Here is a 57671-nt window from a genome sequence, read left to right on the forward strand (position 1 = left end):
ATCATGATAACTGACGCATTTTTGGAGTATGAAAACCAATCACAATATCTTGTTTATCTATACCCATTTCCATCAGTTCTAAAGCAATATCCGCCTCCGTTGTATTTTGTTGAATCCAAATTTTATTATTCTTGATATCTATGTGCATTATTGGCCCATAAATCCGCTTTTGATTGTTCCATCCAACGCTAATAATTTGATAATGGTCATGTTCTGTATCAAAAATTTGTTCGACTTCTACATCTCCGTAACTAGGCTTAAACTGGAGATATTTAGTTAACAGTTGCCTAACTTTTGTCCTATATTCATTTAATTTATCCATTGTTCTATTCCCTCCGTTTCCACATTGTAAATAATCCTGCTCAACGCTTAGAGCGGTGTCATTGGTCAGTAAAACATTTAAACATAGATTTAAAGTTGGTTTGGTACTGACTATCGACTCCAGCACATAAACCTTTTAAATCTAGAGTTTGCTTAGATTATCCGTCTAACTACAAAACAATACAATACTACAATACAAAATAGCGATCGCTTGTATAAAGGTGATTACAAAATTAGCGATAGTGACACACTCCACACACTGACAGCCGTACAGGTACAGTGTGGGCTTCTCAACCAATCCGGCTATTGCTTAGGAGGCGTTGAGCTTTAAGAACCGCGTGACCGTCGGCTCTATTCTTTATATTCACGGCTGCATTATGATCACGGTCAAGACTGCATTTACAATTAGGGCAGTCGTGCCATCTTTCATGCAATTTTTTAGGAACTTTCACCCCGCAACTGGAACAATCTTGTGACGTACCTGATGGATTCACTGCAATTACCAACAACCCAGCATTTTCGGCTTTGGTGCTTAGAATTGACAGAAAGCTTGACCATCCAGCATCATGCACAGATTTTGCTAGCATCGAACGAGAAAGTCCTTTAATGTTTAAATCTTCGTGAACTACAACATCATATTTTTTCAGTAGACTATTAGCAGTTTTAAAGTGAAAGTCTTTGCGTTTATCAGCTACTTTTTTGTGCTGCTTGGCGACTTGCTTGATAGCTTTTTTACGCCGATTACTTCCTTTTTTGCGGCGTGAAACACGCTTTTGGACAACACGTAATCGCTTCTGAGATTTACGATAGTGTTGAGGGATTAGGACAACATCACCCTCGGAAGTTGTCAAAAAATCTTTTAAACCGAGGTCAATACCTGTAATTGAATCTGGATTAAAATCAGGTTTAACAGATGGAATTGTTGTATCTTCAAGGCTTAAAGTTAAATAATAACCATCAGCTTTTTTTGTCACTGATGCGGTTTTAATTTTAAATCCGTCAGGTATTGGGCGATGTAAAATGACTTTAACTATGCCGAACATTGGTAGAGTTATTAAATTACCTTGCAGACACCCATCTTTTATCTGTGGATAAGTAAACGTGCGGTAACGGTCACGAGCCTTAAATCTAGGCTTGCCACTACGTTTGCCATTGCTATCACCTTTAACAAAACGGTCAAACGTAACCTTAACTCGCTTGACTACATCTTGTAAAACTTGTGAATAAATTTTACTGTACCAAGGGTGAGTCTTTTTAAGCTGTGGTAGCGTTTTCTTTTGTGAATAATAGTCTGGGTTATCCCGCAATTCTGGTATATGGCAAACAAGAGAACAGGCATTAATAGGTGAACGATTACGCTCGTACCAATCAAATCTATCAGCCAACAAAAAATTATACTGAGCGCATAGCATAGACAGCCATCTGTCTATCTCTATGGCTTGCTTTGCTGTTGGTCGTAGCTTGTATTGGTACGCTGTCCTCACTCCGTGACGCTCCAACGCGAGTACAAATGTATCCTCACAATTAAAAGTATTGTACCATATTGGGTACACATTGGGTACACAACATGAAAGATTCTCGATTAAGTGTAAGGATGTCAGAACGCCGATTAAATAAGCTTCGTTCTTATGCTCTAATGAAAGATAAAACAGTCACGCAGATAGTGGAAGACTGGGTTGATAGATTACCAAACATAGAGAGTGTTAAAAATAACGCTGACCCCTTTCCTATTAAGCCTACGGCTTAAATCGGTCAGAGGTCGCGTTATTTTTAACCGCCTTATATCTCACCACTGAACGGAGTACCGTTTCAGTGGGAGGCTTACGGCGTAATAGCTAATTCTTAATTCCCGTCGCAGCAATACCCTGAATAAACTGACGCTGACCGATGAGAAATAATACCATCACTGGAACTGTCGCTATAGTCACCGCCGCCATCATCAAAGGCCAATTATTTGTAAATTGCTCCTGAAACTCAGCCAACGCCAGTTGCACCGTCCTTAATTCTGGTCGCGTCGTAAACACCAGAGGCTTAAACAAATCATTCCACTCACCGATGAAGGTGAACAGAAACAGCGTCACCAACGCCGGACGGGCTAAAGGTAACATCACCCGCCACAAAATTTGCAGTCGGTTCGCCCCATCTATGGCTGCGGCTTCTTCTAACTCCACCGGAATTGTCTGGAAATACTGACGTAACAAGAAAATTCCAAATCCGTTGACAGCAGTGGGTAAAATCAGCGCCCCATAAGTATTTATCAGGTGTCCCCACTTCAAAACCAAAAAGATGGGAATCACCAATAACTGAAAGGGAATCACTAAAGTCGCTAAAACGACCAATAGCAGTGCTTGGCGTCCCCGAAACTTCAGCCGTGCTAGGGCGTAACCCGCCAAAGCGGAAGTGACAATCTGAAACGCCGTCACAGCGATCGCTACCAAGGTAGAATTAGCAAACGCCAGCAAAAATTTTCCCTGTTGCCATGCAACCCGGTAATTAGCTAAAGACCAGCTATTTTTAGACAAATTTTCCGGGCTGGTGGCCGTCGGTGCAAAGGAGGTGAGAAAGACCACAAACAGAGGTAGTAGAACGATAAATGCCCCTAGCAGTAACACTACTAGGCTCAAAAAATCGCCAGATTTCAGATTCGCGTTTGGTTTAAACATAACTTGAGCTGCAAAGCATTTGTTTCGCTAGTACTACATCTCACCCAGCAACAGTTAATCTATAAACATAGTTACTTGTTAAGTTAAATTAAATCACAGTGATTATTACCCTCAGTTCATGGGGTAAATTGAATCCTGGTGTCAAATAATCAGGTTTACAGGAGTAAAGATACCATGCAGCAGCTTACAGACGAATCTAAAGAATTAGATTTCAAGAGCGAAACATACAAAGATGCTTATAGCCGGATTAATGCGATCGTGATTGAAGGGGAACAAGAAGCCCATGAGAATTACATCACACTAGCCCAACTGCTGCCAGAATCTCATGATGAATTGATTCGCCTATCCAAGATGGAAAGCCGCCATAAGAAAGGATTTGAAGCTTGTGGGCGCAATTTGCAAGTAACCCCAGATTTGCAATTTGCCAAGGAATTTTTCTCTGGACTACACCAAAATTTCCAAACCGCCGCGGCATCCGGAAAGGTTGTTACTTGCTTGTTGATTCAGTCTTTGATTATTGAATGTTTTGCGATCGCAGCATATAACATTTACATCCCCGTTGCCGATGATTTTGCCCGCAAAATCACTGAGGGAGTAGTAAAAGAAGAATATAGCCACCTCAACTTTGGAGAAGTTTGGTTGAAAGAACATTTTACAGAAGCCAAAGCTGAACTTGAACTTGCAAATCGCCAAAACCTACCCATCGTCTGGAAAATGCTCAACCAAGTAGAGGGTGATGCCCACACAATGGCAATGGAAAAAGATGCTTTAGTAGAAGACTTTATGATTCAGTACGGTGAAGCATTAAGTAACATAGGTTTTACGACTCGCGATATTATGCGCTTGTCAGCCTACGGACTCATAGCCGCTTAAAAAAAGTTAGGAGCAAAGCCGGAGACGCTTTGCCTCCGGTGAGAAATGATCACTGAGAAATTATGAGTCGTACTCCTAACTCCTGTACAGACGCGATTAATCGCCTCTCTCCTGTACAGACGCGATTAATCGCGTCTCTTCCAACTCTACTAAATTCCACCCTTTCGAGACAGCATAAGCCTAATAATCACTACATGTTTGGTCTAATTGGACATCTGACTAGTTTGGAACACGCTCAATCGGTAGCTCAAGAATTGGGCTACCCAGAATATGCCGATCAAGGGCTAGACTTTTGGTGTAGCGCCCCACCGCAAATTGTTGATAGTATTATTGTCACCAGTGTAACTGGGCAACAAATTGAAGGAAGGTATGTAGAATCTTGCTTTTTGCCAGAGATGCTAGCTAGTCGCCGCATCAAAGCCGCAACGCGGAAAATCCTCAACGCCATGGCCCATGCACAGAAGCACGGCATTAACATCACAGCTTTAGGCGGATTTTCCTCAATTATTTTTGAAAACTTTAAGTTAGAGCAGTTTAGCCAAGTCCGCAACATTAAACTAGAGTTTGAACGGTTCACCACAGGAAATACTCATACTGCCTACATTATTTGTAAGCAGGTGGAAGAAGCGTCCAAACAACTGGGAATTGATTTATCAAAAGCAACTGTTGCTATATGTGGAGCAACTGGGGATATTGGTAGTGCAGTTACACGCTGGCTAGATGCGAAAACAGATGTTCAAGAACTTCTGCTGATAGCTCGTGATCAAGAACGTCTCAAAGAGTTGCAAGGCGAACTGGGGCGAGGAAAAATTATGGGTTTGACAGAAGCACTGCCCCTAGCTGATGTTGTAGTCTGGGTTGCTAGTATGCCCAGAGGAGTGGAAATTGACCCCACCACTTTGAAACAACCCTGTTTGTTGATTGATGGTGGTTATCCTAAAAACTTAGCAACGAAAATTCAGTATCCTGGTGTACATGTGTTAAATGGTGGAATTGTAGAGCATTCCCTGGATATTGACTGGAAAATTATGAAAATCGTCAATATGGACGTGCCAGCCCGCCAGTTGTTTGCTTGTTTTGCCGAATCAATGCTGCTGGAATTTGAGAAGTTATACACGAACTTTTCGTGGGGACGGAATCAGATTACCGTAGATAAAATGGAACAGATTGGTCGGGTATCAGTAAAACATGGATTTAGACCACTACTGGTTTAAGAGTTAGTCATTTGTCCTTGGTCATTAGTCATTTGTTATTTGCAAAGGACAAAGGACAAAGGACAAAGGACAAAAGACAAAGGATAAATAACTTATAACTCGTAATTGATAACCCCTACGATGGCAACTACCGAGCGTAAACCGCTACTGTTAGATTTTGAAAAGCCCTTAGCAGAACTAGCAACCCGAATTGATCAAATTCGGCAACTTGCAGAAGAAAATGGTGTCGATGTTTCTGGTCAAATTCGTCAACTAGAAGCACGCGCTATGCAACTGCGTGAGGAAATTTTCAGTAGTCTATCCCCGTCTCAGCGACTGCAAGTCGCTCGTCATCCGCGTCGCCCTAGTACTCTCGATTACATTCAGGCTATTAGTGATGAATGGATGGAATTACATGGCGATCGCTGTGGTGGTGACGATCCGGCTTTAGTTGGTGGTGTCGGTCGTCTGTGTGGGCAACCTGTGGTGATGTTAGGTCATCAAAAAGGTCGTGATACCAAAGACAATATTGCCCGTAACTTTGGAATGCCTTACCCTGGCGGCTACCGCAAAGCGATGCGGTTGATGGAACACGCCAACAAGTTTAGTATGCCAATACTAACTTTTATCGATACGCCAGGAGCTTGGTCTGGAGTAGAAGCAGAACACCAAGGTCAAGGAGAAGCGATCGCCTACAACTTGCGGGAAATGTTTTGCTTAGATGTACCAATTATCTGCACAGTCATCGGTGAAGGCGGTTCCGGTGGCGCACTCGGTATTGGTGTAGGCGATCGCCTACTCATGTTTGAACACTCAGTTTATACCGTCGCCACTCCCGAAGCCTGCGCCGCCATTCTGTGGAAAGATGCTGGCAAAGCTCCCCAAGCAGCTGTTGCCCTAAAAATTATTTCCCACGACCTGAAAAAGTTGGGAATTATCGACCAAATACTGCCTGAACCCACTGGTGGCGCTCATTCCGACCCTTTAAAAGCAGCTACCATTCTCAAGCAAGTGCTGTTGGAAAATTTAGACGAACTCAATCGTTTAACGGCTCCAGAACGCCGTCAACTGCGCTATGAAAAATTCCGCAAAATTGGCGTTTTTACAGAAGTTGCCCACTAACAGCGCTGCATAATGATTGATTAGCAGAGCAAAATGCTATAATTGCCTATGTGCTTAAAGATTTTTAACAATCTAGCCATAGGCATTTGCATGTTTGGTAAATCTACTCAATTTGATTGAGTAACTTTTGTATTATTAAGTAATCTAATTTGAGTGTACGGCGTGGTTTTCCAGGCGATGATTTGTTGTCTTCACTGGTAAAACCCACAATATACCGACTATTGCAGTGCATCATAGCAGTTACTTAATGAAAATCATCAGATTTTTAGATTCCTTTAATATATCCAAACCGAGAAGTGTGAATAATTGGATGGTAATAGGCTTTGGGAATTGCCAAAAAATTGGGAGACACCATGAGTGTTGAGCAAAAACGACGTGCCCTGATTACAGGGGCAAGTAGTGGAATTGGGAAAGCAACGGCTTTAGCTTTTGCCAAAGCCGGAATAGATGTCGCCTTAGTCAGCCGCTCTTTCGATAAGTTGGAGGCGGTAAGAGAAGCAGTCGAGCATACTGGGGTGGAAGCGAAAGCTTACGCTGTAGATTTAGCGCGGATCTCCGAAGTAAAAGAAAAGATCCAAGCGATCGCCCTTGACTTTGGTGATATAGACATTCTGGTAAACAGTGCGGGCCTTGCCTATACAGGCACCTTAACCGAAACCCTCCTAGAGGGCTGGCAGCAGGTAATTGACTTAAATCTTACCAGCGTGTTTCAGTGCATTGTGGGGATTTTGCCTTCAATGCGCGATCGGGGCACAGGCACAATTATCAACATCGCCTCCATTGCCGCCAAGCAACCCTTTCCCGGCTGGGGAGCATACAGCGTCAGCAAAGCTGGTTTGATAGCCCTCTCTCAAACCCTGGCACAAGAAGAACGCGCCCACGGTATTCGTGTCACAGCTATTTGTCCTGGCGCAGTCAATACCGAACTTTGGGACACAGAAACAGTTCATGCCAACTTAGACCGTTCCAAAATGTTAACCCCGGAAATTGTCGCTCAATCAATTCTCCACACAGTTCTGTTACCACAACAGGCAGTTATTGATGAATTAACCCTGATGCCCAGCGCTGGCGCACTCTAATTGCAAAGTTAGGAGTTAAAAGTTAGGAATTAGAATTTTTAACTCATAACTCGTGTACAGACGCGATTAATCGCGTCTCTACTCATAACTCGTGTACAGACGCGATTAATCGCGTCTCTACTCATAACTCGTGTACAGACGCGATTAATCGCGTCTCTACTCATAACTAAATTCAAACCATAACCAAGACTCAATCATGACTATTGCTTCCAACGGTTCCAATTCCTCTCAATCGCCTCTGATTCCCGATTTGGCAGAAGCGATAACTCCTAGACCCGATCGCAACACCCACAACGGGCGACAAGCCGATGTGTCCGCGCCCAAAGAGGAACATCTGCAGGAAATGAAGGACGCCGTGCGGACACTGATATTGGGAGTTGGCGAAGACCCCGAACGCGAAGGACTCCTCAAAACACCCAAGCGAGTGGCCGAGGCAATGCGATTTCTTACCAGTGGCTACACCCAATCCCTTGAAGAACTCGTTAACGATGCCATCTTTGATGAAGGGCATAGCGAGATGGTACTAGTCCGAGATATTAATTTCTTTAGTTTGTGCGAACACCATATGCTGCCATTTATGGGTAGAGCACACGTTGCTTATATCCCCAACCAAAAAGTTGTGGGACTAAGTAAGCTGGCCCGCATTGTTGAGATGTATTCTCGTCGCTTGCAAGTCCAGGAGAGGTTAACCCGCCAAATTGCCGAAGCAATCCAGACCATTCTGGAACCTCAAGGGGTAGCCGTTGTGATGGAAGCTAGCCACATGTGTATGGTGATGCGGGGTGTCCAGAAACCAGGTTCTTGGACTGTCACTAGCGCAATGGTTGGTGCATTCCAAGAGGAACACAAAACCCGCGAAGAATTTTTTAGCTTAATTCGCCATCAATCAGCGTTCTTTTAGGGAATGGGGAATGGGGAGTGGGGAGTGGGGAATGGGGGATGGGGCATTAGTTATTCTTTCTCCCCTGTTTCCCCTGCTTCCCCTGCTTCCCCTGCTCCCTCATTCCCTACTCCCTACTCTCCAATTTCTCAAACAACTTGGCTACTTTATCTAAATCTTTATCTCCAGGTGCGCGTTCTACACCACTAGATAAATCAACGCCACTAGGATTAACCTGACTTAAAGCTTCCACAATATTATCTGCTGTTAGTCCCCCAGCTAAAAACCAAGGGCAATTGGGGTTAAATTGCTCTAGCATTGTCCAATCTAAGGTTTTGCCTGTACCACCAAGTTGTTCGGGATGGTAAGCATCAAGTAGTAAAGTATCTACGTAATTTGTGTAATTAGCTGCTGTGTCAAGATGCTCAAGACTCCGAACTCTCAATGCTTTAATAATTTCGACATTGGGTAAAGCTTGACGTAATTGGTAGCAAAAATCTGGTAATTCATCTCCGTGTAACTGGACACCAGTCAACCCAGAATCAACAACTATCTGACTGATTTCGGGGATACTAGCGTTGGCAAAAACACCAATTGTGTCAATATTAGCCGGGAGTTTTGCTACTGCTGCCCGAATTTGGAATGTAGTTACGTAGCGAGGTGAGGTTGGCACACAAATAAATCCTAGTGCCGTTGCGCCCAGAGAGGCGATCGCTATAGACTGCTGTGGTTGAGTGATGCCGCAAATTTTAACGCGCATGAAAATTTAACAAATTTAAAATAATCATCAAGAAAGTCTAAACTATCCGAAAAACTTTTGTGCCTTGGTAATTTTATAATTTTGTAGGTCTACATTTATTTTGTAGGTCTACATTTTAGGAGACAAAAGCTTGATTTCATCTATTTTACTAGCAGCAGCTGCAACTGTTCCCGCAACACCTGCGTGGAATCCTACAGTAGGCATCATCATCAGCATCAGTAGCTTAGTAATTCTTTTGCTAAGTACTAGGATTGAAAAACCCCTAGTTGGCCCCAAGTTCCCTATCCTGCCCGTCAGTATTCCAACATTCGTTGCAGCGATGGCTTTTGGTCATATTATCGGCATTGGCATCGTTTTAGGACTGACTAATATCGGTCGTCTGTAGTTTTGCGATGATCGTGGCGTTATAAATAATGCCGCGATCAATACAAAATTCCTAAAAACGATTTTGGTTCTTTCTCTAGCAAAATAACTCATGAGCATTAGCCAGTCAGCCTCCGTGTAGTCACTCTAACTGAGGTGGGAAATATTAACCTTCCCCTTGAGGGACGATAGCTACTTCATCAACGGAGGATTTATATGGCTTTAGAAACGGGATTAATCCTTTCTGTAAGGCTTATGTAAGTTAATTTATGCAAGAGAAAGAACCATGATGTCATCAATGTTATCGAAAGAGAATACATGCGTCAGTCGTCAGAATTCAGTTGGGTATTCTCTACGACTGGCGGATGAATAAGCGGCGTTTTTGCACCCCCACTAAATCAAAGATGGCGACAAGGAGACAAGAGGTGAGAACTTGCAACAAGTCTTTCCCCTTGTCCCCAATGCCCCATTCCCCATTCCCCATTCCCCACTTCAGAGCTTTGCTCACAGGCATTAATTGTCTATCTTAGAAATAAGAGCATTTCGTAACTCGACACTATCGAATTGATGCTCAGAAATATATGTATAAGTATATACGCGAATATTGCAGTATAGGAACTACTGGCGATATCTAGTTTTAGGACAATGTAATGCAAACAAATTGGAAAATTGGCTCTTTATTTGGAATTCCCCTGTTTCTAGACCCGTTATGGTTTGTGATTTTAGGGTTGGCAACTCTCAACTTTGGGGTAGCTTATCAGGAATGGGGGCCTGTTATAGCTTGGAGTGCTGGAATAGTTATGGCACTGTTGCTATTTGGTTCGGTGTTGCTACATGAGTTGGGTCACAGCTTGGTAGCCCGATCGCAAGGCATTAAAGTTAATTCAATTACCCTATTTCTGTTTGGCGGGATTGCTGCTATTGAAGAAGAATCTAAAACTCCTTTCAAAGCTTTTCAAGTAGCGATCGCTGGCCCTTTGGTGAGTATCATACTATTTGTCCTACTGCGTCTGGGAGCTATTGTGATACCTGATACTAGTCCACTCAGTGTCATGGTCGGAGATTTGGCGAGAATTAACTTGGTGGTGGCTCTATTTAACCTGATTCCTGGCTTACCTCTAGATGGAGGGCAAGTGTTAAAAGCAGCACTATGGAAAATTACAGGTAATCGTTTTCAAGCCGTACACTGGGCTGCAAAGGCTGGGCAAATTTTGGGTTATGGTGCGATCGCTTTGGGATTTGTTGTAGATTTCTTGACAAGAGAGTTAGTAGCTGGTTTGTGGATTGCGCTATTAGGTTGGTTTGCTGTCCGCAACGCTAACAGCTATGACAACATGACTACATTGCAAGAAAGCCTACTTAAAGTTGTGGCGGCTGATGCGATGACTCGTGACTTTCGGGTAATTGATGCTGATCAGACATTGCGATCCTTTGCCGATTTATACCTATTGGAAACCGTTCCCTCACAGATTTATTTTGCTGCTTCTGATGGACGTTACCGGGGTCTAGTTTCCATTGACGATTTTCGTTTAATTGAAAGGAGTGAATGGGAAACCCAAACCTTACACAGCATTGTGCATTCCTTGACAGAAATACCCACTGTTGCTGAAGCAACAACGATAGCTGAGGTAATTAACAAACTAGAAAATGAGCAGTTACCTCGAATTACCGTACTTTCTCCGGCTGGTGCTGTAGCTGGTGTAATTGACCGGGGTGATATTGTGCGGACGTTGGCACAAAAGTTAAATTTGCGGATAACTGATGCTGAAATTAAGCGCATCAAAGAAGAAGGTAGCTATCCGCCTGGGTTGCAACTGGGAGTCATAGCGAAATCCACTGCAAATTAAGCGTCACAAGTTTGTCATAGTTTTGCAATAGATACTTAACTCATCCCCCGGCTTCAAGCCGGGGGATTTCGAGTCATTAGTCATTAGTTATTAGTCATTAGTAATTATACCCAATTTATCGTGCTAAACAATACTAATGACTAATGACCACTGACTAATGACTAAGACGGCGAACGGCGATTCATCCCATCTCTAGAAGAAATGGGCTTTCTCGCCGTCTTTCTGTAACGTGAAACTAGAGTGAGTTACGCTTTCGCTGATGTTGGCAACGAATGTTTCAACGTTGGTAACAAAAACTTCGATGCTAGCAACAAATGCTTAAACGTTTGTAACAAATGCTTCAATGCAGGCAACAAATGTTCAAATATTTCCCACAAATGCTTAAACATTCGCAATAAATGTTTAAGCATTTGCAACAAATGCTTCGATGTTAGTAACAAATATTTCAACGTTTATAGTACTTACGCAAATTTCCCGGATTTTCGTCATTGCAAGCGGAGCGATCGCACAGGTGTTGCGACTACACTTAGTAACATTCGGTGCAGTAAACAACGATTTAGGACAAAAGCAAAAAGCACTCGATTACATCAACCAAGCTTTGCCCCTTTTGCATCCTGTAGGCGATCGCTTCTGTGCCAACTTACTTGTCAAGATTTGCAGGGGTTGATGGTACATTGTTACAGAGATGGCGATCGCTCTCCACATTAGGGTTATTCTGCAAATAGTCACCAAGGCGATCGCAAGCCCCTTGTATCAGCTCGTCGAATGATTCAATGTGCCACAGTCCAGCGATCCCATCTTCGCCTGCGGTAGCTAGGAACTTGCCATCGGGGCTAAAACTAACACTCTCAACTTCAGAGTTTCGATGCCCTATCCAAGCTGCAAACTTTTCACCTTGTAAATTCCACAACTGTACTGTACCTTTCTCTCCGCTAACGGCAATCATCTTGCCATCGGGGCTAAACGCCACTGCTTTGAGTTGGATGCCAGATACCTGGAATGGCTGCTGGGTTGGTTTACCTTGCAAGTTCCATAAGCGGATAGTACCATCTTCTCCGACGCTGGCTATTTGCTGACCATCACGACTGAACGCTGTAGCATAAACAGGGCCTAGATGACCTTGAAATGGCTTTGCTAACTGTTGTCCTTGCAAGTTCCACAAGCGGACAGTACCATCATCTCCGGCGCTGGCTATGTGCCGACCATCTGGACTAAAACTGACGCTGTAGACTTTGCCTTGATGACCTTGAAATGTTTGAGGATTTGGTTGTCCTTGCAAGTTCCACAAGCGGACAGTACCATCATCTCCGGCGCTGGCTAGACGCTGACCATCCGGACTAAAACTGACGCTGCGGACTTTGCCTCGATGACCTTGAAATGGCTGTGCTAACTGTTGAGCTTGTAAGTTCCATAAGCGGATAGTGCCATCATCTCCGGCGCTGGCTAGGCGCTGACCACTCGGACTAAAACTGACACTGTTGACATTGCCTTGATGACCTTGAAATGGCTGTGCTAACTGTTGAGCTTGTAAGTTCCATAAGAGGACAATACCATCATTTCCGGCGCTAGCTATTTGCTTACCATCACGACTAAAACTGACGCTACGGACTGGGTATTGATGCTGTGTGAATTGTACCTGTTCGTCTTTTAAGTTCCACACACGCATAGTCCCATCATCGCCAGCACTAACTAATAGCTGGTTATCTTTGCTGATGCTGACGCTTCTGACTGGCCCTTGATGCCCTATAAATTTATCTAACCGCTTGCCTTTTAAGTTCCACACAAGGGTAGTCCCATCTCCAGCAACGCTAGCTACTTGCTGACCGTTGTGGCTGAATTCTACATCCCAGACCCTGCCTTGATGCTCTTTAAATGGCTCTGCCAATGGTTTACCTTCCAAGTCCCAGAGGCGAACAGTAGTATCTTGTCCCCCTGTTACTAGTCGCTGACCATCCGGGCTAAATTTGATGCTGCTGATATTGTCTTTATCTCCTTTCCATTGTTTCAACAGCTTACCTTGCGGGTTCCACAAGCTAACAAGACCGTCATCGCCAGCGCTAGCGATGATTTTATCGTCCGGGCTGAATGCTACGTCCCAAACCATCTTTTGTTCTTGTTTTTGAAGCACAGTCTTTTTGAAAGGTTGCCCAATGGGGTTGCCTTGCAAATCCCACAAGCGCACAGTACCGTTTGCCCCAGCAGTAGCTAAAAGCTGACCATTGGAGCTAAAACTGAGATTTTTGACAAAGCCTTGCTGTGCTGACCATTCTTTGACAAGACGACCTTGTAAATCCCACAGGCGGACGGTATCATTTTGACCGCCAGTAGCTATTAGTTGGCCGTTTGGACTAAAAGTAAGATTATGGACAAAGCTTTGCTGTGCTTGCCATTCTTTGACAAGACGACCTTTTAAATCCCACAGGCGGATAGTGTCGTCATCGCCAGCACTAGCCAAACGCTGATTATCTGGGCTAAGAAAGCTCCTAACTGTGCCTTTATGCTTTTCCATGCGGATGTCTTCTCGGACTGAATAAACCGCTTCTTGCAGTGTGCCTCTGACTTGATTTTGTAGCTGCTCGTCGGGAGGAAATAATTGTAAAAGTGGATGTTGCAGTAACCTTGCGGCTTGGAGGCTATAAAGTGACGCATCTAATCCTCGCTGCTGTAGCCTGGCTTCTGCTGTTTCTCTAGAAGCACCGGAGAAATTTCTAATTGCACTTCTTTGATTAAACAACGCTGCAATAGTCAACCCGCTTAAACCTAAGATAACCGCGATCGCAATCCGCCATCGCCAACTAATATTCCGGCGTTTCTGTAAAACACTTTGTTGGACAAATTCTGTTTCTAACTTATTAAACCAATTGTCATGAGACTGGAGTTCCCAATTCAATACATCAAGATAAGGATTACTATTCCAAAGAAACTGTATAGGTTTCTCTCTCAAATCCTCTTGTTGATGCTGTCTTTGCTGTAATCCTTGAACAAGCCGAGTCGGGATTTTGCTAAATAAGTTTTCAGCAACGTTTAATCTACGATCTAACCAATCAATTACAGTTTCAGCTTTGGCTTGGAAGTCTGATGGCTGTTTTTTGCTGGCGACACTTTCCCACTCTTCGGCAGCTGCTGTTAGCCGCCGTTGTAAAATTATATCTTCTTCTTTTTTCCACTTGAGTAATTTATCCCATCCCTCCACTAAAGCATCATGGGCTGGCTCTACATAGGGTTCGCCTTGAGAATTAGAACCTTCAATGATTAAGCGGGCTTCAGAAAAACGTTTGATGACTGTTTGCACGCGATCGCTTTCTTTCTTGTCAGAGTAAATTAGTTCAGACTTGGGAACCTGTCGCCTTGCTAATTCACCGCCTTGCAATGAAATCATCCGCAGCATCACCAGACGTATTGTATGTTCATAAGCAGGATCTTTTGCAACTAGTTGATCGTATTCTTGGTTAGCACGTTTGGTCAAAGAACCAACAACTCTTCCCAACTCTTCGTAATCTTCCTTTTTTAAGGCGCGGTTGTCCCTTCGTTCCTCTAAATATTTCAGGTACAATTCGCTGAGGGTGAAAGAAAGCAAGGGTAAACCACCTGGCATTTGTACGACTTCGTTAATTAATTCATCCACCAAGCTGGGAGGGTCGAAATATACGACTTTTTCTGATGCTGGTTTCTCAATTGCTTCCCGGAATTCATCCTGGGTCATTGGTGGGACGACAAATCGGGTATCATCATTCCAAAAGTCTTTGAGTATAGAGTTTTGAAACTGCGCTTCAAAGTCGAGTCGCAAGGTGATAACTACATGGATTTTGTCGGGATATTTAGCGATCGCATTCTTGATCAATTTCTGAAATTGCTCTCGTTGTTCGTCACTCTTACACAGGGTAATCAACTCTTCAAACTGATCAACTGCCAGCAATAGTTTAATCTGGGGATTAGTCTGGCTCCAACGTTCAATGATGTTTGCTAAAGCTTGCTCGTCTTTTGCTAATTCTGCAACAGTAATTGTAGTTGCAATTGGTAAACACACCTGTGCTAAAGCCTGCAAAGGACTTTCCCCTGGACGCATGGGATCTAAAATCTGAAACTTATGCTCCTGAGAATCACGCAGACGCTTCAACAACCCGGCTTTCATTAAGCTGGATTTACCTGTTCCAGAAGCACCTAGTACCACTGTCAACGTTTGTTTATTGGAAACGACTTGCTGATAAAGCTGTTTGATTAGGTTTTCTCTACCAAAAAACAAGTTACTATCTTTTTCGTCATAAGATTGCAATCCTCGATAAGGATTATTTTCTAAGTTAAGTGGTGGTGCATCCTCCAATTTATCTCGGTCAAAATTAGGTAACAGAAAGATGAATTCCCCTTTGTCATGTTTTCTCAAGGGACATAGACTTGGAGTTTGCCGCTTGTAATTCTTTTCTGTGACAACTTCAATTTGCTCTCGCAAATATGAGTACAGTTCAGTTGCCGTAACGATGCCATCATCATTCGAGTCAGCTTTTTTGTCAGTTCCACATAGGGCATCAAAAAGCGCTTTGGCAAAGGGAGAGTGAACCTCGTTACCTTCTTTTACTTCCCCGCGCACACCCAAAGAATCCAAGGCTTTTTGATCATCTGCTGCAGAAGTAATTACTTGCCAAGCTGCATCGCTGATAAAGCGATCGTAGCGTTCTTTATAGACTGTGACTTTGGGCTGAATCTCTCGCTTAAGACTTGCCCAACGAAAAGCGCCTGCAAAACAGCAATCTAAAATTGCTAACATGTGCCGACAAGGGAGTGCATTTAGGGCATCATGTAACTCCTGCATCGGCAAGTAGGTACTACTATCTCCTAATGTGGCATCTTGCGGAATCAAATAACCTACTGGCCCCTCTTGATTTTCTAGAGCCTCTAAAGCGATACCATGTCCAGCAAAATAGAAGAGGACGCGATCGCTCTCGGTAATTGCCACTTTTTCGTTGTCAAAAGGTATTTGTCCTTGTTTGAAGTCTTCAATCAGTTCTTTGAGTTTGCTAAGGGTAACACGTTGATTCAATAGCAACTGGACTTCATATTTATTTTGTGCTTGATATTGCTGTTTGAGATTCTGATGTTGCTCTTGGAGAATTTGAGCAAATTTTTGAGCATCAGGAACTGCTGTTTCTAACTCTCTAATCCCATTTACATAGTCATTGATACCGATAATAATCGCAAAATTCCGGTTGAAATTATGCTTAGACATTAGTAGACCTCATCTAATATCAATTTTAGTTGAATACTTATGAAAATCTCACGCACAGACACAGCATCACGTCGCTTTGCTCCGAATTCAAAATTCAAAATTCAAAATTCAAAATTAATGATCCCCATAAATAAATTCAGTTGCTCTGTATCCTTTCCGTTTTCGGTCAAGCCAAAAACCATAAACTGCGTAGGTTGGGGAGCCACTGCGCCCTTGCGGTTTCCCGACTTGAAGCAAGTGGCGTTGGAGGAACGAAACCCAACATTTTCGCGGGTTTGTTGGGTAACACTTAAGTTCCACCCAACCTACGATTATCCTTAACTGTATCCTTTCCGTTTTCGGTCAAGTCTGATGCCTTTAACACAATACTTTTAGGTTAAGATAACTTGTACGACTGATAACTTCGCTTTGAGATGTTGCATTGCAACGTCTTTACGTATATCAAATCTCTACAAAACATCCTTAAGTTAACGGGAGCATCCCAATGCAAGCAAATTTACCAAGATGATAGATTGTCATTGCGAATGAAGCGAAGCGGAATGAAGCAATCACAAAGTCTAGATGTTGCGATTGCTTCTCTACGAGACGCTCCGCGAACGCTTCATTTCATTACGTACCCTGCGGGAACGCCAAGGGCGAACGCAATGACAAAATATGTTTTTACACATTTGGGATGCTCCCAAGTTAACTGTATTGGTATATAATTTATCAAGGCAACAATAACAAAAGTAAATGCTTATTTTTGCCTTTCAACTGTCTACTTCTTTTGTTGGGCGACGATCGCTGTAATCAAAGCGTCTAACCCGACTTCTGGTAATTCGATGCTGAAGTAACTTAAGTGGTCGCAAGCTACTTGTTGAACAAAGGGTGCAAGCGATCGCCCTTTTGGAATATTCTCAATACTATCTACAGTGACTGCAATATCATTTGGTACACCAAAGAAAGGTAAATTTACAACTTTGTTAAATAAACTTCGTTGTAACCGTTCTAAAACACTAGATTTTTTCTCTAGCTGTTGCTCTAATGCTGCCGGAATAATAGACGTATTGCCAGCAATAATTGAGTAGGGAATGCCAGGATCTTCACTTGCTGCCAAAGATTTGAGAAAATCAGAGTTTGGGTTTAACTCAGCTAGAGCTACTCTAATATTTTTTTCAAGAATTCCCATCAAACCTGTCAGCACTGTTACAGGCCAAGCAACTGTAGAAAGTCTGTTGAGTCCAATACCCAAAGTGAGTTTTACCCAATCTTCAACAACTGGCCAAGGAGAACCGGTGTTTGGTGTACCTAACATAATTAAATGTTGGACAACTTTATTACCTCCTTCTCGTTCAATAAACCAACGAGAAACTAAACCTCCCATTGAATGAGCAATAATGTGTAGTTCTTTACCGTGATTTGCTCCTAAACCCACTTCTGTTAGCCGCCGTTTCAAATTTTCGGCATTCTCTTTAATTGAAGTATTCAGGTTTTCGTAGTCAAAGGTAAGAACTACGTCGTAAAGTTTGCTGATAGAAAGCTTTTGCCCATCTGCTTGCAATACTGGTTGATTAATACTACTAATTAAACCTTCAGTATCGCCAATAATCCCGTGTATATAGAGGGCAATTCTTTGTGCTTTTGCGACTCGCTGCTGAACATCAATCACATCGCGTTTATAAGTTACTTTATTCTCATCTCCCACCTCAGCCACTGCTAAAATGGGATATTTAAATTCCCGTCCAAAATGGCGACTGATTACTTTTTCAAAGAAGATGCGAATAGACCCTTGCAGGCTACGTTCTCCCTGACTAACTGGAGCTGTTAATCGTTCTATCTCAATTTCTATTTTGCTATCTTGAGTTGTTTTACCGCGACCTAAAGGCAAGAAAAATTCCCCATCATAGCCAACAGCAAGAAGGTATTCATTGTCTGCTAACGGTGCATCTACTAATAACTTCAAAGGTGCATCTGGGGTGACAACTGTGTAATCTTGAATCTCGTTCAATTCCAATACACTTAATCCCGGGTCAGTACCTCGACTGGTAGTAAATTGGAAAGGTCGAGTAACTTCTGCATCTTCCCGCAGGATAGGGGGCAAAATTTGATTTCCTAAATCTCGGCTGACTTGTGGTGTGGTAGTTAGGCGAGCATTTGCCACCAAGCTAGGATGCACCTGTAATTTCACCCCTGCTCCTAATAATTTATGTTCTGTCTGAGAAACTGGGGTAGACTCCAAGGGACGTACAGTGGTAATGGTAATTTCCTGTGCATACCAATCATCATACTTTGCTGCACTTTTGGCTTTGATTTCACGATTTTGAGTTCGATTCATCAAACGGTCAAGGCTACTTTGATTTGCAGATTCTAAATCTCTTATGGCAGGTGGACGAGGAGCATCAAGTTTATTTTGAGTCAGCAATTTAGCATCAAATTCCTCGTTACTGACAATCAATTTAATTATGTCTTTGTACTCAGTAATCCCCTGTGACCACAACTCCTCTGGGACTTCGAGTATCAAGTTTTCGCCGTCTAGAGCCAGTACTTCTTCTCCTGGTTGTAGCCTAATGCTACCTGCTTCAAAAAATGGGGCGCTAATAGCGAAACTGTCTGAAAGGTTGACTAAGCCAAAGTAAAGTGGGTTCTGACTTTTATTGGTGAGTTTCAGTTTAAATTCCGGATTTTGCCATTTACCATCCCTATACGTGTACTGCAAACGCATCTGCTGCAATTGAGATGATTCTTCATTTTCAAAGATGAGTTTCATCTCTACATCATTGGCTCTAATCTTAGTTGCTGGATTTGAGAGTTCCGCAATTGTTGTCCAACGGGAAATATGTTCTAAACGTTTAATTGCCTGTTTTGCATTATCTGGACTATAGCCATCAATTTGAGCTACTAAAGGTCGGTCATCTGTAGGTCGGGCAATTAAATACTGTTGATGACGACAAAGTAAGCGAAACTCGGCTTTACCAACTTCTTTCTCCTCGCGCACATAGGGTGAAGCTTTATCATCAAGTCCAGCTGTTGCTAGTGCTTGGCGTGCGAGAGTTACATCGGCTTCATCTCCCTCAATGTGAACGCCTAAAGGTGGTAGCGGTAGGCTGGTAACAACTGCTTTAAAAGAAGTACCATCAGCAGTGAGGTCTGGCACATCTTTGATATCTACCTGACTCTGCGTTGGTAGCACCCTAGTCAGTTTTGCAGTACCCAGAGACTTTGTTGGGTCACGCAGGTCTTGGATATTGGCATCAAAGGAAAACAGTGCTAGTAAAGTGGTTTCCTCGTCTTTGGGTGGTTGCACTCCGTGGACAGCACCACCATCAATTACCCAGCCATAGTTTGGGTCATTTTTAACAATAAAGTAGGGGTGACGTTCTGCGATCGCTCCATCAAGGAAAAATTTGTTTTCATCCTCAGGATTATTTACTTCCATCTGAGGAGACTGGGCTGTAATTTTACTGCGGATGATGGCATTTGTCCGCCCAAACAAATCTCGATAAGTCAATTTGCCATTGGCTTTAGCAAGTGTATCTATCAAAAAATAAGAGAAACTACCCCGGTGTTTGTCACCACCGTAGTATTCCTTCGCTGTTTCGTAGTCTCGACAAGCGGCTAAAAGTACATGACGACCTTTCGGTATCTTCCAGCCAGTGGGGTGTTTTTCAGGGTCATGGGAATCTGAAAGTTGCGTTAAGTCGGCGAGCGAAAATATAAAACTATCCAGTGGGCGTTCTCGCTTGTCTGTAGGGAGGCGACGTATTCCTGTCTCTTGCAATGGGTCTTTGGTGCCGGAACCCGAGTGGCAGCAATCCATAATAATGGTAATGTGCGGGTCTTTTTCTGCTACTTCAGCAATGAGTTTTGCTAATTCTTTATCTGCCAAATCCCAGCCGCCTTCAGTACGACTGTCACAACATACTAGGGTTTCATTAAGATGGTCGGGTTCTAAGTGCCAAAATTCTTTTGGTGCTAACTCCTGAGAACCGTGACCACTGTAGTAAAACAAAACTATATCATCTTGTCCAGCTTGACGAAGATGCTTCCGGAAACCATCAATGACTGCCTTACGAGTTGCCTGGTCATCTTTAAGCGTTTGTAAATGTAATTGGTATTCTTTTTGATCAAATCGTTTGTTAAGATACTCTTCTATTGCTGTAATGTCGTTTACACAACCTTGGAGTCGATGATTTAAATCAGGATAATTGTCAATACCAATAAGCAAAGCGTATAAGTTACGAGTCATAGTTATTCGTATCTCCTAAAGCTATGATTTCTAAACTGCTCAGATAATAATGATTGGGATTTTGGTTTATTTCCCCACTTTTATGTTGGTTGAAAATCTTTATTCTATGCACAATGCAAGCGAGTATAAAATATCCAATTATGTTTAAATAGTACCCCCACGGGTACTTTTCATATTACATTTTTTGTTTGGCGCCAAGGCAACGATACCTGCGTGTGTATCAATACTGCTCGGTTAAGGGAAATTGTAGGTTGGGTAGAGCGTAAGCGTTACCCAACAAATCTCGGTAAATGTTGGGTTTCGTTCCTCAACCCAACCTACATTAACTATAAGCATTAATTATGCAAATGGTAGTATATAGCACTTAGCTCTACGTAGATATTTATTAGCGATCGCCTTTCGGAAAAACACTCATTTCAGATTTGATAGATTAACTTTGAATTCTTTCCATTAGCACTCGCTAACTTGAGTGCATTGGAGATAACGCATTTATCCTATGCGCTTCTGATTGTAGGAAAATTTATATAAGAAATATATAATAAATAAAACTATCCATGAGAAAAAAAGAAAAGGAATTGTGCTTGTAGCAACGTTATATCCAGGAAAACCAAGAAGTGCAAAAGTTGCCAAAATATTTCCAACAATACCCAAATTAAAACTTAGCTTTCTTGATCTATAGGATGAATTTATAAGAGGAATAATCCAGCATAAAAACCAAGCTAAATTAGACAAACCTATTAAAGTTGATAATGTTTTGTCCCGATAATTAGGGTTAGGGTTAGAAGTTACATGTGCAAGTACAGCAATAAAAACCATCTGCCAAATTAAACCAAGAGCAGCACTAAACGCACTAAACACTCTTGTTAAAACAGGATTCGTTTCACTACTTGAAGATACTTGGTTTGATTGATAGGACTGTGATTGTGGTTGGTATGGTTGTGATTGTGGTTCATTAGGAGTAGAAGAGTTGTTGGAATTTTTATTAGTTTTACTACTATAATAACCTTGAATCCAAGCAGCTCCTATAACTCCAATAGTAGAAATTAAAGCACCTATTATAGTCTCCATATATTTAGGAAAACAGACATTATATAATTAACAACGACTTTATTAAAATTTTAAATTAACACAATTGATTATCAATATCTACCAAGAGAGAGTAAAAAATTAAATAAATCTATCTCAAGATAGACAAAAAATTTCAGTAGACCGAAAACTTTTGGAAGTTGACGGAAGAATAAGGGTTTCAGGCGACGTTTCTAGGACTGACGAGAGCGATCGCTTGCCTGGACAGGAGAACGGATCTACAGCCCTATTGCTCAAAAAGCAGATGATACAGGCATTCTGGCGGATTGTATCCCATCGGTCAAATGAACGGATGGTAAGCCTTCTAGAAATCTTTTCGGTTTACTGAAGTTGTTGAAGGTGTTTATCTTCCACCTGATTAATATCAAGAATTTATAACTCACCAAACTATAATTAATCCTAATGTATACTCTCCTGGTTGGTGAAAATTTTGGGATTAAAAAGTATCACAGGCTACAAAAATTTTGATAATCGCTCTTTTGGAAAAAACTTTTTGGTTTACTGAGATTAAAACTTCAAGTTTAAAGTGAGTAAAATGTAAGGACGTGATATACTACACCTCTGACTTACCCTGGTTTTATGGCACTGCCAATTGTTGCAATTATCGGACGCCCGAATGTGGGCAAATCCACCCTGGTTAATCGACTCGCCGGGGAACAAACGGCGATTGTCCATGATGAACCGGGAGTGACACGCGATCGCACTTATCTACCAGCTTTCTGGAATGGTCGCGAATTTTTAGTAGTAGACACTGGTGGTTTAGTTTTTAATGATGATACCGAATTTTTACCACTAATTCGCCAACAGGCAATGACAGCCCTTGCAGAAGCCTGTGGCGCTATTTTTGTCGTAGATGGTCAAACAGGCCCCACATCGGCAGATTTAGAAATCGCCGAATGGATGCGCCAACAACCCGTACCCGTTCTACTAGCTGTAAATAAATGTGAATCCCCAGAACAAGGCTTAATGCAAGCTGCCGAGTTTTGGGAATTGGGATTGGGCGAACCTTACCCCATCTCCGCAATTCATGGAAGTGGTACAGGAGAATTACTCGACGAGTTAGTTAATCACATACCTGCTATTGAAGACATCCCAGACACCAATGAAATCAAAGTAGCAATTGTGGGACGCCCGAATGTCGGCAAATCGAGCTTACTCAATTCTTTTGTCGGGGAAGAGAGGGCAATTGTCAGCCCCATTTCTGGCACAACCCGCGATGCTATTGATACCGTCATTGAACGAGAAGGACAAACCTACCGTTTGATTGACACCGCAGGCATTCGCAAAAAGAAACACATAGAATACGGCACAGAATTCTTTAGTATTAACCGTGCTTTCAAAGCGATTCGCCGCGCTGACGTGGTTTTATTAGTAATAGATGCCGTAGATGGAGTCACTGAGCAAGACCAAAAATTAGCTGGGCGGATTATCGAAGAAGGTCGAGCTTGCATCATCGTCGTTAACAAGTGGGATGCTGTTGAAAAAGACTCTTACACAATCTACGACTACGAAAAAACTCTGCAATCACGGTTACATTTTACCGAGTGGGCAGAAACAATTTTTGTGAGTGCCTTGTCAGGACAACGGGTAGAAAAGGTTCTAGAGTTGGTGAAAACGGCGGCTGAATCACACAAACGCCGTGTCAGTACATCAGTTATTAACGAAGTCTTAACAGATGCCGTCAGTTGGCATTCACCGCCAGCATCCCGTGGTGGGCGTCAGGGCAAGATTTATTATGGTACACAAGTAAGTAGCCAACCACCAACGATCGCTCTATTTGTCAATGATTCCAAACGCTTCAACGACAACTACCGCCGCTACATTGAACGCCAATTCCGGCAACAGCTAGGATTTAAAGGCACGCCAATTATTTTGCTGTGGCGGAGCAAAAAAGTCCGTGATGCCGAAATTGGTAATGTTAATAGAGCAACTCGCGTCAAAATAAGTTAGGAGACGCGATGAATCGCGTCTCCTAACTCTTGTACAGACGCGATGAATCGCGTCTCTACTCCTCACTCCTAACTTTCAAATGGATTTATTGCGATCGCTGCCACTTGGACTTTATTTAGAACAACCCCAAACTTGGCTGCATAAAATCGATCCGCGAGTCAAGTTCGCCTGGTTGATGAGCTTTTTAACAAGCTATGTTTTAGCTAACAACTTTTGGCGGCTGCTGCTGGTAGTAATATTGATTCTTGCCACCTTGATTGCTAGGATTCCCCGCCGAGTATGGCAGCAGCAAATGGGTTGGCTGTTAATGCTATCGTTTTTTATCTTAGCGATCGGAGCCATCAGTCCTGATGCAATGGGTGTAGATTATCAGCCACGCCTCCCAGCTAATGAACAAATATTAACCCAGCAAGCAAACTCCAAAAATATTGTTCAAGAGCCAGCCAGTAATAAGAAATACAGCTATGTGCTATTTCACAAAGGCCCAGTCAAAGTAACTCGCCGTTCCTTGGATTTGGCTGTACGTCTGAGTACAATTATATTTACCGTAATTTACAGCACCAACCTGTATCTGCTGACAACCGCACCAGAAGAAATCACATCTGGCATAGAAAGCCTAATGCAACCCCTGCGACGCTTCAAGTGGCCTGTTACCGAAATTGCTTTAACTTTAACCTTATCCTTGCGCTTTATTCCCCTGGTTTTAGAAGAAGTGCAAAACTTATTTCGCTCCGTGATGACAAGGGCAATTAATTGGAAAAAGCTAGGATTGAAAGGAGGATTCAAAGTTTGGATGACAGTCGCAGAGAGACTGTTAGAAAATCTGCTCTTACGAGCCGATCAAATGGCGAATGCAATGATGGTGCGGGGTTTTACCAGTCCTAACGAGCATCGAGTGCAGTGGTATGACTTACGATTTAAAGGGCGTGACTGGCTTGCTATTGCAACTTTAATTTTATTCTGGGGAATACGGCTAGCTATAGGAACTCAGGTCTAATTTTGCACCGAGAAAGTGGTAAGAGGTAATAGCATTTTGTCAGTGGTTAGTAGTCGTAGTTATTTCTACTCACTGCTAAAAACTGTTAACTAATTATTGACAACGCTTTTAAACAGTATGATCAAGGCTTGGTATTGGCGATCGCTACCCTTAGAAAAACGCACAGGTTCGGAAGTTTTTGCTACTCTTTTTCACGCCACCTCCGCATCGGGAATTGCTACCCTACTGGAAAGTCCCTACCCAACGCCAATCGATCATCCCCAACTCAGCCGGCATTCTATCTGTGCAGGTGCTCCTCGCATAGTCGATGGCATCCCCCAAATGTGGACACCAGAAGTAGGAGAGGTTTTTCCCTTCTTAGAAAAGTTGTTACAGCAAGGGGTAGGGAGAGATGAGGGGGATGAGGTAGTGTTCTCTTCCCCTGCTCCCCCTGCTCCCCCACCTCCCCACCTCCCCTTCACTGGCGGTTGGTTGGGTTGGCTAGGCTACGATGTAGGATGGGAAATTGAACAGTTACCCCGTAATAAAATTGATCCCCTACCATTTCCTATAGCTTTTTGGTATGAACCAGATTGTTTTGCCGTTTTAGATCACGTACAACAGATTCTTTGGCTAGCCGCCAGTGATGCAAGTGGACTCGATGAATTACAGGAAAAGTTAGTAAAGAAAGACGCAGGGCAAGAATTCTCCGTGTCTCCCTGTCCCCGCGTCCCTGTATCTTCTTCACCTCCTCTGTTTTTGACATCGCAAGCAGATTATGAAACAGCTGTAAACCAGGCGAAAAAATATATTCAAGCTGGAGACATCTTTCAGGCAAATCTTTCATTGCGATTTCAAGCGTCTACATCGGCTTCTGGTTGGGAAATTTACCAAGCCTTGCAAAAAATCAATCCTTCTCCTTTTGCCAGCTATTGGCAAACGCCTTGGGGGGAAGTGATTAGTTGTTCGCCGGAACGGTTAGTAATGTTGCAAAATCGGCAAGCCGAAACCAGACCGATCGCTGGGACGCGATCGCGTGGTGCCACTCCAGAACAAGATATGCAACTGGCACAAGATTTACTCAGCAATACCAAAGAACGTGCAGAACACATCATGCTGGTGGACTTGGAACGCAATGATTTAGGGCGAGTTTGTGAATGGGGAACGGTTACAGTTGACGAATTGCTGACAATTGAGCGATATAGCCATGTGATGCATCTTGTCAGCAACATCAAAGGTACTTTAAAAGGCGAATGCACCACCATTGATTTGATCCGCGCCACGTTTCCAGGTGGCACAATCACAGGTTGTCCCAAAGTCCGTTGCATGGAAATTATTGAAGAATTAGAACCCGTGCGGCGCAGCTTGTTCTACGGTTCCTGCGGCTATTTAGATTGGCGTGGTCATTTAGATTTAGATATCTTAATCCGCACCCTGCTACTAGCTCCTGTGTCTCAAGAAACAGGGGGAGCAGGGGAGGCAGGGGAGGCAGGGGGAGTAAATTCTTCTTTATTTCCCCACTCAAGACTCATCCCCCAGCACTCAGTACTCAACATTGTCTGGGGACAAGTTGGCGCGGGAATTGTCGCAGACAGCGATCCTGAGAAAGAATGGTATGAATCTCTGCACAAAGCTCAGGCACAACTTGCAGCCCTGAAAATGCTAAATAATCAATAGGGAGTAGGGAGTAGGGAGTAGGGAGTAGGGAGTAGGTTATTAGTTATTCTTTCTCCCCCTGCTCCCCCTGCTCCCTCATCTCCCCACTCCCCACTCCCCACTCCCCACTCCCTAATTTTGTGCCATTCAGCCACAGTTGTGGCAGTATGGAAAGAAGTTGAAAAGTTAGCTGTTGCCGTTGGGAATTTCAAAGGGTGTTTTCCCTTGACACGCTAAACTTTCAATAAGACGGTCAGGACTGTTTTATGCCTTGTGCCCGCCAGGTTGGTGTATTTGAGTCACCAAAGCATAAGGCGAAATCTATCGACAAGCCTCTACTCTTCGAGTCTACACTTCGCGTTTCATGTTGTACCATTTCGCTTCACTACCACTAGCTTCATCTGCCCATTAGAAACTAGATCAAGGTCTTCGCAATCGCAGTTTTGCATTTTAAGGAAATATTCTGGCGAATGTTGGTATTATCGTCAGAATGTTTGGAATTCACTGCGAAAAGATATATATACTCCACCTGTGACTACACCTTGACTTTTAAATGAATCCAGAAAACGCAGAAACTTACATAAACCATCCAACTTGGGGTTTACTCTACAAAATCTGTATGGTTGATGAGAACCAGGATTTGTTCACCACACTTTATGCCCAGCGCTTGTTTTTTTTGGTTGCAAATGACGTTAAAGGTGTTAAATTCCAGTCTCTAGGACGTACTGAGGCTAGAATGATGTTGGAAAATCGCTTACGTACCCTGCGGCGCAGTGGACAATCTCAGGAGTACGATCAGCTTCAGAGTGTTTTCCAACGCACCTTCCAATGAGCAGTTCGATTTCCGAACGTATTGTTTCCATTTGTTCCTCCTTGCCAACTTCAGTCAAATTGATTGCTGTTAGCAAGCAAGTTTCTGCCCAGGCCATTCGGTCTGCCTATGCCGCAGGAATTCGTGATTTTGCGGAGAGTCGTATCCAAGAAGCCGCCAGCAAACAAGCCGAGTTGCAAGACTTACCGGATATTACCTGGCATTTTATTGGACATTTGCAAAGCAATAAAGCCAAAAAAGCCGTTGAACAATTCCCTTGGATTCACTCCGTCGATAACTTGAAGCTGGCACAGCGCTTAGATCAATTGGCGCAACAGCTAGGAGTGAGTCCCCAAGTTTGCCTGCAAGTGAAAATTCTCCCCGATCCCAACAAGTCTGGTTGGAGTGTGCCAGAACTTTTGGCTGATTTATCCACACTCGATCAATACAAAAATTTACAAATTCAAGGTTTGATGACAATTCCGCCTTCAGGATTAAATGATCCGGAAATTTTGAATGTATTTAATCTCAATCGTGAGCTAGCAAAGAAAATAAAAGAGCAAAACTGGTCGCACATTAAAATGCAGCACCTGTCTATGGGTATGTCAGGCGACTACGAACTGGCAGTGCAAGCAGGCGCAACGATGGTACGATTAGGAACAATTTTGTTTGGCGATCGCTCTTAGCCTTTGATCATCAGCCTTACAGGTCAGTATTAATAGAGATCAGGATTTGATGACAAGAATCTTGTAACAAACTGGTGCAATTATAAACAAAGGATATAGTATTGACAAAAGCAATCGCTAAGGGAAAATGGGGTAAAAAGAGCTTTCCTTCGGACAAACCTTAGGATATAATCTTGACTCATTATTATGTTTAGGCGATGCACAGACCTTTGCAATAAGTGTCAGTTCATCGCCAAAACCAGTAGTATGGGTTACAAATAGCAATATACTTGCTGAAGTATCCACCGATGTAGCGATTGCTCCTACTCAATCAATCCTAAGCCAAGTCAATACAGGCTATTCGCACCAGGAGAGTACACAGACAATGAACAATATCTTTTCCAAACTCAGAGACTTTGTGGGTCTAAATGAGCAAGTGGAATACGAGTATTACGAAGAAGAACCAGATAGAGATAATAATTACCAAAATCTGTATCAGCAAGAAAATCCCCAACCACCGACATCACAGGAAAGCCCAGCCGCTCAAAATCGACGCTGGCGGGAACCAGTGCCTACAATGGGAGATGATATCGGAGCAGGTTCAAAGCCAATGGGGAATGTGATTGGTATGCCAGGAGCAATTAACGGAATTTCGGAAGTTTTAGTACTCGAACCACGCACCTTTGAAGAAATGCCCCAGGCAATTCAAGCGTTGCGAGAACGCAAGTCAGTGGTATTAAATCTGACAATCATGGATCCAGATCAAGCTCAACGAGCAGTAGATTTTGTTGCAGGTGGTACTTACGCACTAGATGGACATCAAGAGCGCATCGGTGAGAGCATCTTCTTGTTTACACCAAGCTGTGTCCAAGTTAGCACCCAAGGTGGCGTTCTTCATGAAGTACCACAACCGCCAGCACGTACCTCTCGTCCTACAGGTTCTCCAAATCAAACCTGGGGCAACGAAACTAACCGGATGGCACAATAAAATTAAATTAGTTGTTAGTCCTTTGTCCTTTGTGATTAGTCCTAGGTTTTGATCATAGTGACAAATGACAAATGACAAACGACTAATGACAGATGACAAATGATCAATGACTATAAAATTTGGCTTAATTGGTGGTGGGGTAATGGGAGAAGCGCTCTTATCCCGCCTTATTGCGCTTGGAACTTATCAATCATCAGAAGTCATAGTTAGCGAACCGCTATCTTCACGCCTAGATTTTTTAAAACAGCAATACGATGTTGCTGTGACGACAGATAATAGCGAGGTTTTCACCCAAGTAAAAGAAGTTGTCTTTTTGGCAGTAAAACCGCAGGTGTTCAGCGCGATCGCTCAAGAATTAGCAAATATTGATATTCTTAATAAAGAACACTCACCCCTAATCATTTCCATATTAGCGGGTGTGCCTTTAAGCCAGCTAGAAGCTGCATTTGTGCAATTGCCAGTTATTAGAGCAATGCCCAACACCCCAGCAACAGTGGGAGCGGGAATTACCGCCATTTGTTCAGGTGCATACACCAATGCCAAGCACCACCAAATAGCACAGCAGATTTTTTCTGCTGTGGGGGAAGTCGTGGAAGTCTCAGAAGGGCTGATGGATGCAGTCACAGGGCTATCTGGTAGCGGCCCGGCTTACGTGGCGCTCTTGGTAGAAGCACTTGCTGATGGCGGAGTATCCGCAGGTTTACCTAGAGCAATTGCCAATCAACTAGCCTTGCAAACCGTACTAGGAACAGCGAAACTGTTACATGAAACCAAAATGCACCCAGCAGAACTCAAAGATCGCGTTACTAGTCCCGGTGGTACAACCATTGCGGGGATTGCCAAGCTAGAACAAGCAGGATTTCGTTCAGCTTTAATTGAAGCAGTCAAAGCTGCCACAGAGCGCTCGCAAGAACTGGGAAAATAAGAGAGTAGGGAGTGGGGAATGGGGAGTGGGGAGTGGGGAAAATTCAATAAAATTTATTCTATTCCTAGTCCCCTACTCCCTATTCCCTACTCCCCACTCCCCTCTCCCCCTAACGAAGTTGACAAAAGACTCGTTAGTATAGTAAACAATCTGGTTGCAAATGTGATTGAGTGAATTATCCTGCACCGTCTCCAGAACTTGACTTAGGGTCTATATTTCCCTTTGATCTGGATCAGTTTCAAAAAGAAGCGATCGCGTCCCTAAACGCCGGACGCTCCGTAGTCGTATGTGCCCCTACAGGTTCGGGCAAAACATTAGTCGGGGAATACGCCATTTATCGCGCCCTGGCGCGAGGAAAACGTGTATTTTATACTACTCCCCTAAAGGCGCTATCGAATCAAAAATTGCGTGATTTTCGAGAAAAATTCGGGTTTAATCAAGTCGGACTATTAACTGGAGATGCCTCCATTAACAGAGATGCACCGATTTTGGTGATGACCACAGAAATTTTCCGAAATATGCTCTATGGCACACCCATTGGGCAAGTTGGCATCTCATTAGTAGACGTTGAAGCGGTGATACTTGATGAGTGCCACTACATGAACGATCGCCAGCGCGGTACTGTTTGGGAAGAATCAATCATTTATTGTCCCCGGGAAGTGCAACTAGCAGCCCTCTCAGCAACGGTTGCCAACAGCGATCAACTCACCGATTGGCTAAACCGCGTTCACGGGCCAACTGACCTGATTTACTCCGATTTTCGCCCAGTTCCCTTGGAATTTCACTTTTGCAATCCCAAAGGGTTATTTCCCCTGCTGAATGATAGCAAAACCAAAATTAACCCCCGCCTTATTCAGAAGAAGAAGGGGAGAGGGGGAGAAAGGGAGAGGGGAAGAAGTGGTAGACCTGAGGCTCCTGGAATCATTTTTACCTTGAGCCAGTTAGAGCAACGGGATATGCTACCAGCGATTTACTTTATCTTCAGCCGCCGGGGATGTGATAAAGCCGTGGCAGAAGTGGGTGATTTATGGCTGGTAAATAATGAAGAATCCCAGATTTTGCGGCAACAAATTGATGACTTTTTAGCCCGCAATCCCGAAGCAGGGCGTTCTGGACAAATTGCACCCCTATACCGGGGAATTGCTGCCCACCACGCTGGAATTTTGCCTGCTTGGAAAGCACTGGTAGAAGAACTATTTCAGCAGGGGCTGATTAAAGTAGTATTCGCCACCGAAACACTAGCGGCGGGAATTAATATGCCTGCCCGGACAACGGTAATTTCTACCCTTTCCAAGCGTACTGATACTGGACACCGCCTGTTGAACGCTTCCGAATTCTTGCAAATGGCGGGACGAGCAGGCCGCCGGGGGATGGATAAACAAGGTCATGTGGTGACAGTTCAAACTCCCTTTGAAGGAGCCAAAGAAGCGGCGTATTTGGGAACATCCAAGCCAGACCCCCTTGTAAGCCAGTTTACGCCCAGTTATGGCATGGTACTCAACTTGCTGCAAACACACACCCTAGAGCAAACCAGGGAACTGATAGAACGCAGTTTTGGGCAGTACATGGCCACTTTGCATTTAAGACCAGAATACGATGAGATTGCGGAACTGCAAAAACAATTAGCTCAACTACATGAGCAAATCGCCGCAGTTGATGAAAATGAACTGGCTATTTATGAGAAATTACGGCAACGCCTGAAAGTGGAACGCCAGATATTGAAAACCTTGCAAGAGCAAGCGCAGGAAGATAGACAAGAAGAATTGGGGATGATGTTGGGATTTGCAGTGTCAGGAACTCTGTTGAGTCTCAAGGGTAAAAACATCACAGTGTCTACTCCTGTAACCGCAGTTTTAGTGGGAAAATCGCCGGGTTCTGGTCAAGCTCCTTACTTGGTATGCTTGGGACACGATAACCGTTGGTATGTGGCAACAACAGGGGATGTAGTTGATTTGTATGCTGAACTGCCGCGAATTGAAGTGCCACCTGATTTACTACCACCGCCAGAGATGCCTTTGAAGCCAGGACAGTCGCGCCGAGGTAATCAGGAAACATTTGCGATCGCTGCGCGTATTCCCGATCCGATAGAATCATTGCATCTCGCACCAGAAGTAGCAGAACAACTCAGCCGCACTACCGCCGTCCAAGAGCAATTAGAAGCTCATCCCCTACATCAATCAGGCAATGCTGCCACACTTTTCAAGCGCCGGGCCCGCTATGTCGAACTAGAAGCCGAACTTGAACAGTTGCAAGGGCAAGTAGAGCAACACTCACAACGTCATTGGGAAGAATTTCTCAATTTAATCGCAATTCTGCAACACTTTGGCGGTTTGGATAACTTAGTGCCCACAGTATTAGGGCGAATTGCTGCCGCCATTCGGGGCGAGAATGAATTGTGGCTGGGTTTAGTATTCGTTAGTGGTGAATTGGACAACTTAGATCCGCATCATTTAGCCGCCGCCGCCGCCGGTTTGGTGATGGAAACGCCCCGTCCAGATAGCAAGGTTAACTTTGAGCTTAGTAATGAAGTGGCAGAAGCCTTAGCAAAATTGCGGGGAATTCGTCGCCAAATGTTCCAACTACAACGGCGTTATAACGTAGCGCTGCCTATATGGTTGGAGTTTGAGTTAATTGCCATAGTGGAACAATGGGCGCTAGGAATGGAGTGGATAGAACTCTGCGAGAACACCACCTTGGATGAAGGCGACGTGGTGAGAATTTTACGGCGGACGTTGGATTTATTATCACAAATACCCCACGTTCCCCATTTACCAGACTCTTTCTGGCGTAATGCCCATCGGGCAATGCAGTTGATAGATAGATTCCCTGTGAATGAGGTGGTTGAATAAACAGGACGCTACGCAAAACTAGACACGCTATAGGGGCAATTCATGAATTGCCCCTATAAACCGCCCCAAGAATGAATTTAGATTTGACCAAATAATAGTAGTGGTACTTAGTTAAAAATGCTTTTTTGGTTTCGTATATGTTCTATACGTGATTAATCACGCGTATCTAACAGAAGTTATAGTCGCTATCAGCCCTCTTCAATCTTAGTAGACTAAATTTCCAGTACCGCGCAACTGACGCAAAGAATTCAAACAGAATGGACAGTCACATTTAAATAACTGAATTGCGGCATCGCTTTCCTCTTCAGTAAAGTCCAACATGGCAACATTCTCATCTGATACTGATGTGGCAATGGTTGAGGAACGTGTAGAGGTATACGGTTGCGTTCTCTCTGAATCTCGAATGCACACAAAATCTTTTCCACCATGTGGGTTAGTGATACAGGTACGACCGTCTTGTGTGTGCATTAATCGCTGAGTAATACTAGCATGGGCAGGATTCAATACCGCCAGCGTAGACATCAGCGACACAAAAATTGAGGAACTAGAAAGCAAATTCAGGATAATTTTTTTGTTCATAAATTTACTTGAGAAAATTGTCTACTAGTTTAGGGTATTCGATTCACTTTCAAACTTCAAGTGAGTTTTCCCTAAGAATAGCTAGCCTGACACTTGTTACTCAACAAAGTTCCCTATCTACCCAGTTTGATCACAAATTACTTGCTACAGCAGAATTCAGCAGTCAAACAGGCTTGATGTCTGGATTTGAAACCTAAGTAGTGTATTTCAACAAATTTAAATCCGCTCTATATCCACAAGTTGGTAATTGTTGGCTTGATGCAAGGGACTCTTTGTCTTTGAAATCTTATGCAGAGCGATAAATTGTTCACTACGAACAAAAGTTATATTTTGACATTATTCTATACAATTAAAAATCGGTATAGCTGTCTTTACAAGATTATAAATCTTAATTTAAACCAAAAGATAGGATAAATATTTAGCAATAAATCTGAGATAGATTCTCGTTCTTAAATTATCAACTTGTAAAAAGTTATTTTTTTCATTACATTTGGTAAAAGGCTCATATATCAAGTAATTTACTAGCCTCAACAGAAAAGATGAAGCGAAAACTACATTCAGAATCTTCAGGTTGTTGCAACTGTGAACATGACCATCATGAGAAACATAACCATAATCATGATGATAATCATAACCATGACCACAATCACGACCACGGTGGAGAATTCAATCTGAAAAATGAGATATTGCCTTTGGTAGTAATTTTAAGTTTATATGCGCCTGGTGTAATTTTTGAAAATCAATTACACAATACATTCTACTCAATAGGTGAATATCTGCTTTTCATCCCTGCCTATTTATTAAGTGGATGGAGTGTTTTAAAAACTGCTGGGCGCAATATCCTCAAAGGTAGAGTATTCGATGAAACCTTTTTGATGGCAGTAGCGACATTAGGGGCGATCGCAATTCATAAGTTACCCGAAGCTGTCGGAGTTATGTTATTTTATAAAATTGGGGAATTGTTTCAGGATATTGCCGTTAGTCGTTCTCGTAATTCCATCAAAGCTTTATTAGAAGTACGTCCAGATTATGCCAATATTCAAACAGAGAGAGAATTAAAAAAAGTATCCCCCAATACAGTAAATATTGGAGATATTATCGTTGTAAAACCTGGGGAAAAGATTCCCTTAGATGGTGAGATTATAGATGGGAATTCGCAAGTCGATACATCTGCATTAACTGGAGAGTCTGTACCGCGAACAGTGAGACTGGGAGAGACAGTTTTGGCTGGGATGATCAACAAAATGGGTGTTCTCAACATTAGAGTTACGAAACTATTTGATGACTCATCTATTGTCAAGATTTTAGACTTGGTGCAAAATGCCAAAAGTAAAAAAGCAGAAACAGAAAAATTTATTACTCAATTTGCCCGATATTATACGCCGATAGTAGTTTTTACATCTCTAGGAGTTGCATTATTACCTCCTTTATTCATTGCTGGTGCAACTTCTTCAGAATGGGTTTATCGCGCCCTAATTTTACTAGTTATCTCCTGTCCATGTGGACTAGTTATCAGTATTCCCTTAGGTTACTTTGGAGGTGTAGGAGGTGCAGCTAAACGTGGTATTTTGGTTAAAGGCTCTACTTTTTTAGATGCTTTAAATGCAGTGAATACAGTTGTTTTTGATAAAACTGGAACGTTAACAAAAGGGGTATTTAAAGTAGCAAAAATAGTACCATCAAATGGCTACCATGAACAAGAACTGCTGCAATTAGCTGCCAAAGTAGAATTGCACTCAAATCATCCCATCGCTCAATCTATCCGCAAGGCTTATGGTGGAAAAATCGATGAATTTGAGGTGAGAGATTATGAAGAGATACCAGGCTATGGAATTAAAGCCAAGGTTGAAAATAGGGTAGTGATAGCGGGAAGCGATCGCCTATTACATAGAGAGAATATTACTCATGCTAATTGCCAGTTAGAAGGAACAGTTATTCATCTAGCAGTGGATAATATTTACGCTGGGTATATTGTCATTGCTGATGAACCCAAAGAAGATGCTATACAGGCTATTCAAGCACTCAAAGGAATGGGTGTAGAGAAAACAGTAATGTTGACAGGAGATAATCAAGCGATCGCATCCCGGATTGCTCAACAGTTAGGTATAGATGCTTACGAAGCAGAGTTATTACCAGAAGGAAAAGTCAATGCCATTGAGAAATTACTCAGCACCGTTGGTAAGCATAGTAAAGTTGCCTTTGTTGGGGATGGCATTAATGATGCGCCAGTGATTGCTAGAGCAGATGTTGGCATAGCAATGGGCGGGTTAGGCTCAGATGCAGCCATAGAAACTGCCGATATTGTGATTATGACAGATGCACCCTCAAAAGTGGCAGAAGCAATACAAATCGCCAGAAAAACCCGTAAAATTGTTTGGCAAAATATTGGGTTTGCTTTAGCAATTAAAGGTGTATTTATTGGATTGGGTATTTTAGGTATAGCGACAATGTGGGAAGCTGTCTTTGCTGATGTGGGAGTAGCAATGCTTGCAATTTTAAACGCAACTAGAGCGATGAAATAAAATTTTGGGAAAATCAGGAATTTGTCATTGGGAAATTGTAGTAGTTATTGTTTATTTAACGCTTCTGACTGAGATTCTACTACCCAAAATAGAACCCATGAATTCATCAATCAAAGGCTTTGCTATAGCTACTTTAGCTTTACTGCTAAACTATTCAGCAAACCCAGCCTTTGCACTACCCCAGAAAATCAATCATCCAATTACTGTTGCTAAATCGCAACCATTAACAGATACCTTAATCGTTCCTGGGGAAAGAGTTGGGCCGATAACACGCACAACCACCAAGCAAGATTTAGTCAAACTATTTGGTGGATCTCGTCTCGTTGATAAAACCATTTCAGGCCCCGAAGGAATGGGTAGTTTTGCAGCTACTCAGTTAAATCTAAATCAGGGGCGATCTTTACTGGTAGTTTGGAGTGATAATACTCGTACTAAACCTCTAGATGTGCGTAACCTGGGTTCAGCTTGGAAAACCCGCGAAGGTATTGGAGTGGGAACCCCTTTGAGCGAATTACGTAAGAAGTTAGGTAACTTTAAACTCTATGGATTGGCATGGGACTACGGCGGCACGATTTTGTTAGATAGTAGCCGATTATCTAGCTATCAGGGCAAACTCATCCTACGAGTAGATACTGCTCCTAATGCTTACGAAAAGTTCCCCAATGACTACGAAGCGGTGTCTGGGGATGCTACTTTTTCCTCCACCAATCCCCACTGGAAACCTCTGAGAATTAGGCTTGCAGAAATTATCGTTGTATTGAATCCAAGTGAGTAGTGGTATGCTAAACATCAGTTTGCTTGCTAGGGCGTAGAGGGACTATGAAGACGATGTTCTTACACTAAGTCTGGAACTAGTAAATTACTGAGAGAAGAAATTACATAAGTGACATCTCGTGTCGCAATGATGTTTCAGCTATTGAAACCAAACACAGTAAACCAGATTGCTAGATCGATAATCTGGCTAGTCGTCTTGAGTAAAGATTATTGACTCAAAAAGTACCTGGATGTCTTCCGAGCAGCATCTACAGCACAAAAGCGATGCACTACAGGAACATTATGACCTGCTAGCCGAGAAGTTAAAAAGGTTGCGTCACGATAATGCGATCGCAGCAGATACTCTCATTCGCTTCCAATTAGAAAAGCAAATTGAACAAACTGAAGCTGAACTAAACGAATTGGATCAGCAGCTTGGTGATCTGGAACTAGCTCTATCTAGTGGAAGAGTGTATCGTGCTTTGTTGAAATTGGGTTATCGAGAGCAGACGCGAGCATTTCGGAGATTTATTGAGACTCATTCAGTAGCAGCCTTTCTAATCCACGGTTCACTTTATTATGGTCAGCGCTGGTTGTTAAATCGGCTAGTGGTACAAAATGTTCCCAATATTATGACAGGAAAGATTGTGCGAATTGAACTCAGTCGTATTGCTCGTAGAAGTGACAGTGCTGCATTGTGGCGTGAACTTGGTGGTAGAGTTGGTCTGGGTAGGCAAAGCTCAATTCCTGAAATTGCTGAACGAGTTTATCAATGGTGGCTAACTCAGAATGTCCTGTTAATTTTATACGATGTCGATTGTCTTTCGGAAACTCTTTTACACGATCTGATCCAAGATTTCTGGTTACTATTAGCTACTAAAGTTAAAACGGCTAGCCCACAAGCGAGTCAATTCAAATTATTAATGTTCCTAGTAGATTATGATGGCTGCGTAGGTAGTTGGAATATTCCTTTTGTAGAACGGCTCGACCCTAGTTGGAAGCCAGATAACCCTGTGAAACTGCCTGAGATTAATCAATTTTCTGACGATGAACTGACTAACTGGCTAGAGTATTCAGAGGACGAATTGCCGACTAAACTGATAGATCAGCTAGATGAAACAGTACAAATAATACTGAAAAACAGTGATAACGGCATTCCAGAACCCGCATTGGGCGAAATTTGTCAACTGTCTGGCTGTAATTGGTATGACGAAGAGGAAAAATGGTTAAGGCTGTAGGTGGAAAACTCTTGGAATATACAGGTAAAGTGCAGCCTCAGCTAGGAGAAAGGGGGGCAAATGGACAGATGTTATATCCCTATTTGCCTAATCCTGAACTGGTAGAAGCAGTCAACTTGGCGATTTACTTGGAACGTCCCTTACTCCTCAAAGGTGAACCGGGATGCGGCAAGACTCAACTTGCAAGTGCAGTTGCCTACGAACTAGGTTTGAACATGGAAGCTTGGTATGTCAAATCCACTAGTCGAGGGCGCGATGGCTTGTATAACTACGATGCTGTTGGACGGTTGCGGGATGCCCAGCTAGCTGCTTCCAGTCGCCTGACAGCAGAACAAATCCAGCGAATTGATGATCCAACTACATATATACGCTGGGGGCCTCTGGGACGAGCATTTCAGCAAGAAAATCGCACTGTCGTACTGATTGATGAAATTGATAAAGCTGACATTGACTTTCCCAACGACCTGCTGCTGGAATTAGATGAGCGGCGGTTTATTGTCGAGGAAACAGGTCAGGAAATTGAAGCAAAGGCAGCACCAATTGTTTTAATTACCAGCAATGATGAAAAAGATTTGCCGGATGCCTTCTTGCGAAGGTGTTTGTTTCACTATGTTGAATTTCCTAGTCGTGAGCGGTTGATACAAATCGTTAACGCTCTGTTTCCTACTTCACCCCAAGCTTTGGTGGATAAAGCCATAGTTCGCTTCCTACTATTGCGGGAGGAAATGCGAAAAGATAAAGGTGAGGCTGGCAAAAAAGTCAGTACCAGCGAATTAATTGACTGGTTTCGCGTCCTGCGTCGGTATCCTCAAGATGAGGCTCTGGCAAAACTGGATGGCAAGATACCTTATGCTGGCGTGTTGCTGAAAAGTTGGGATGACCATATACGCTATTTGAGACAGAGCCGTGGACGTGAATGATTTGCCTTTACTGGAACTGTTCACTAAGCTGCGCGAAACTGGCTTACCACTAGGTATTGATGAGTATCAGTTAGTTTTGCAAGCCATGCAAGCTGGCTTTGGAATTAATGACCAAGCTGCTTTGAAGCGTCTGTGTCAGACTTTGTGGATTAAATCTACAGAAGAAATGGAGTTATTTGAGTATCATTTTGAGCAAGTGATCAACAGCAAGGCTGTCTTAGCAACCTCGTCAACATTGGTTATGACAACTCAGCAGCGTCAGCTTTCTCAAATAACTCGCTATGTAGCTTTAGCAGGAGCTTGCATTATAGGAGCCGGGATTGTTTGGGGAATAACAAGCAGAAATCAAAATCAGACTACCAAAAATTCAGCAATTCAATTTCAGACGCCCGGATTAAACAATCCAACTTCAACTCCAAGAACTAATCCTAGTCCCACTCCAACACCACAGACGAATCAAACCCAGAACGAGAGTAATTGGAAAGCGATCGCACCATTTATAACTCTCGGTTCTCAAGTAGTTGGAGTAGGGTTAGCTTCGGGATCTGTTTTAACTACTATATATACAATTATTAGATGGCTGATTCAGCGACTATCTAAACAAACAGCCAATGATGATAACTCGCTTCTTCAAGCAACTACAGGCACACCCGCTTCAGATATCTCTTCAAGTTTGACTCAAGTAATTGAAGATGAAGTGCAAGTAGCTCAGGCAGTTTTACAAGCAACCAGCAAGAACAACCAAACTTCTTACAATCAGTTTATTATTTCTTTCGACTACCTACCTGTAACTCAACGGCAGATGAAGCAGATGTGGCGGCACTTGCGCCGAATGATCCGGGAGGGGATGCCAACTGAATTGGATGTGGAAGCAACAATCAAACAAATTGGATACCAAGGCACTTTTTTAGAACCTATAATCGTACCGCGTCGGGTGAACCGAACTGAATTGCTGTTACTTATTGACCAAGATGGTTCGATGGTACCGTTTCATTCTTTATCACAACGCTTGGTAGAAACTGCTCTCCGAGGAGGACGTTTAGGAAGATCCAATATCTATTACTTTCATAACTGTCCAGTAGAATATCTTTACCAAGACCCTAATCATCAACAAGCTGAACTGATTGAAAATGTTTTAGTCCAATTGCGTCAAGAACGAACTGTTGTACTCATCTTTAGTGATGCAGGTGCGGCTCGTGGTGGTTTTAATCCAGAACGTATTGATTTAACTGGGGCATTTGTGAAACAACTCAAGCAATATGTTCGCTATATTGCATGGCTGAATCCAATGCCGCGATCGCGTTGGCTTGGCACTACAGCTGGAGAAATTGCCCATCTAATCCCGATGTATGAAGTCAACCGCCGAGGTATGCAGGATGCAATTGATGTCTTACGCGGACGCTCTCCCAACTTTCAGGAGCAGATAAAATGAGTAAAATCCAACCTGAAGTGGCTAACCGACGCATTGAGTCTTTTAAAAAACGTTTTGGAAAAGCACATCTATATTTGGCTTATCATGCGGCTTTTCCCTTAGCGCTCACACCCGATTTGTTATATCGTTTGTGGGCTAACTTCCAGCGGGATATTCACGGTCAAATGCTAAGTATTCCTTGGGTAAGTGTAGCGGATTTACTGCTTTCTAGCTTATGTGATGAAGTTGGGCATGAACTCTACGAGATGGATTTAGCAATACGAAAGGAACTGCTTAAATGCTTGAAGGAAGACCCAGATTTTGGTATACAGCGACTTGATGAACTTGCTAACTTTGTACTCGATTACATTCACCCACAATTTCGTAACGATGATCCTGATATTCAAGACTTTGCCCAAGCTCAACGATGGACAGCTTTAGGTTATGTACTTCCTAGTGAAGCAACTCGCGAACTAGCATTGACTTTATCAAAATTGGATCAAAATCGAGATAAAGCAGAAATATTACGATTAGCTTCATTAGTAGAAACAGTTGGTGAATCAGTAGCAGAATTTGAGCCATTATTAATATACACCCGTGGAATGCGAAGCTTTATTCGTGGTGATTTAGAAAGCGCAATAACTCAGTTTAAAAGAGTTACTATTTATCAAAATCAAATCCAGGTAGCTGGAATAGATTTACTCGTTCCTGAAGAAATTATTAAAGTAATAGAGCATTCTATAAATGATGCTAGTAGGTCGGAAAAACAACAAATTTTCAGTTCAACTCTTAAAGTATTTAGTAGGCAAGTTGCAAGTAGACAAGATTTAATTAACAATAGCGAAACTTCATCTAGTAGGCATCCCTTTAATACAGCTACTAATACCGCGTGGTTGCAAACTCTTTTGGTCACAAGTGTAGTGGTCACTGCTTTAGTATGGGGAGTTCGGGAACTCAAATGGTTACAACCTTGGGAGTTAAGTGTTTATGACCAGATGTTGCGATCGCGTCCAGCAGAAGCACCCGATCGGCGGATTTTGCTGGTAAAAATTACTGACGAGGATCTTAAACGAGAGAAATGGACTCTATCAGATCGTAGAGTCAATCAGCTATTAAAGAAAATAGAGTCTTATCAACCGCGAATTGTTGGTTTATATCTATTCCAACCAGAAAACAACTATTTGGCGGCTAATTTGCAAAATCAAGATAACATCGTCAGCACCTGTTTGTTCAACACCTTGGGTAAAGATGAAATCCCACCACCGCCAAATTTTCCTATAGATAATGTTGGGTTTAGCAATGTGGTTGCTGACAATGAAAACGACCAAATTCTCCGCCGCAGTTTGTTATTTGTTTACTCTCCAGAGAAAAAATGTACAACATCATTTGCATTTGGTGCGCTCATAGCAATTAATTATCTGGAAAAACAAGGCATTGAATATGACTTTACTAATAAAGGAGATTTTCAGTTAGGTAAAACCCTGTTCCCGCGTTTACAACCGAATTCCGGTAGTTACGAACATCTGAATGCAGATGGCTATCAAATATTATTAAATTATCGTCATCCCAACAGCATCGCCGACCCAGTAACCCTCACACAAGTCCTCAGTGGTCAAGTCAACCCCAATTTAGTCAAAGATCGGCTTGTAATTATTGGCACTACAGCAGCTAATTTCCCTCAAGGTAGCTTTTATACACCCTACAGTGCTTTGCCAGATCAACCAGCCAGAATGTCTGCTCTGTTTATTCATGCACAGATAGCAAGTCAACTCATCAGTACAGTTTTGGATGGGCGACCTTTAATTTGGTATTGGCCCGACTGGGCAGAACTTATTTGGGTGTGGGGCTGGTCGCTCTTAGGTAGTGTTTTAGCATGGCGCATACACCATCCTCTTTTCCTAGCACTGGCAAGTGGAATAGCGATAATCGTCCTATCTAGCTTTTGTATTGCGCTCTTTTTTCAAGCTGCTTGGATACCATTAATCCCACCAGCATTAGCCTTGGTATTCGCTAGCACAAGTGTAATGGTCTATGTGAGATTTCAACCTCGAATAGCTAGTAAAATAACTGAGGAATCTCACCAGAATAACCTACCGAATAATTTGACAAAGAAAAACTAATCTGATTCTTAATTTTAGTGCTTTTACATGACTTAATATAGCAACGCATCTTAAGTTTCTTCAACAAGTACATAAGCAAAGTAAAATATCATCGCACTTCTCCACAAGTTATAGAGTATAAAAGGCGATCGCATTCTTCACCCACCGCATGACGAACCAAACTTTTACCAACGGTTATGCATTACTCATTGGCGTAGGTGCTGATTTACCTGTCACAGTCCTCGATGAAACGGCTATACGAGATATACTGATTGATGGCGATCGCGCCGCCTATCCACTAATACAAGTCACCCAGTGAAGCTTTGAAGTTTAGCTTCATCAACTGCAACACCCCGACACGAATCGCTCTTGCTGCTACGGTAAAATTGAGAAATCAAGCAGAAAATTTATGAATTTATGACTACAGATAGATTAGAGACAATTGAGGAGATTCTAGCCCAAATCACAACTTTAGTAGGGGAAAGTGCTGTGGCGATTGCTGAATTACGCTCCAGCATTGAGCAAACTAGACAAAACAATGCAGTCGAGAATGGTGAACTTACTTCAAGAGTCAATTCACTAGTGCAAAAAGTTGAAGTCCATCAGCGTAACCATGAAGTATCTCAACGCAACATTGAGGTAATTATTTCTGAGATTAGAGTGTTGAGAACGAAAAGTCAGCGCATCTTAGAACATTTATTTGGTAGAGAAGAAAACCGCGAATGATGGCATAAAAAATGACAAAGCAAACTTTTAGCAACGGTTATACATTACTTATTGGCGTAGGTGCTGATTTATCAGTCACAGTCCTCGATGCAACGGCTATACGAGATATACTAATTGATGGCGATCGCGCCGCCTATTCACTAATACAAGTCACCCAGTGAAGCTTTGAAGTTTAGTTTCATCAAATGCAAGACCCCGACACGCATCGCTCCTGCTGCTACGGTAAAATTAAGAAATAAACCAGAAAATCTCTTAAATATGAATACAGATAGGTTAGATAGAATTGAGGAAATTCTATCCCAAACCACAACTTTAGCACAAGCTAATGCAGCCGAGAATGCTTCACTGCGCTCAAGTATTGGGGAACTGCGCTCAAGTATTGGGGAACTGCGCTCAACTGTTAATTCACTGGTGCAAATAGTTGAAGTCCATCAGCGAAATCATGAGGTATCTCAGCGCAATTTTGAGGTAGTTATGACAGAAATTAGAGGTTTGAGAACTGAAAGTCAGCGCATCTTAGAACATTTATTTGGTAGAGAAGAAAACCGCGAATGATGGCATAAAGGATGACAAACCAAACTTTTACCAACGGTTATGCATTACTCATTGGCGTAGGTGCAGATTTACCAGTCACAGTCCTCGATGCAACGGCTATAAGAGATATACTAATTGATAGCGATCGCGCCGCCTATTCACCAGAAAAGGTCACACTTCTTACCGAAACCTCTGCAACTCGGCAAAATATCCTCGCAGCTTTTGACCAAATCATCGCCCAGGTAAATCAAAATCCTGATGCAACTGTCATAATTGACTACTCTGGTCATGGTGGACGCATCCAGCGCACCAATGAATACTTCCTTGTACCCTTCGGCTATGATCCCAGTCAACGCGCAAACACAGCTTCTCAGGTGTAGAATTTATCCAAACTCAAGGAAGCAATTACAGCGCGTAAAGTTTAAACAGATGAAGAAAGCTGTAGCTATTGAGGCTGGTACGGCAGTAAAGTTTCAATTAGAACAGCAACTTCTTGATGAAGAGGCAAAACTTGCATATCTTAGCAATGAACTGGATAAAATTGAGTCTGCATTGCAATCATGAGACTATGTAAATATACAGTTATTTGGCTGATGAAAATCAAAATTTCCTAACTCAGAAAACAAAGAAAATAGAGATATTCAGTTAATTGGTGTTTGTTTATACTATTTCAAGTTTTTGTAGTGGTTATACTCATAACTTAGGTTCTACCTGGGAATTAGGAAGTGGCTTTGCCACTTCTTTTTATTTATCTGGTATGCCAGTAAAACATAAATTAAAAGTTAAAAGTAATTTCGTTGAACTTTTAACCTTTATTAATTGTTATACAATTTTACAAAATATCTGCTATACCTACATTCTTAGGGGCGTACAGCTGTACACCCCTACAGCCAATTCATTTGTTGCAAAGATTGTTGACAATGGTATGATTTGGTGTACGTTTAATTGACCATGCAGCCTGACGGAATTCTGGTCATATAGACATGATATTAGTCATTACTCATTGTATCTTGCCATCTCTCACGCTTGGGCTTGCTCTCCACATCGCGCGATCGCGCTTCTTGCCAAGTCCCCCACATTAGGGATTGCTGTTTTTCAACATAGTTAATAAACTGCATGATTGACTGATCTGCTTTGATGGGAGTTTTCAAATCAAACTTTATTGTTTGGACAACCTTGATGTCACCCATGAGAAAATACTTACCTGCAATCTTAGTTAGCCATAGCACAACTCGATTGCATAACCAACCAAAAATTCCTTTACGTTTCTTAGTGATCAACAAGATTTGACCTTCAGCTTTTCCGCCTTCGTGGAGGCGAACTGCAAACATCGTGTGGACATGGAAGAAGTCGGGGCCAAGGGTCACAATGCCAATGCTACCGTACCAATAGCAAACACTGTAAGTTATGGCATTTTTGTAGAAAATACGGATGAGCTTAATGAAAAATGAATTGTCTTTGATGGGTGTAATATTACTGAAGATAATCCCATTCTCGTTCAGATCCTGTCTTTCAAAAATAATTTCTATTGGCAGTTTGTGAACTGCATTAAGGTGTTGAGCATCAATCGCATTAATCATCACCACATTGGGGTGACAGTTCATTACAAAGTGAGAATGGATGGCGACATCACACTCTTTTTGTTCCAACTCTGGAACAAAAGGTAAAGGTTGTTGTGGTATTTCTCCAGTCCAAACCCAAATCATCCCGTACTTCTCAGCAGTGGGCCAAGTTTGTAATTTCAAGGAAGGCGGTGTATCTAAACATGGAATATCAATACACATCCCCTCAGCATCAAACTTCCAGTGGTGGAAAAAACAACGTAGTGCATTACCCTCAACTTTGCCTTCAGCAAGGTGAGCGCCCATGTGTGGACAGTAGGCGTCAAAGGTAGCTACTCTTTTGTCTTTACCACGGTAAATTACTAGTTCTCTGCCCAAAATCGTGACAGGTTTTACTTCACCCACCCGCAGATTTCGAGAGGGTATTACCCAATACCATCCCTCAATAAAATGCTCTGGATTATTGAAGTTTTTAGGTTTACGGGTTGAGCTAAAAGTCTGCGAGTTGAGATTCATTTTTATGGTTTCACTTGAGGTGAAGCTGTTGATCTAGAAGTAACATGAGAACTAAAAAAAAACAGTTACTTTCAGTACCATGAGCAACAGTTACCCATTAAAAATTCAAAATTCAAAATGACGCTCGCGGACTCGCTCATAGCGTTGCCACTGGAAGAATATGGGCGAACAGCATGAGGATACAATTTGTCCGATCATTCAAAACACTAGTAATACTATTGACAAAAATCTTTGCAACAGATGAATAGGCTGTAGGGTTACACAGTTGTGCAACCCTACAAATTTCTATATTTCATGCAATTGAAAACTGCATTCTTCACTCAGAAGTTAGGAATCAGGACTTTTATAGAGAAGAAACCACCAAAATTCTAGTCCAATCAAAGCTAAACCTACGATCGCAACACCAACTTTCAAGCCCAAAGGTTGCTCGATACGCTGGAATTGGCTGGTTTGTTCTGGCGAGTGGGCTGGCATTTCTGCTAATGCTACGCCTGATGTTCCAGTGAGAAGCACTAAAGCTGTAAGGCTTCCCCAAAGCATTTTTTGACTGAACATTTCCGAAATTATCCTGCAATTATGAGATAGCTTTTGGTTGAAAGTTACGCAATCTGAGGGCATTGCTAACAACAGAGAGTGAAGAAAGAGCCATCGCAGCGCCGGCGATAATTGGATTGAGTAACCAACCAAAGATGGGGAACAAAATTCCCGCCGCAATAGGAATACCAATAACGTTGTAAATAAAGGCAAAGAAAAGATTTTGCCTGATATTGTTGATGGTGGCGCGGCTGAGTTGAATTGCTGTCACAATTAACAGCAAATCGCCAGAAATTAGGGTGATATCGCTAGCTGCGATCGCTACATCTGTTCCCGTCCCAATAGCAATTCCCACATCAGCTTGTGCTAGGGCTGGCGCATCATTTATGCCATCACCTACCATTGCGACAAGGGATTGGGGACTTGTACTGAGCGAAGCCGAAGTAGTGGGGATTGGGTACTGGGGATTGGGAAGAATTTTCCCTAGTCCCCAGCGATGCACTGAGCTATTCGTTGTGTCCCTAGTTCCCAGTCCCCCTTTCTGAAGAGATTGGATAATCGCTGCCTTTTGATCTGGACGCACTTCAGCAAAGATTCGCTGGATGCCAACTTGTCTTGCGATCGCTTCCGCAGTTTTACGATTATCTCCGGTAAGCATTACTACTTCTAAACCTAACTTCTGTAAAGCTTTCACTACTGTTGTTGAGGAAGGTTTGAGGGCATCGGCAATACCCATTATTCCTTGCAGTTCGCCATCTACAGCAATCAAAATGACTGTTTTACCAGCCGCTTCCCATGCATCTTTATACTGCTGGAGAGTTATGGTGTTAATTCCAATTTCTGTTAACCAGCGTTGTGTACCAATTTGCACAAGCTGATTTGAAACAACTCCTTGAACACCACTACCTGCATTAGCCTGAAAGTCCTTTACTTCTATTAAACTCACTTCTTGAGACTGGGCGTATTTCACCACCGCTTCAGCTAAAGGATGCTCAGAATTTCGTTCCACCGTTGCTGCTAACTGTAAAAGCTTGATTTCATTACCATTAGCTGTGCCGTTGACAGTTACAAAGTCTGTAACCGTAGGTTTACCCTGAGTCAAAGTGCCAGTTTTATCTAGGACGATGGTTTGAATTTTGTGTGCTAGTTCTAAGCTGTCAGCGCCTTTAATCAAAATGCCATTTTCTGCACCTTTGCCCGTCCCTACCATTACAGATGTGGGGGTAGCTAAACCCAAAGCACAAGGACAAGCGATAATTAGTACACCCACCGTTGTCATTGTTGCTAGGGTGAGGTTGCCCGTGAAATTAAACCAAATGACGAAAGTGGCGATCGCGATCGCAATTACAGCTGGTACAAACCATCCTGTAACTTGATCTGCCAAGCGCTGAATTGGTGCTTTAGAACCTTGGGCTTGTTGCACCAGTTTGACGATTTGAGCCAAAAACGTATCATTTCCGACTCGTGTCACCCGAAACTGAAAAGCACCCGCACCGTTAATTGTCGCCCCAATCACCTCATCTCCTGGCTGCTTTTTAACTGGCAAACTTTCACCCGTCACCATCGCTTCATCTACCGTCGAAGCGCCTGTAATCACTTCGCCATCTACGGGAATCTTTTCACCAGGACGCACCAAAATTACATCGTTGATTCTGACTTCGGCGATGGGAACATCAATTTCTATTCCATCACGGATAACTCTGGCATCTCTAGCTTGTAATCCAATGAGTTTGCGAATGGCTTCAGAAGTTTGTCCCCTAGCGCGATTTTCCAGCAACCGCCCCAACAAAATTAAGGTAATGACAATGGCGGCAACTTCATAATAAATATGAGGTATCAAGCCCTGATCAATAAAAAATTTTGGGAAAACAGTGACAAACAAAGAATATAGATACGCTGCACTTGTACCCAAAGCAATTAGCGTGTCCATCGTCGCCGTATGGCGCTTGAGAGATTTCCAGCCATTGCGGTAAAAAGATCCACCACACCAGAAAACGACGGGTGTTGTCAGCAGTAATTGTATCCAAGGATTTTGTAAGAAGCTTGGAATTAAGGGCAAGTTCAACCCAGTCATCATGGGCAACGACCCCAAAAATAGGAAAATGCTGATTACACCTCCCACCACTACCTTGAGGGAGAGTTGGTGTTGTAATGCTTGCCTACTGGCAATCTCTGCATCATCTTCTTCGGTGAGCAATTCTTCCTGGAGTGAGTAAGAAGAGTATCCCGCAGATGCGATCGCACTTTGGATTTTCTCTAAATTTGCTAGAGAGCGATCGTATTTGATGGTAACTTGCTCTGCTCCAAAATTAACGTTGCAGTCCCTTACTCCAAGAACAGAGCGAATTGCCTTTTCGATGTTGTTGGCGCAAGCAGCGCAACTCATGCCTCGAAGTTTGAGTGTGAGAGTATCCATAACTAGATGAACCCCTGTGATTGGTGTGGCAGGATCTTAAAGTAATTCGTAATTAAATTATTTGTGGATTTAGACCTCAACTAATTCAATACCGCCAAGAAAGACAATTACGCGCAAGTGCTTCGCCAACAATTACGAATTACGAATTAGTTAGCAACTGGATAACCCGCAGCAGCTAACGCTTCCTTAATTGCTGTTTCTGATGCTTGAGTTTCAACACTGACAAGCTTGGTTGTTGGATCGGCCTGAACGCTAGCATTGGCATCGACTGCCTGAAGTGTTTTGGTGATGGTGCTTGCACAAGCAGAACAAGCCATGTTGGGAACTGTGAGTTGGAGAGTCATAGATTTACGGGATAAAATGAACAACTTAGCCAGATCGAGCAGGATCACTGAGACGTATCTCTCACACATCAGAAATAACTGGAAAGAGAGTCGCCTTGAATTCATCCTAGACTCTCTAGCCGGCTGGAGAGTCTAGAGATTTTTAAAAGTTTTTCGTTAAACTTCAAATTTCTTTACAACTTTGGTTTGACTAAGTAACCGTTGGCCATGAAAAATACAACGTACTACAAAACACTTGTCATCCGATGAAACTGTGTGTTATTAATCGCTTGTTGTTAGCAGAACTGCTACGTCTGCGTTTGCGAGAAGTATACAAAGATGTGGAAGCACCTCTAGTTTATGACTTGCCGCATAACATCACCTTGCGTCAAGAACGCCGGATTGAAGAAGCACCCGCCGCCTACAAACCGATTCAGTCTGTAATTGATGTGCAGCTTGAGGCAGAAATGGTGGACGTTGTGGCGCGATTAAGTCCGGTATTGACGTTTAAGGCGTAGCTACCTATAGCGGTTCCCAATTGCATGGAATACAGACCTAACCCCCAGCCCCTTCCCTTGAAGGGAAGGGGAGTAAGATTCAAAGCCTCTCTCCTTTTAGGAGAGAGGTTTGGAGAGAGGTCAAAACTGTACTGCACCCAAGCGAGAACCGCTATAATAAAAAGCCCCTGGTCAACACCAGGGGTATCCATCTTTATTCCCTGATATTAGAATCGCATCTGTGGAACTATTGTAAATCCGTATTAATGCAATTAACGCATAAACATGATGATGATTTTGCAATTGTCTAGTTAGCGCTCTTTTATTACTCTGAAAAAATAAAATAATTGTAGCGACTGTTTTAAAAGTCAAGTGTAGGCGTAGCCCGTCGTAGACATCGCTTTGTTTGTGGAGATTTATGAAAGCGATGCCGAACGCGAGTGCGTCTCCAAGAGTTGGCGGGCTATTCGGCGTCGCACCTGTGTACTTAATCGCGGTGCGACAAAGTTTGGAGTACCTCAACACGACTTTGGAGTACCTCAACACGACTTTGGAGTACCTCAACATGACTTTGAAGTACCTCAACATGACTTTGAAGTACCTCAAAACGACTTTGAAGTACCTCAAAACGACTTTGAAGTACCTCAAAACGACTTTGAAGTACCTCAAAACGACTTTGAAGTACCTCAAAACGACTTTGAAGTACCTCAAAACGACTTCGAGGTATCTGTTGCTTATATAGCAGGACTTACGCAAACAATAGCCGAAACCCTTATTTCACGTAGGGGCAATTCATGAATTGCCCCTGAGCGCGTGTACTTTTGCGTAAGTCCTATATAGCAGTCCTAAATCATTCGTGAGAATTTGAGATTGTTTTAACCCCCCTGTAGTCCCCCCTTTTGAAGGGGGGACGGTCTACCACTTCTTCTAAGATACAAGGTTGGGTTGAATATTCGTGTTACCCAACACCTATCTTGGATTCTTGGTGTTGAGTCTACGTTCCTCAAACACCACTTGCTTTTCCCAAGGGGAGACGCTGCGCGTAGCAAGATCCCCGCAGGGGTACAAGTCGGGAAACCGCAAGGGCGCAGTGGCTCCTCAACCTACGCTTAGATTTCTAAAAACTAATCAGAAACCAATGTTTGTGATTTTTATCTCGTCAGAGTCATAAAAGAGGGTTAGGCAAAGATCCCAAATTAATTTAAACTTACTTTTCTAGCAGTTCATCTTGTTAGAGACTGTATCCAAATATCCTGAAGACTGATACATAATTACTTAATCAGTCATAATAAAAGGCTTGGTTTAACCAAGCCTCTATATATACCAAGCATTTACTACACCAAGATTAATTTAAACTGACCCTTGCTTTAGTTCATCCTGCTATAGGCTGTATCCAAATATTCTAAAATCTGATAAGCGAATGGCTCCCCTTCGGAGATGACTTGAAGAGTCAAAATAATTCGTAATTTATAATTCGTAATTCGTAATTATTACCCCACGACTGAAGTCGGGGGCCTAATTGAGGAATAAATTTATTTGTCTCCATAAAATGTTAGTTAGTTGCTCTGTACTTTTAATTACGAATTACGAATTACGAATTACGAATTAGTAATTATTTGGTCAATTTACCTCTATTCCGATGAGAGTCTATCTTTGACTTATCTGAGTTTTGATAAAAAAACCCTGGGTATCGTTCCAGGGCGCATACACGTTTTTTAGACATTAATAGGCTGAATAATAACTTTGTAAAATAGTTATTTATACTATCCATAGAATGATCCGAATATTGCTCAATATATGGTATTAGTGGTGTTTTGTTGCTTGGGCTATTTATAGATGGTATTTTATCAAACTAATTTGGTAGAGTTTGATGATATTTCTTATTCCTTTAGCATCAGACCAAATATTCTTTAATCTGATATTAATCTAAAGTTAGATTCAGAGATTGCAAAGTAAATATTAACCTAATTATTTATAGGTTTTACTTGCTTGGTTTTACTCATGAAAAAGGCATGACTAAAAGCCATACCCAATATATACCAGTGTTTTCTATAATTAATTTAGAATTACCTTTATTTCAATTCATCTATCTATTCGGAACGAGCGTCAAGATTGCTGACTCCTGAATTCTGATTTTTGAATTCTTCTTCTATCCGAGAAAACCCTGGCTTTTTAACAAATACTTTTTCCTTGTCATAGATTATAGATGAAGTTCAAAAAGTAAAACTAGCGTTTCACATAGGTTTCAGCTTAGGCATTTGTACAACGACTCCGCAGGAGTATTGCGTTGCCAAAAAAATGGATAAAATCAAGCTTAGTTCAACAAAACTTTATAGTACGTATTGAAAATTATTATCCTGAGTAATTTAGTATCCACTACACCAACTCTAGTACAGAATTTAATAGTAAATAGCTTTGATTACTTATTTATCCGGTATCTTTCAAATCTAAAACCATACACAGGTAAAGTGATATCGTTAGAAATAATCATCTATCTAAAGTTATTATTAACTCATTGGGAAAATCTTCTGTAATTTTGCGTATAATCAAAAAGTATCTGCTAAAGTTGTCAGCTTGAGGTTTTCTTTCCTCAGCTATTGTTGCATGGGTTAGAGTTATCAATTAGGCAAAAGCAAAACACAAGTCATTCCTAACTGGGCACTATTCTATTGTTCGCGGTAAGCCTCCTCTGTATCGCCCAAGTAAAGACGATGATTCCTAATAAAATCTTCTGGAGGAGAGATGTATTTGGCACATTCATTCATGAGTGATGAAAAGAAGCAAAACTCTCACCAGCCTTTGATTTTGGCAGTGGAAGACCATGATGATAGTCTCCTGCTAATTAGTTATGCTCTTGAGTCAATGGGTTATAGATTTATTTGTCAAACAGATTGTTCTGCAACGCTGCTGGTAGCTAAAGAATATCAACCAGACTTAATCTTGTTGGATATTTTGTTACCAGGTCTTAGCGGTATGGATGTTGTGCGTCATCTAAAGCTTGAACCCCTAACTTCCACAATTCCAGTGGTGGCTGTCACAGCTTTAGCTAGCACGGAGGATCGTGAGCGTATTCTCAAGGCAGGATTTAATGATTACATCAGCAAGCCCTATATGCTCGAGGAATTAGAGGCTATAATTCGCAGTGGGTTGGCAAGAAAATTCGTCCCTTACCCAGCTTTGAAGGTTTGTCAGGATTAGCAGTCGAGCAGAAAAATATGAAGATGAAGGTGAAGGACTTAAATGTTTTTAGGTAGTTGCATATTGAACAAACTACCTTTACCTAGTTCAGAGGTGACCTTGATAGTTCCTGCGTGCGCTTCTATAATCCGGTGGGATAGATGTAGCCCTAAACCACTACCTGAGCGTTTATGTTTGCCTTGGCGAAATCGCTCGAAAATTGTTGCCTGATCTTCGGGCGCAATCCCATATCCTGTATCTTGGATCTCGATTGTTACCGAATCTGGATTTTCTGAATTAGGTGGTGTTTCAAAAATGCGAATTGTGATGCCTCCTGTATCTGTAAATTTGATGGCATTTGCAATCAGGTTGTTTATCACCCGCCGTAGTTCCAAGCGATCGCCCATAATAATACCTGCGTTTTTACCCAGTGGATCTAATTCACGGGTGTCTATTTTTAGAGTCAAACCTTTTTCACTAGTTAGAGGACTTAGTTCGCTCACTACTTCTTGAGATATCTCACGTAAATCGCATTCCTCCCAATTCAAGGTTTTTTTACCTGCCTCGAAGCGATAGACTTCTAGGAGGGTATTCACCATTTCCATCAAATTTTGGTTACTGCGAATCATAACTGCGATCGCCTGTTTCATTTCTGGCGAAATTTTGCAGAATGTTTCCATCTCAAACAAATTCAACATGCGATCGGCGGCTACTAAGGGAGTTCGCAAATCATGAGTCAGACGGGAAACAAAGTCTTCCCGTTGGCGGGCCATTTTTTGTTGTTCGTCCAAACTGTGCTTGAGACGTAACAGCGATCGCACCCTTGCCAATAGTTCATCAGTATCAAATGGTTTCCGAATAAAATCGTCAGCACCAGCATCCAAACCTTCGACAACACTGGATTCGTGAAAGGCTGTAATCAGCAGAATTGGAATATAACTAATTGCTGGGTTATTCCGAATCCGACGTGTGACTTCATAACCATCTATCCCTGGCATCATCACATCTAACAGAATCAGATCGGGTGGAGATTGTTCAACTTGCCGCAAAGCTTTTATTCCATCTGAAACCAAATCAATTTCATACCCCTCACTTTCTAAAATTGCTTGAACCAAAATGAGATTATCTGGAGTATCGTCAACTGCGAGAATTCGATAAATTCTACTATTTTCAACTACAGACATAATTTATCAACTTTTATCAGTTTTTTTGAAAGTAATTTATAGTTTAAATTTAGGAAATCCTATTGGTGCTTGCCTAGCTTCAGAAGATGAATGATGCGGATTTTTAGCAGGGGAAAAAACCTGGTTGCTATCTACCGATAAAGGTTGAGCATCGCCTCCTACAGCCAATAATATGATTTGACGCGGCAATTCGATTTTAAACGTTGAACCAACCCCTAATTTGCTCTCAAGAAATATTTTGCCGCCCATCATTCGCACCAGTGAATCTATAATTGCCAAACCCAACCCTGTACCTGGATATTTCCGAGTGAGAGTTTGATCGACTTGTCGAAATGCTTCAAAAATACGTTGAAAATCTTTCGGTGCTATGCCAATACCTGTATCCCGAACAATAATTGTCACTCGATTTGCAGGTAGTTCCTTAACTTCAACGCAAACTTCACCTGACTCTGTGAACTTAATGGCGTTGGAGAGCAGGTTAATTAAAATCTGTTTGACACGAACTGGATCATTAAATACCAAACTATTTTGCAAATCGGTTTGCACTAATAATGATAGGTTTTTGGCGTCAGCTAGGGAACGCATTTCACCTACAGCAAGATTTATTACCTTTAAGACATCAAATATTTCCGCCTTTAAGTCTAATCGTCCTGCCTCCAGTTTGGAAAAGTCAAGAACTTCATTGACTAGCATCAGCAAATGCTTCCCATTATTCAAGATGCGCTCAACCATATCTGCTTGCTGGTGCGTTAGTTGACCGAACTTAGGACGCAGCAGTATTTGCGAAAAACCAATAATCGCATTCATCGGCGTTCTAAGTTCGTGGGACATAGTTGCCAAAAAATGTGATTTTAGTACTGATGCCTCTGATAACTTTAAGTTTTGCATTTGAAGCTGTTGCTGTTGTCTCTCCAATTCTTGGTTCTTACGAATAAGTTGTTCATGACTTTCTCTAAGCTGGTCTTTTGCCAAAGCTACCTGTATCTCAGCCCGATAAACCCTAATTGCACTCCGCAAAACTTGTGCCAAGTTTTCTGGAGATACCCTAGACTTAGAAAGATAGTCTGTAGCACCAGCTTTCAATAATTGGACAGCAGTATGTTCATCTTCTTGACTAGTTAGGACTACTAAAGGAACTTTAATTTCCGAAGAACGTAGCTGTTGAATTAAGGTTAGTGCATCCTGAGTTATTAAGCGATAGCCCAGGAAAACACAATCATAGGCAGTAGTGCTTAAAATAGAAAATGCATCATTGCCATTGCCTACTTCAGATAGCTCTATTTGAATACCTGCTTTAGTCAGGGCATAACGGACTGCCATCCGGTCTACTTCATCATCATCTACAACCAAAATTTTCAGCGTATCTTCCATCGTTTTTTATTTTTGCCGCTAAACATAGGTTGATGTATAACAAAGTTGTTGACTGTTGACTGTTGACTGTTGACTGTTGACTGTGAACAGTGGGATATTTTTTTATTTGGAAGTCCCTAAAGAATATAATATTTTCAGACATATAAAATCTGTAACTTTATTGACTAAGGCATTTCGCACAATATCCAATACTGGTTGAATTAATAAAATTAACTTTATTGAATGCCTGTTTGACATTCATCACATCAACTTCGTTGTCCTCCACTAGTAGTATGTTAATTACTCTTTCGGGCATTTCTTTGGGTTAAATGCAGTCTGTTGTATCCTCAGGCTGATTAATTGCCAGAGGATTGAAATTAAACTCCTAGCAAATGACCAATGATTCTAAAACAATTAGTAATTAACAAACCGAAAACTATTGACCTGAACGCAGCAAACATAGCTTGTATAAAGTAAAATAAAATACTTTTGCTTTGCTTAAAACAATTGTAATTGAGTCAACAAGCGACCGTCGTCAGCCATTGGTGAGAGTTGCATACCATTGCTGCGTACCATAAGCTTGAGCAAGTCTACTCATCAGATTGGTTAAGCTAAGTAAATAAAATAGTAACTTCCTATACCATCTTCTGAATCTGAAGTAATCCTACCTCCTGAAATTTCGAGAATTTTCTTAATGAGCGCTAGACCTGTGTTAGTATTTTGCTGGCGATCGCAGCCTTCCACTGTTGGGAAAAATACCAATACCTTCTAATTAACATCAGAAATAATACCAACTTCATGCAAACTTCTTGGTATTAAAAAACTTATTTTTTGGCTTTGATTACTGAAGAGTTTAACTTGTGAACCGTAAGTCCCCAACCATCTGGACGCACGAGTCGTTACCCTTTGTAGTTGTGCTTGAATTTCTTTTGAGATTGTCCACCATTGAGCCTGACTTTTCACCTTATGTGGAAAAACTAACAAAAAACCTAACCGCTGAACAAGCTTCTCTATAAGGGTTAGGGTAGAATTAAAAACCTCTCTCCGATCAGGAGAGAGGTTTTCCAAATCCTGTGAAAAGTCAGACCAACAAGCTTCCCCCAAAAGACAACGAATTACTAGCAGCGAAGTAATTCCACCAATTTTTAACGCCTTCTGATTCCCTTCCATGAAGATGCCCATCAGCTGCATCAATCTGATGAATCCAAAGGTTTGGTTAAAAATCGCTCGAAACCAGCGTTCACTTTCTCGAAAGGTAATTTTTACCTTTTGTAATTTGTCCATTTTGGTAAGCTTTATGCAAGATAATAGTAATTAACTAATGGAACATGGCAACTGAAAGCTGAATTTTTACCAAAGGAGGAGCAATTTGGCATTAGTCTCAATCTTTCATACTTATTGTGCAAGTATCTATATATCTCTAGCTAGATTTATTCTCTATCTAAATGTTAAAAAACATGAGATTTCTTCTTTCTATCGGTGGATGCAGAGTGGTTGAAATATCATCTATCTTTGGTATGGGAAAATAAAAGATAGCACTTACAAAAAGTAATACTTTGAAAGATGCAAACAGCATAAGAGCGAGTGTAGCGATGAATGAAATTAGCATTATTTTAATTGAAGATCATGACTTAACGCGAATGGGGCTACGAGCAGCATTACAGTCTCACAGCGCATTGAAAGTAATTGGCGAAGCCGCAAATGCTACCCAAGGACTAAAACTTTTGGAAACGGCAAAACCAGATGTAGCTGTTGTAGATATCGGTTTGCCTGATATGGATGGCATTGAACTCACCCGAAAATTCAAACGTCACCAAGCTGAAACTGGGCAAACGACAACGAAGATTTTGATCCTGACAATGGATCACACAGAGGATGCTGTACTTGCAGCCTTCGCGGCGGGTGCTGATTCTTATTACATGAAAGAAACAAGCATCAGTAAATTAACTGAGGCTATCCAAGCAACTCACGGCGGTAATTCTTGGATTGATCCGGCAATTGCTAACGTGGTATTGCGGAAGATGCGGCAAGGTATTCCTGGAGAGAGCCAAGGTTCTGAGAAAACGCCGAAGACTGTAAAAATTGAGGCGTTAGCGTCAGAATACGAGCAAGTTTTGGAAACTTACCCCTTGACTCAACGGGAACTGGAAATCCTGGAGTTGATTGTAGCTGGATGTAGTAATGGGCAAATTGCCGAGAAACTCTACATTACAGTTGGTACTGTGAAGACCCACGTTCGTAATATTCTAAATAAACTATGTGCTGATGACCGTACCCAAGCTGCTGTAAGGGCCTTACGTTCGGGATTGGTAGCGTGAGGAACTGGGGATGAGGGAGCAGGGGGAGCAGGGGAAGAATGACAAATGACAAATGACAAATGACAAATGACTAATCAAAATCGTTCCTGTAAACATTCAGCAATGCGTAGTGCGGCTCCGGGTTTCCCCATGCGTCGCATACCATTTTCGGCAATAATTTGCAAAATATCAGGATCTTTGAATAGAGACTGTACAACCTTCGCAACTTCTGCTGGCTGCTCGACTAAAATCAAAGATGAGCCTAAAAGACGACTTTGAGCTTCAGCAAAGGCAGGGTTATATTGAGGCCCATTACCAGGAATCACGATCGCAGGTTTTCCTAAACCGATAAACTGTTCTGTGGCTGTACCTGCCATAGCGATCGCTATATCTCCTAAATGCAAGCAATCATTATAGGCTTGTTGTGTCAGCAGTAAATATGCATTTCTTTGTTTAAATGTCAAGACATTTTGATCAGCAATTTTGATAGGACATGCTGATTCAGTGCGCCAGCCTTGAGATTGCACACTTTGGGATAAAATATTAGAGTCTAAACCCGGAGCGATCGCACCTAAAAACA

The 57671-nt window shown here is 42.2% G+C and carries 51 protein-coding genes and 1 pseudogene (1 of these 52 only partly in view); 33 read left to right on the forward strand and 19 right to left on the reverse strand.

Translation table 11 applies throughout. The features are described 5' to 3' along the window. Nucleotide 1: 1 nt before the first annotated feature. Nucleotides 2-322: a XisI protein gene (locus LC653_RS12485; protein WP_229494838.1), complete on the reverse strand. Its 321-nt coding sequence runs from the start codon at nucleotides 320-322 to the stop codon at nucleotides 2-4. A gap of 289 nt (nucleotides 323-611) precedes the next feature. Further along, on the reverse strand, nucleotides 612-1805 hold the full coding sequence (locus LC653_RS12490) for an RNA-guided endonuclease InsQ/TnpB family protein (protein WP_229494776.1): 1194 nt from the start codon (nucleotides 1803-1805) through the stop codon (nucleotides 612-614). Nucleotides 1806-1888: 83 nt separating this feature from the next. Between LC653_RS12490 and LC653_RS12495 the strand changes: the two genes are divergently transcribed. Beyond that, nucleotides 1889-2068, forward strand: coding sequence for a hypothetical protein (locus LC653_RS12495; RefSeq protein ID WP_229494777.1), 180 nt, complete (start codon nucleotides 1889-1891; stop codon nucleotides 2066-2068). Nucleotides 2069-2156: 88 nt separating this feature from the next. On the opposite strand, the gene LC653_RS12500 is transcribed toward LC653_RS12495, so the two are convergent. Next, nucleotides 2157-2984: a carbohydrate ABC transporter permease gene (locus tag LC653_RS12500; protein WP_229494778.1), complete on the reverse strand. Its 828-nt coding sequence runs from the start codon at nucleotides 2982-2984 to the stop codon at nucleotides 2157-2159. A 174-nt stretch (nucleotides 2985-3158) separates the two neighbouring features. Between LC653_RS12500 and LC653_RS12505 the strand changes: the two genes are divergently transcribed. The 5 genes from LC653_RS12505 to folE all read left to right on the forward strand — a co-directional run bounded on the left by LC653_RS12505 (nucleotide 3159) and on the right by folE (nucleotide 8152). Beyond that, nucleotides 3159-3857, forward strand: coding sequence for an aldehyde oxygenase (deformylating) (locus tag LC653_RS12505; protein ID WP_229494779.1), 699 nt, complete (start codon nucleotides 3159-3161; stop codon nucleotides 3855-3857). A 194-nt stretch (nucleotides 3858-4051) separates the two neighbouring features. Next, complete coding sequence (locus LC653_RS12510; RefSeq protein ID WP_100898944.1) at nucleotides 4052-5071, forward strand: long-chain acyl-[acyl-carrier-protein] reductase; 1020 nt, start codon at nucleotides 4052-4054, stop codon at nucleotides 5069-5071. Nucleotides 5072-5191: 120 nt separating this feature from the next. Then, nucleotides 5192-6172, forward strand: coding sequence for an acetyl-CoA carboxylase carboxyltransferase subunit alpha (locus LC653_RS12515; protein WP_229494780.1), 981 nt, complete (start codon nucleotides 5192-5194; stop codon nucleotides 6170-6172). 353 nt (nucleotides 6173-6525) lie between these two features. Next, nucleotides 6526-7251 carry an SDR family oxidoreductase gene (locus LC653_RS12520; protein ID WP_229494781.1) on the forward strand — a complete coding sequence of 242 codons (726 nt, stop codon included), beginning with the start codon at nucleotides 6526-6528 and terminating at the stop codon, nucleotides 7249-7251. Nucleotides 7252-7447: 196 nt separating this feature from the next. Continuing rightward, complete coding sequence (folE, locus tag LC653_RS12525; protein WP_229494782.1) at nucleotides 7448-8152, forward strand: GTP cyclohydrolase I FolE; 705 nt, start codon at nucleotides 7448-7450, stop codon at nucleotides 8150-8152. 106 nt (nucleotides 8153-8258) lie between these two features. On the opposite strand, the gene LC653_RS12530 is transcribed toward folE, so the two are convergent. Then, complete coding sequence (locus LC653_RS12530; RefSeq protein WP_229494783.1) at nucleotides 8259-8891, reverse strand: phosphoribosylanthranilate isomerase; 633 nt, start codon at nucleotides 8889-8891, stop codon at nucleotides 8259-8261. Between the two features lie 130 nt (nucleotides 8892-9021). On the opposite strand from LC653_RS12530, the gene psaK reads away from it, so the two are divergent. After that, nucleotides 9022-9276, forward strand: a complete 255-nt coding sequence (gene psaK / locus LC653_RS12535; RefSeq protein ID WP_229494784.1) for a photosystem I reaction center subunit PsaK — start codon at nucleotides 9022-9024, stop codon at nucleotides 9274-9276. A 330-nt stretch (nucleotides 9277-9606) separates the two neighbouring features. Here psaK and LC653_RS12540 read toward each other — a convergent pair whose 3' ends face one another. Further along, nucleotides 9607-9768 (reverse strand): hypothetical protein, encoded by a 162-nt coding sequence (locus LC653_RS12540; RefSeq protein WP_229494785.1) that lies wholly within the window; start codon nucleotides 9766-9768, stop codon nucleotides 9607-9609. A 136-nt stretch (nucleotides 9769-9904) separates the two neighbouring features. On the opposite strand from LC653_RS12540, the gene LC653_RS12545 reads away from it, so the two are divergent. Together LC653_RS12545 and LC653_RS12550 are read left to right on the forward strand one after the other, a co-directional pair. Then, complete coding sequence (locus tag LC653_RS12545; RefSeq protein WP_229494786.1) at nucleotides 9905-11101, forward strand: site-2 protease family protein; 1197 nt, start codon at nucleotides 9905-9907, stop codon at nucleotides 11099-11101. A gap of 427 nt (nucleotides 11102-11528) precedes the next feature. Further along, the gene (locus LC653_RS12550; RefSeq protein WP_229494787.1) at nucleotides 11529-11768 is read left to right on the forward strand and encodes a hypothetical protein; all 240 of its coding nucleotides are present in this window, start codon (nucleotides 11529-11531) and stop codon (nucleotides 11766-11768) included. Here LC653_RS12550 and LC653_RS12555 read toward each other — a convergent pair. From LC653_RS12555 to LC653_RS12565, 3 genes are all read right to left on the reverse strand, one after another. Further along, nucleotides 11742-16322 (reverse strand): nSTAND1 domain-containing NTPase, encoded by a 4581-nt coding sequence (locus LC653_RS12555; RefSeq protein WP_229494788.1) that lies wholly within the window; start codon nucleotides 16320-16322, stop codon nucleotides 11742-11744. The genes LC653_RS12550 and LC653_RS12555 overlap by 27 nt on opposite strands. 757 nt (nucleotides 16323-17079) lie before the next feature. Further along, nucleotides 17080-20547, reverse strand: a complete 3468-nt coding sequence (locus LC653_RS12560; RefSeq protein ID WP_229494789.1) for a DUF7379 domain-containing protein — start codon at nucleotides 20545-20547, stop codon at nucleotides 17080-17082. A gap of 489 nt (nucleotides 20548-21036) precedes the next feature. Next, nucleotides 21037-21615 (reverse strand): hypothetical protein, encoded by a 579-nt coding sequence (locus LC653_RS12565; RefSeq protein WP_229494790.1) that lies wholly within the window; start codon nucleotides 21613-21615, stop codon nucleotides 21037-21039. A gap of 597 nt (nucleotides 21616-22212) precedes the next feature. Here LC653_RS12565 and der point away from each other — a divergent pair. From der to LC653_RS12580, 3 genes are all read left to right on the forward strand, one after another. Next, nucleotides 22213-23583: a ribosome biogenesis GTPase Der gene (gene der / locus LC653_RS12570; RefSeq protein ID WP_229494791.1), complete on the forward strand. Its 1371-nt coding sequence runs from the start codon at nucleotides 22213-22215 to the stop codon at nucleotides 23581-23583. A gap of 79 nt (nucleotides 23584-23662) precedes the next feature. Further along, nucleotides 23663-24580, forward strand: coding sequence for an energy-coupling factor transporter transmembrane component T family protein (locus tag LC653_RS12575; RefSeq protein ID WP_229494792.1), 918 nt, complete (start codon nucleotides 23663-23665; stop codon nucleotides 24578-24580). Nucleotides 24581-24697: 117 nt separating this feature from the next. Beyond that, nucleotides 24698-26236, forward strand: a complete 1539-nt coding sequence (locus LC653_RS12580) for an anthranilate synthase component I (protein WP_229494793.1) — start codon at nucleotides 24698-24700, stop codon at nucleotides 26234-26236. Here LC653_RS12580 and LC653_RS12585 read toward each other — a convergent pair. Next, nucleotides 26230-26427 (reverse strand): hypothetical protein, encoded by a 198-nt coding sequence (locus LC653_RS12585; protein ID WP_229494794.1) that lies wholly within the window; start codon nucleotides 26425-26427, stop codon nucleotides 26230-26232. The genes LC653_RS12580 and LC653_RS12585 overlap by 7 nt on opposite strands. A gap of 341 nt (nucleotides 26428-26768) precedes the next feature. Here LC653_RS12585 and pipX point away from each other — a divergent pair, with 341 nt between their 5' ends. The 5 genes from pipX (at nucleotide 26769) to LC653_RS12610 (ending at nucleotide 32453) form a co-directional block, all read left to right on the forward strand. Beyond that, entirely contained in the window at nucleotides 26769-27047 is a 279-nt protein-coding gene (gene pipX / locus LC653_RS12590; protein ID WP_109010971.1) for a transcriptional coactivator PipX, read from the forward strand. Continuing rightward, entirely contained in the window at nucleotides 27044-27712 is a 669-nt protein-coding gene (locus LC653_RS12595) for a YggS family pyridoxal phosphate-dependent enzyme (protein WP_229494795.1), read from the forward strand. Before pipX ends, LC653_RS12595 begins: the two co-directional genes overlap by 4 nt. A gap of 364 nt (nucleotides 27713-28076) precedes the next feature. Beyond that, a complete protein-coding gene (locus LC653_RS12600; RefSeq protein WP_229494796.1) occupies nucleotides 28077-28679 on the forward strand; it encodes a cell division protein SepF in 603 nt (200 codons plus the stop codon). Between the two features lie 106 nt (nucleotides 28680-28785). Beyond that, nucleotides 28786-29604 (forward strand): pyrroline-5-carboxylate reductase, encoded by an 819-nt coding sequence (gene proC, locus LC653_RS12605; RefSeq protein ID WP_229494797.1) that lies wholly within the window; start codon nucleotides 28786-28788, stop codon nucleotides 29602-29604. A 170-nt stretch (nucleotides 29605-29774) separates the two neighbouring features. Further along, nucleotides 29775-32453, forward strand: a complete 2679-nt coding sequence (locus LC653_RS12610; protein WP_229494798.1) for a DEAD/DEAH box helicase — start codon at nucleotides 29775-29777, stop codon at nucleotides 32451-32453. 204 nt (nucleotides 32454-32657) lie between these two features. Here the strand turns inward: LC653_RS12610 and LC653_RS12615 are convergent, their stop codons facing one another. Continuing rightward, nucleotides 32658-33032 carry a hypothetical protein gene (locus LC653_RS12615; protein WP_229494799.1) on the reverse strand — a complete coding sequence of 125 codons (375 nt, stop codon included), beginning with the start codon at nucleotides 33030-33032 and terminating at the stop codon, nucleotides 32658-32660. Between the two features lie 539 nt (nucleotides 33033-33571). Here LC653_RS12615 and LC653_RS12620 point away from each other — a divergent pair. The 12 genes from LC653_RS12620 (at nucleotide 33572) to LC653_RS46190 (ending at nucleotide 43799) form a co-directional block, all read left to right on the forward strand. Then, nucleotides 33572-35554 (forward strand): heavy metal translocating P-type ATPase, encoded by a 1983-nt coding sequence (locus LC653_RS12620; protein WP_229494800.1) that lies wholly within the window; start codon nucleotides 33572-33574, stop codon nucleotides 35552-35554. Nucleotides 35555-35651: 97 nt separating this feature from the next. Then, complete coding sequence (locus LC653_RS12625) at nucleotides 35652-36329, forward strand: hypothetical protein (RefSeq protein ID WP_229494801.1); 678 nt, start codon at nucleotides 35652-35654, stop codon at nucleotides 36327-36329. A 229-nt stretch (nucleotides 36330-36558) separates the two neighbouring features. After that, a complete protein-coding gene (locus tag LC653_RS12630) occupies nucleotides 36559-37545 on the forward strand; it encodes a hypothetical protein (protein WP_229494802.1) in 987 nt (328 codons plus the stop codon). Continuing rightward, complete coding sequence (locus tag LC653_RS12635; RefSeq protein WP_229494803.1) at nucleotides 37530-38465, forward strand: AAA family ATPase; 936 nt, start codon at nucleotides 37530-37532, stop codon at nucleotides 38463-38465. The genes LC653_RS12630 and LC653_RS12635 overlap by 16 nt, the downstream gene beginning before the upstream one ends. Beyond that, nucleotides 38452-39897: a hypothetical protein gene (locus tag LC653_RS12640; protein ID WP_229494804.1), complete on the forward strand. Its 1446-nt coding sequence runs from the start codon at nucleotides 38452-38454 to the stop codon at nucleotides 39895-39897. The genes LC653_RS12635 and LC653_RS12640 overlap by 14 nt, the downstream gene beginning before the upstream one ends. Next, nucleotides 39894-41996, forward strand: a complete 2103-nt coding sequence (locus tag LC653_RS12645; protein ID WP_229494805.1) for a CHASE2 domain-containing protein — start codon at nucleotides 39894-39896, stop codon at nucleotides 41994-41996. The genes LC653_RS12640 and LC653_RS12645 overlap by 4 nt, the downstream gene beginning before the upstream one ends. 148 nt (nucleotides 41997-42144) lie before the next feature. Then, nucleotides 42145-42294 carry a hypothetical protein gene (locus LC653_RS12650; protein ID WP_229494806.1) on the forward strand — a complete coding sequence of 50 codons (150 nt, stop codon included), beginning with the start codon at nucleotides 42145-42147 and terminating at the stop codon, nucleotides 42292-42294. A gap of 98 nt (nucleotides 42295-42392) precedes the next feature. Further along, nucleotides 42393-42701: a hypothetical protein gene (locus LC653_RS12655; protein ID WP_229494807.1), complete on the forward strand. Its 309-nt coding sequence runs from the start codon at nucleotides 42393-42395 to the stop codon at nucleotides 42699-42701. A gap of 11 nt (nucleotides 42702-42712) precedes the next feature. Then, on the forward strand, nucleotides 42713-42862 hold the full coding sequence (locus tag LC653_RS12660; protein WP_229494808.1) for a hypothetical protein: 150 nt from the start codon (nucleotides 42713-42715) through the stop codon (nucleotides 42860-42862). A gap of 97 nt (nucleotides 42863-42959) precedes the next feature. Next, nucleotides 42960-43256 (forward strand): hypothetical protein, encoded by a 297-nt coding sequence (locus tag LC653_RS12665; protein ID WP_229494809.1) that lies wholly within the window; start codon nucleotides 42960-42962, stop codon nucleotides 43254-43256. An 11-nt stretch (nucleotides 43257-43267) separates the two neighbouring features. After that, on the forward strand, nucleotides 43268-43615 hold the full coding sequence (locus LC653_RS12670; protein WP_229494810.1) for a caspase family protein: 348 nt from the start codon (nucleotides 43268-43270) through the stop codon (nucleotides 43613-43615). A gap of 49 nt (nucleotides 43616-43664) precedes the next feature. Next, on the forward strand, nucleotides 43665-43799 hold the full coding sequence (locus LC653_RS46190; RefSeq protein ID WP_267923032.1) for a hypothetical protein: 135 nt from the start codon (nucleotides 43665-43667) through the stop codon (nucleotides 43797-43799). A gap of 425 nt (nucleotides 43800-44224) precedes the next feature. Here LC653_RS46190 and LC653_RS12675 read toward each other — a convergent pair whose 3' ends face one another. From LC653_RS12675 to LC653_RS12690, 4 genes are all read right to left on the reverse strand, one after another. Continuing rightward, on the reverse strand, nucleotides 44225-45313 hold the full coding sequence (locus LC653_RS12675) for an aromatic ring-hydroxylating dioxygenase subunit alpha (protein WP_229494811.1): 1089 nt from the start codon (nucleotides 45311-45313) through the stop codon (nucleotides 44225-44227). A 327-nt stretch (nucleotides 45314-45640) separates the two neighbouring features. After that, entirely contained in the window at nucleotides 45641-45868 is a 228-nt protein-coding gene (locus tag LC653_RS12680; protein WP_229494812.1) for a hypothetical protein, read from the reverse strand. A gap of 19 nt (nucleotides 45869-45887) precedes the next feature. Further along, nucleotides 45888-48263: a heavy metal translocating P-type ATPase gene (locus LC653_RS12685; protein ID WP_229494813.1), complete on the reverse strand. Its 2376-nt coding sequence runs from the start codon at nucleotides 48261-48263 to the stop codon at nucleotides 45888-45890. 146 nt (nucleotides 48264-48409) lie between these two features. Then, nucleotides 48410-48607 (reverse strand): heavy-metal-associated domain-containing protein, encoded by a 198-nt coding sequence (locus LC653_RS12690; RefSeq protein WP_229494814.1) that lies wholly within the window; start codon nucleotides 48605-48607, stop codon nucleotides 48410-48412. Between the two features lie 245 nt (nucleotides 48608-48852). On the opposite strand from LC653_RS12690, the gene LC653_RS12695 reads away from it, so the two are divergent. The 3 genes from LC653_RS12695 to LC653_RS12705 all read left to right on the forward strand — a co-directional run bounded on the left by LC653_RS12695 (nucleotide 48853) and on the right by LC653_RS12705 (nucleotide 52281). After that, nucleotides 48853-49104: an RtcB family protein gene (locus LC653_RS12695; protein ID WP_229494815.1), complete on the forward strand. Its 252-nt coding sequence runs from the start codon at nucleotides 48853-48855 to the stop codon at nucleotides 49102-49104. 387 nt (nucleotides 49105-49491) lie between these two features. After that, nucleotides 49492-49881 (forward strand): hypothetical protein, encoded by a 390-nt coding sequence (locus LC653_RS12700; protein ID WP_229494816.1) that lies wholly within the window; start codon nucleotides 49492-49494, stop codon nucleotides 49879-49881. 1944 nt (nucleotides 49882-51825) lie between these two features. After that, a complete protein-coding gene (locus LC653_RS12705; RefSeq protein WP_229494817.1) occupies nucleotides 51826-52281 on the forward strand; it encodes a response regulator in 456 nt (151 codons plus the stop codon). 38 nt (nucleotides 52282-52319) lie between these two features. Here LC653_RS12705 and LC653_RS12710 read toward each other — a convergent pair whose 3' ends face one another. The 4 genes and pseudogenes from LC653_RS12710 to LC653_RS12725 all read right to left on the reverse strand — a co-directional run bounded on the left by LC653_RS12710 (nucleotide 52320) and on the right by LC653_RS12725 (nucleotide 56078). Next, nucleotides 52320-53444, reverse strand: coding sequence for a hybrid sensor histidine kinase/response regulator (locus LC653_RS12710; RefSeq protein WP_229494818.1), 1125 nt, complete (start codon nucleotides 53442-53444; stop codon nucleotides 52320-52322). 36 nt (nucleotides 53445-53480) lie between these two features. Further along, nucleotides 53481-54815 (reverse strand): ATP-binding response regulator, encoded by a 1335-nt coding sequence (locus LC653_RS12715; protein WP_229494819.1) that lies wholly within the window; start codon nucleotides 54813-54815, stop codon nucleotides 53481-53483. Between the two features lie 199 nt (nucleotides 54816-55014). Further along, nucleotides 55015-55110 (reverse strand): annotated as a pseudogene (locus LC653_RS12720) (response regulator); the annotation flags it as partial. Between the two features lie 452 nt (nucleotides 55111-55562). Next, entirely contained in the window at nucleotides 55563-56078 is a 516-nt protein-coding gene (locus LC653_RS12725) for a hypothetical protein (RefSeq protein ID WP_229494820.1), read from the reverse strand. Nucleotides 56079-56386: 308 nt separating this feature from the next. On the opposite strand from LC653_RS12725, the gene LC653_RS12730 reads away from it, so the two are divergent. Continuing rightward, entirely contained in the window at nucleotides 56387-57112 is a 726-nt protein-coding gene (locus LC653_RS12730; RefSeq protein WP_229494821.1) for a response regulator transcription factor, read from the forward strand. Between the two features lie 74 nt (nucleotides 57113-57186). On the opposite strand, the gene LC653_RS12735 is transcribed toward LC653_RS12730, so the two are convergent. Next, on the reverse strand, nucleotides 57187-57671 hold the 3' end of the coding sequence (locus LC653_RS12735; RefSeq protein WP_229494822.1) for a lipid-A-disaccharide synthase-related protein. 877 nt of this gene lie beyond the right edge of the window; 485 of the gene's 1362 nt are visible here — the last part of the coding sequence; its start codon lies beyond the right edge, outside the window; its stop codon occupies nucleotides 57187-57189.

The sequence above is a fragment of the Nostoc mirabile CHAB5784 genome, from assembly GCF_020829645.1.
In the GTDB taxonomy this organism is placed as follows: domain Bacteria; phylum Cyanobacteriota; class Cyanobacteriia; order Cyanobacteriales; family Nostocaceae; genus Nostoc; species Nostoc mirabile.

Excerpts from the sequence above, each read along its gene's own strand:
- der (WP_229494791.1), top strand. The coding sequence starts at position 22,213 with ATGGCACTGCCAATTGTTGCAATTATCGGACGCCCGAATGTGGGCAAA.
- LC653_RS12625 (WP_229494801.1), top strand. The coding sequence starts at position 35,652 with ATGAATTCATCAATCAAAGGCTTTGCTATAGCTACTTTAGCTTTACTG.
- LC653_RS12600 (WP_229494796.1), top strand. The coding sequence starts at position 28,077 with ATGAACAATATCTTTTCCAAACTCAGAGACTTTGTGGGTCTAAATGAG.
- LC653_RS12595 (WP_229494795.1), top strand. The coding sequence starts at position 27,044 with ATGAGCAGTTCGATTTCCGAACGTATTGTTTCCATTTGTTCCTCCTTG.
- LC653_RS12695 (WP_229494815.1), top strand. The coding sequence starts at position 48,853 with ATGAAACTGTGTGTTATTAATCGCTTGTTGTTAGCAGAACTGCTACGT.
- LC653_RS12725 (WP_229494820.1), bottom strand. The coding sequence starts at position 56,078 with ATGGACAAATTACAAAAGGTAAAAATTACCTTTCGAGAAAGTGAACGC.
- LC653_RS12505 (WP_229494779.1), top strand. The coding sequence starts at position 3,159 with ATGCAGCAGCTTACAGACGAATCTAAAGAATTAGATTTCAAGAGCGAA.
- LC653_RS12520 (WP_229494781.1), top strand. The coding sequence starts at position 6,526 with ATGAGTGTTGAGCAAAAACGACGTGCCCTGATTACAGGGGCAAGTAGT.
- LC653_RS12500 (WP_229494778.1), bottom strand. The coding sequence starts at position 2,984 with ATGTTTAAACCAAACGCGAATCTGAAATCTGGCGATTTTTTGAGCCTA.
- LC653_RS12660 (WP_229494808.1), top strand. The coding sequence starts at position 42,713 with ATGACAAAGCAAACTTTTAGCAACGGTTATACATTACTTATTGGCGTA.
- LC653_RS12730 (WP_229494821.1), top strand. The coding sequence starts at position 56,387 with ATGAATGAAATTAGCATTATTTTAATTGAAGATCATGACTTAACGCGA.
- LC653_RS12580 (WP_229494793.1), top strand. The coding sequence starts at position 24,698 with ATGATCAAGGCTTGGTATTGGCGATCGCTACCCTTAGAAAAACGCACA.
- LC653_RS12575 (WP_229494792.1), top strand. The coding sequence starts at position 23,663 with ATGGATTTATTGCGATCGCTGCCACTTGGACTTTATTTAGAACAACCC.
- LC653_RS12615 (WP_229494799.1), bottom strand. The coding sequence starts at position 33,032 with ATGAACAAAAAAATTATCCTGAATTTGCTTTCTAGTTCCTCAATTTTT.
- LC653_RS12705 (WP_229494817.1), top strand. The coding sequence starts at position 51,826 with ATGTATTTGGCACATTCATTCATGAGTGATGAAAAGAAGCAAAACTCT.
- LC653_RS12680 (WP_229494812.1), bottom strand. The coding sequence starts at position 45,868 with ATGTTCAGTCAAAAAATGCTTTGGGGAAGCCTTACAGCTTTAGTGCTT.
- LC653_RS12550 (WP_229494787.1), top strand. The coding sequence starts at position 11,529 with ATGTTAGTAACAAATATTTCAACGTTTATAGTACTTACGCAAATTTCC.
- LC653_RS46190 (WP_267923032.1), top strand. The coding sequence starts at position 43,665 with ATGAAGAAAGCTGTAGCTATTGAGGCTGGTACGGCAGTAAAGTTTCAA.
- LC653_RS12715 (WP_229494819.1), bottom strand. The coding sequence starts at position 54,815 with ATGGAAGATACGCTGAAAATTTTGGTTGTAGATGATGATGAAGTAGAC.
- LC653_RS12650 (WP_229494806.1), top strand. The coding sequence starts at position 42,145 with ATGACGAACCAAACTTTTACCAACGGTTATGCATTACTCATTGGCGTA.
- LC653_RS12675 (WP_229494811.1), bottom strand. The coding sequence starts at position 45,313 with ATGAATCTCAACTCGCAGACTTTTAGCTCAACCCGTAAACCTAAAAAC.
- LC653_RS12635 (WP_229494803.1), top strand. The coding sequence starts at position 37,530 with ATGGTTAAGGCTGTAGGTGGAAAACTCTTGGAATATACAGGTAAAGTG.
- LC653_RS12530 (WP_229494783.1), bottom strand. The coding sequence starts at position 8,891 with ATGCGCGTTAAAATTTGCGGCATCACTCAACCACAGCAGTCTATAGCG.
- LC653_RS12540 (WP_229494785.1), bottom strand. The coding sequence starts at position 9,768 with ATGCCTGTGAGCAAAGCTCTGAAGTGGGGAATGGGGAATGGGGAATGG.
- LC653_RS12630 (WP_229494802.1), top strand. The coding sequence starts at position 36,559 with ATGTCTTCCGAGCAGCATCTACAGCACAAAAGCGATGCACTACAGGAA.
- LC653_RS12690 (WP_229494814.1), bottom strand. The coding sequence starts at position 48,607 with ATGACTCTCCAACTCACAGTTCCCAACATGGCTTGTTCTGCTTGTGCA.
- LC653_RS12670 (WP_229494810.1), top strand. The coding sequence starts at position 43,268 with ATGACAAACCAAACTTTTACCAACGGTTATGCATTACTCATTGGCGTA.
- LC653_RS12555 (WP_229494788.1), bottom strand. The coding sequence starts at position 16,322 with ATGTCTAAGCATAATTTCAACCGGAATTTTGCGATTATTATCGGTATC.
- pipX (WP_109010971.1), top strand. The coding sequence starts at position 26,769 with ATGAATCCAGAAAACGCAGAAACTTACATAAACCATCCAACTTGGGGT.
- LC653_RS12545 (WP_229494786.1), top strand. The coding sequence starts at position 9,905 with ATGCAAACAAATTGGAAAATTGGCTCTTTATTTGGAATTCCCCTGTTT.
- LC653_RS12685 (WP_229494813.1), bottom strand. The coding sequence starts at position 48,263 with ATGGATACTCTCACACTCAAACTTCGAGGCATGAGTTGCGCTGCTTGC.
- LC653_RS12655 (WP_229494807.1), top strand. The coding sequence starts at position 42,393 with ATGACTACAGATAGATTAGAGACAATTGAGGAGATTCTAGCCCAAATC.
- LC653_RS12620 (WP_229494800.1), top strand. The coding sequence starts at position 33,572 with ATGAAGCGAAAACTACATTCAGAATCTTCAGGTTGTTGCAACTGTGAA.
- LC653_RS12515 (WP_229494780.1), top strand. The coding sequence starts at position 5,192 with ATGGCAACTACCGAGCGTAAACCGCTACTGTTAGATTTTGAAAAGCCC.
- folE (WP_229494782.1), top strand. The coding sequence starts at position 7,448 with ATGACTATTGCTTCCAACGGTTCCAATTCCTCTCAATCGCCTCTGATT.
- LC653_RS12710 (WP_229494818.1), bottom strand. The coding sequence starts at position 53,444 with ATGTCTGTAGTTGAAAATAGTAGAATTTATCGAATTCTCGCAGTTGAC.
- LC653_RS12485 (WP_229494838.1), bottom strand. The coding sequence starts at position 322 with ATGGATAAATTAAATGAATATAGGACAAAAGTTAGGCAACTGTTAACT.
- LC653_RS12665 (WP_229494809.1), top strand. The coding sequence starts at position 42,960 with ATGAATACAGATAGGTTAGATAGAATTGAGGAAATTCTATCCCAAACC.
- LC653_RS12565 (WP_229494790.1), bottom strand. The coding sequence starts at position 21,615 with ATGGAGACTATAATAGGTGCTTTAATTTCTACTATTGGAGTTATAGGA.
- LC653_RS12645 (WP_229494805.1), top strand. The coding sequence starts at position 39,894 with ATGAGTAAAATCCAACCTGAAGTGGCTAACCGACGCATTGAGTCTTTT.
- LC653_RS12560 (WP_229494789.1), bottom strand. The coding sequence starts at position 20,547 with ATGACTCGTAACTTATACGCTTTGCTTATTGGTATTGACAATTATCCT.
- proC (WP_229494797.1), top strand. The coding sequence starts at position 28,786 with ATGACTATAAAATTTGGCTTAATTGGTGGTGGGGTAATGGGAGAAGCG.
- LC653_RS12510 (WP_100898944.1), top strand. The coding sequence starts at position 4,052 with ATGTTTGGTCTAATTGGACATCTGACTAGTTTGGAACACGCTCAATCG.
- LC653_RS12495 (WP_229494777.1), top strand. The coding sequence starts at position 1,889 with ATGAAAGATTCTCGATTAAGTGTAAGGATGTCAGAACGCCGATTAAAT.